This window comes from Noviherbaspirillum galbum (assembly GCF_010974945.1).
GTDB lineage: Bacteria > Pseudomonadota > Gammaproteobacteria > Burkholderiales > Burkholderiaceae_D > Noviherbaspirillum > Noviherbaspirillum galbum.
In genome coordinates this window covers 114,113-171,783 of the sequence record NZ_JAAIVB010000085.1, presented here as the reverse complement: position 1 = coordinate 171,783, position 57,671 = coordinate 114,113, and the positions used below count along the sequence as shown (strand labels likewise).

The window sequence follows — 57,671 nt, the reverse complement described above, 5'->3', positions numbered from 1 at the left end:
AGGCGTGGACCCGGCGCTGCGCGTCACGGGCGACCTGACCCGCCTCGTGCAGGTGGTGGGCAACCTGCTCAACAATGCGGCGAAGTACACGCCGCGCGGGGGGCGCGTGACGCTGCGCGGCGGCGAAGCCGACCAGGCGGGCATGCTGTTCATCGAGGTGACGGACACGGGCATCGGCATCCCGGCCCAGATGCTCGACCACGTTTTCGACCGGTTCGCGCAGGTGCAGCAGCACCTGGACCATGCCCAGGGCGGACTTGGCATCGGCCTGAGCGTCGTCAAGGGCCTGGTCGAGATGCACGGCGGCCGCGTTTCCGCCGAGAGCGCCGGCCCGGGCGCCGGCAGCCGGTTCCGCATCTGGCTGCCGCGATCGGATACGCCGAAGCCGGCCGAGGCCAGGCTGCCATCGCGTGTGGACGGGGTCAGGAAACGCAGGGTGCTGATCGTCGACGACAACCGCGACGCCGCCGAAACCATGGCCTTGCTGCTGGACATGAGCGGCCACGAGGCACTCCTCGCGCACGACGGGCAGACCGCCGTGGAGATCGTGAAACAGCATGATCCTGCCGTGGTGTTCCTCGACATAGGCATGCCGGGCATGGACGGCTACGAGACCGTGTCGGTGCTGCGAACCTTGCCGGGCGCGCATTCCCGCGTGCTGGTGGCGCTCACCGGCTGGGGCACCGAAGCCGACCAGGCGCAAAGCCTCGCGGCGGGCTTCGACCTCCACCTGACCAAGCCCGTCAAGATCCACGAGGTCCAGCGCGTGCTGGCGGCGAGGTTCGGCCAAGAAAACCAGTCCGCGACGATGTTTTCGATGTAGCCGAGGCGCGCGATCTCCGCGCGCCTCAACCTCCCTTGTATTTTTCCACGGTCAGGATGAGCTTGTTCCGGACCGGGGTCTTGTACGATTTCACCTCATCCGCCTGGAAATACTTCGTCAGGCAGGCCGCGAGGCGGCTGGCGTGCATGGAACTGGCGATGCCGCCGTTGGGGTCGAAAAATTCTACCTTCCCCATCTTCGATCCGCATGCGCCCATGGTGTGGCCAGGCACATGAACGAGGAAATATCGCGATCCCGCGCTGCTGCTGAGCCATGCGGTAAACGCCGCCATCTCTTCGAGCTCGAAGGTTCTCTGCTTTTCGGCTCCATTCTTGTCCATTGCCGGACGCAGGCCGGTGAGTTCCTGCCACATCTTTTTGTTTCGCTGATTCTTCCAGATCAGATTCGAGCGTGCGAACACCGGGCTGCTCATCACCTGGTTGGCGTCATGCAGGAAAGCGGAAGACGTTCCCTTCATTTTGCTTTCCAGCCAGACGACCGAGAGGCCGTAGCAGATTCCCCCGCCTCCTTCATCCCGTCCAACGCCATGCGCGTTAATGGCATCCATCTGGCCATAGGCTGAAAAATTGCAGTTGTTCTGGAACGCGGCATTCTGGAATACTTCTCTGACCCTGGCCAAGTGAGTCCCCTTTTATCAATGACGTTTTGGATGAATTGAAGAAGAGCGCGAAACCGCTCAAGACCGGCGATCGAATGGACGGGCTTGAATTCCGCCATCGATTCGCCGATTGATACACGCGGCGATGGCTATTCGCTCAATCCCACCAGGTTGGCAAGCCGGTTCAGGTCGCCCTCCTCCCTGACGATTTCCGCCATCAGTTCAGGCAAGGGCATCTTCCCCCACTTGACGGCGCGGCGCAGCAGGTAAGGCGTCGGGCTGTGCGGTTCGACCGTCGCGAGATAATCGGCGATGGCTTCCAGCGTGGCATAAGCCTCGAGGCGGGTCTGCCAATGCGAAAGTTGGACGGGCGGTGCCATGGGGGTTTCTCCTGTGAATGCGGCGGAAACAGGGATCGCGAGGTCGAACGGCTGTGGCACGGCGGGCAGGCTCGCCGGTTCGATTTTCGCGGGAATGAGTTGGGTCAGCAGGCGTTCGATCGAGGAAAGCGTGACGTGCAGCTTCGAGAGATTCGGCGAATCCATGCCAAGCTGCGCGTCGACGAAACCGGAGATCGACGTCAGGCAAGCCAGGCATTGCCGGACGAGTTCGAGCCGGGTCTGCAGCTCGAGTCCGAGGTGATGATGGGCGTAGGCGACGAGGTTCTCGCGGGTCAGCGGCGCCTCCGCGGCGGTTACGTCGGCCGGCCTGGGCGGCTCCTGTTCTTCTCCCGCCAGTTCCTTGGCGGTCATGCGTTCCCAGTCGGCGAAGCTGATCTTCGGCGGCTTCCGGCCGGCGATGTTCATCACCGGTACCTGCACCTTGATCGTCATCGACATCGACTCGTTCAGCCACACCAGCGGCGCGACCCGGGCATCGGCGTCGTTGTCTTCCTCGATGACGGGATGAATCGTTCCCCAGTGCGTGCGCAGCAGGCCATCGATCAGGTGCAGGCCGCGCAGCAGGCCTTCGAAGCCATGCTGGCGCGTCCACGACTCGAGCAGCCAGGCGGCGATCTGCACGTCCTTCGAGCGGTGGGCAAGCATGTCCCTGCACTTTTCCTCGATCAGGGGCCAGTTCGCCCGCTTGAGCGGCCGTTCCCAGGTACCCATCGGCAGGCTTGGATCATCCTCTTCCCGCGCCAGGCGGATTTCGGTGAAGACCGGATCGTAGCGCATCGCCGGACCACAGGGTTCGGCCTCGGAAATCGGTGCCAGCAGCGCTTCCAGCTCCGCCTGGTGTTCGGGATTCATGAGGATCTTCGGTTTCGGTTCGCCTGGAGGGCACATCGGCAATATCTCAAGGTGTATTGGTGCGGGAGCTGGGGCCGGGGTAGGAGTCGGACTGGTGACGATTGCACGCGCCTTGTCATAGAGATTCGATAAGCTACCGGCGAGCGTTTTCATTGTTGCCATAGGAGTGAAGGCCGCGCGCGCTATTCCATTGCATGAGCGACCTCGCGCGCGGCGATCAGCTTGCCCAGTTCCAGCGCAAAGAACCGGGCCGCGATCGGCGACGACGATTTATGCAGGTCGATGACCGTCGCCTCGGGCGGGAAATAGATTTTTTCGGAGAGGGCGATCAATCTGCCGGTATCGAATCCATCGTCGACTTCATGCATGGCGATCACCGCATGGTCCGATTTATTGTCCAGCAGGGCCTGGAACGGATTCGGACCGGCATACTGCGACGGCCAGCCATCGTTGATGCAGGGATGCAGATTGTAGAAACCCATGCCCGGATACTGGTGCAGGCGCGCATTGATGCGCTGCCCGAAAGTCGCGGCGATGCAGACATCGGGCCGCCACGCATTCTCGTAGATGTCGTAGAACGCCTCCGTCTTCACCCGCTCCTTGTAGACCGGAATGCGGTGCACTTGGGCGAGGCGCTCCACCATGATTTCTTCCGTCCGGGTATGCGGATAATTCCAGACGCGGCGTTCGCGGCTGACGAAGGACGACGAGACGTCGTCGGTCGCCACGCCGACCACCTGGACCATTTTTGAAACCGGCCCCTTGAGAAGCTCGCTCAGGACATGAAAGCCACGATAGAAACTGCCAAAAACGGCGATCCGAACTTTGGCTTGCGGCGCGCGGGAAGACATACGATTCAACTTTCACCATTCAATTTTTATTGCTAACGGCGATCCTGCCCGAAGGCTGGTTCGCCGGCGCGCATGCCTACCACGTCGGCGCCCGCACCGGGAAGGATCCCGGCCATGCCAGCGGCGCGCGCTTGCCGGCGGGACTGACCGCCAGCTTGACGTAGACGCGCGCACGCGAGGCGCGCGGCTGCGCACCCGGGTTTGCCATGTTCGTGACCAGCGGGAACTCGAATTTCAGCAACTGCGCCCTGGCGTCGCTCGAACCAGACTCGGCATCGCGGTGCCCCGCCATCAAGGAGAGCAGGGCCCATTGATCGTCGAACCGGTAAGTCACCGTGCGGTCTTCCACGCTGAGATCGCCTTGCAGTGCGTCCGCCGCGGGAATCACCGGACCATCGCGCGCGACGCGCATGGTCAGGGTAATCGGCATGCCCGGCTCCCAGCGGAGCGGACGCATCGGATCCCGGTTCTTCATGGTCTGCCCGCCCACGGTCAGGGACCAGTCGATGATCTTGTTGCCGTCGATTTCAGCGGCCGCATTGGCCCGGAATTCCGGCGTCAGATCCAGTCCCGGCACCTGGTTGTCCTCGGTCGGATAAAGCGGTGCGAGAAACTCGCGCACACGCTGCATCTGCTCTTCCGCGCGCTTGACCGATGCCACGCCCTGGGAAACGTCGCGGGCAGGCGCGAGCGAAATGGACTGGGCGCGATCGAACAGCTTCAACACCCGTCCCACTTCCTCGACATCCGCGGCGTTCCCTTTCTGCATCGGGTCGAAGCTCACCTGCCTGAACGGGAAGCGGTTCGACAGGTCGCGATTGAAGGCTTCCGAAAACCGCGTCCAGGCTTCCTGGAACTCGGTCTGCTTGATCTCACGACAGCGCGTATAGAGGCCTGCCTGCAGCAACTGCATGCGCTCGGAGAAGGGATCGGCCGCGCGGCGCTGGGCTGTGCGCGACGACAGCTTGTCCATGCAGTTCTTCACGTCGACCTCGGACGATCCGGCGAGGATGAATTGTTCGAGCATCATCAGGCTGCTGGTCGGACTCTTGAGCCGGTAGCGGCCGACGTCAGCCACGATCGCCTGCCAGCGGGCCACGAGCGGATTGGCGGATTGGCCCGCGCCAAGCTGGGGCAACAGCCCTTCCGCTTCCTTGCCGGCGGCATCCACGAATGCCACCTGCTGCGCGACATAGCCAGCCAGGGTCGATGCATCGACGGCGCCGAAGGCATCCACGAGCGGCGCCTTTTCCCCGGTCCATGAGCGGAAGGCCACGTCGCGCGGCATGAAGATGTCGGCACGGGAGAAGCTGCCATCCAGCACCTGCAGGCGGGACAAGGCGTCCTTGGCCAGGACGGCCGACAGGCTGTCGGCGACGTTTTCCCCGCCCAGCTCGCGCAGCCAGGCGCGCAACTGCAATGCGCGGGCGCGGTCGGCATCGGCCGCTGGGGCCTGCATCTCATTGACGGAGACGACGAAGGCCTGGGACAACAGGTCGCGCGCGGCTTCCGCCAGCGCCGCATCGTTCATCCTGGCGGCCGGCGCCTGCAGCATGACCGGGAAGCGCGTCATCAGGTCGGTCTGGAATCGCTTGCGCATGTCGCCCAGCGCGAGCGCCTGGTCGAGGCGGCTGCGGTTCCATGTGACGGTGCCGCCAGCCGGTACGTCGGGAATGCGGCTGAGCCGGTTGACCTTCATGTAAGGCTGCGCCAGCAGCGCCGACAGCGCGTCCAGCAAGGCCTTGCGGCTTGGTGAAAACGCCCACGACGACGACGTGTCCGACCAGGTCAAGCCTTGCACCATCAGCGGCGAAAACTTGTCCGCGGCCAGCGTATCCTCCCAGGCGGCCTGGAACTTGGCGAATCCATCTTCCGCCCTTGTCTTCGCGTCCGCGGCGACATTCTTGCCGAGCAGAGGAACGGCTTGCACGCGCTGCAGGAGCGCATCGTGCGCCTGGCCGAGGTGGAGCGTCCGGCTGCGCATCCACGCCCCTTTGTTGGACCCGAGCAGCGCTTCCTGCTTCTGCAGGGTGTCGTGCAGGGAATGCCATGCCTCGATGGTGGCGACGGGGTCCGAGGCTCCCGGCGCAACGTCCATCAATGCGGTCATGTTCCGCGCGATCGTCTGCTCCGACTTGAGCAAGGCATTGTTGGCGAACAGCCGCTCGTAGGTCGCTTTGAGCGCCAGGTCGAGCGCGCAGGACGTCGCTTCCTGCAATGGCTTCACCGTGAGCGCCGGCGTGTCCTTGATCGCTTGCCGGAACAGTTCCGCCGTACGGGTGGCATTGCCGTTGAGCTCGGCGCCCAACAGCACGCGCACCACGAGCGCCAGGTCCTCGCTGGAGGGCGTGTCGTCGGCGTCCTTGAGCCGGCCGATGGCGCGCAGCACCTGGTCGAGCTCTTCGATCTGCCCGACATACTGCAAGGTGGCGCCGAATTCCGGCAGCTCTTCGATGTTGAGCGCCGCCACCGGCTTGCCAAACGTCATGTCGTTCCACTGCGACGGCAACGAGCAGCTCGCGCCGGCGATCAGGTTGCCCGACACCGGATCGGTCGGCACGCCGGTCAGGCGGCTCGCGCGCTTGAAGATTTCCCTGCGCATCGGATCGAAGGCGTTGTCGGCGAAGCCTTGTTCCAGCTTGCGGTGGACGCGCGCGTGCAAGTCATCGATCCATGCCCAGGAACCCGGAAGGAAGACGGAACGCAGGTGGGCCGCTCCCATCCGTTCGATGTTCATCAACGCATCCATCGCGCGTTGCCGGCTCTTCGCGGGGTCGGCAACGTTGTCGCGCGCCGCCTCCATGCCGTCGCGCGAGCTGCGCTCCAGGCGGTTGAGGGATGAGGTGATGTCCCGCACCTGTCCATGCAATTGGAACGAGGCGACGCCCATGCCGATCACCCAGACGGCCGGCACGCCGATCATGGTCCAGCGGGCAACGCGGCCGAGCGCGGGCCGGCGCATCTGTTGCGAGGTTGACGATGAAACGAGTCCGGCTTCGGCAAAGATCTTGCGTTCGAAGACGTCGCGCAGGAATGCCGGCAAGGCGCTGGACTGGCTCAATGCCAGGGCTTGCGATGTCGATAGCGCCGTTTCCTCGGCGGCCTCCGCCGCAGCGTCGCCCCCTTCCTGGCTGAGCGGCAGGCTGAGCACCGGGCTGCCCATGCCGCCCATGCCGCCCATGCCTGCGACGAGTGCCGCGGCCGGGCTGCAGTCGCCGGTGAAATACATGCCGCGCAACAGGAAGGGCTCATGGTAAGCGCTTGGGCGCATCAGCTCTTCGGTGAACAGCTTGAGCCCGGCGCGCAGGCGGTCGATGTCGTTGGCAAGCATGAAATAGCTTGCGCTGTTGGAATCGCCGGACTCGAGCGCGCACAGCTCGGCGGAGGTGTCCGCGACGGCGCGTACGACTTCATTCATGGCCGCGTCGACCCATTGCGCCTGGAAGGGCGCGACGAGTTCGTAGGGCGACGACCAGCCGAGCATGGAGCGGCGCATCGGCTCTGGCAGCGCGGCGGAAAACGCGGCAAATCCCGGAATGGCTTCGCAACCCGCGATCACGAGGTAGATCGGGAAACGCAGGGCAAGCCGGTTTTGCGCCAGCCAGAGCCGGCGGTGGATCGACTTGGCGCGGGCGACAAGCTCGAGCTGCGACGCGGAATCGGACTGGAGGAAAAGGCTGGCCGGAATGGACAGGACGATGGAATCGAAGGGGCGATCCGGCCGGTAGCTGCGGCACAGCCCGAGGAAATCGTCCCAGGTATTCGAACTGTCGGCGGCATCCGGGTCGGACGAACCGAGTTGCTCGGACTGCAGCTGCACCGCGACGCCATTGTCGAAGAAGTTCCAGCTGATGCCTTGCGCGGCGGTGCTCAAGGTGGTGTCGGCGCTCAGCGCGCTTTGCAGGCCCGACTGCACCAGCGGCAACTCCTGCCCTTCCCTGCCCTCGTTGAGGATGAGGGTCCAGGACAGGTCGTAGCGCTCCGAGCGGCTGGCGAGATTGCTCTCGATCAGTTCGACCGCCAGCCGGAAGGAATGCTTGAGCGACTCGGCGCTGATGAGGCGGGGTTTCTGTCCGGCCGGCTTGTCCTGCTTCTCGGCGCCCTTCATGGCGGCCCAGATCACGATGGCGAGCAGGAGCAGCACGACCACGGTGAGGCAGATCAGCGTGACGATGGCGGTGTTATCTGACAAGAAGTTCAACACGGTGCTGTCCGCCTGTCAGAGATGAGGGTTGAGCGACGCGGCGACCGTGCCGGCGCCGGCGCTGAGCGCCTCGCGCGCCGGCCAGGACTGCCATAGCCACAGCAGCTCGGACAAGCCGAGCAGAAACAGCAGCGCCAGCAGGAAGAGGACGCCGACGCGGTTGATGCGCGGCAGCCGCTTGGCGGAAAGATGCGACATGGTGCTGGCATACGGCTGCTCCGACAGCGACCGGTCGCGTCCATTCATGTCCGCCGGCCGCATGTAGATGAACTGGAAGAGTTCGCGCCGGTATTCGGCGATCTTTGCCTGTCCGGCCGCACCGCGGTAGCGTCCCTGGAACCCGAGGGACAATAGATAGAGGTAAAGGCGTCCGACGCTGCGCCGCGAGGCTTCGCGCTCGCTCAGCAACTGGTCCAGGTCCTGGAACACCCGTTCACCGGCAAAGCTGGTCTTGAACAAGGTCGCTTCGATCAGGACATGGTGCCAGTAGGCGCGTCCCGCCCAGTCGGTATTGAGCATGATCTCGTCGGCCAGCGCCGCTTTCAGGAAGCGCCCCTGGACCTCCGGCTCGATCCCCGCCTTGCCGCCGATGCGCCTCGCCTCCAGCGTCTGCAGCTCGATCAATTGGCATAGCTGGCCGCTGAACGACTCGGCCGCCGACTTGGCGTCCGCCTCGCCAACCTGGCTGGCCGACTGCGCGAGACGCGACAGCATATCGAAGAAGTCGCGAAACTGGGTCGAGGCAAGGTCGGTGCCTTCATTGATCGTGCTGCCGGCAAAGCCGAGTTGAAGACGCGGCGACGGGCTGTGGGGAGCGGTATTGGATTGCACGGTCATCAGCCTTTAATGAACAGCACCACTTCGTGCGGACGTTGGGCAAGCGTACTTTCGTTGGCGTTGCTGATCATCAGCGGCTGGTCGGCGACGATGAACTGTTCCGACACCTCGATGCTGAAGAGGGTGTACCCGGCGCTCGAACGCAGGCCCAGCTCCGGCGCATCGTCGATGCGCCGGCGTGCCGCGCCCAGCACCCGGCGGTCGGTCAGCGACGTCCAGACGGTCTTGGAGCCGATGACGGCGCCCGCCATCCATTGCGCCAGCTCGCGCTCGGCGTGTCCGCGCAGGCCGATCACCAGGCGCGCGCCCACCCAGTCCGGCTGCATCGTCAGGGAGAAGGCCTGGCCATCGAAGCCGAAGGTACTGGTCTTCCATTCCTGGCTGACTTCGTCGACCAGTTCCGACAGGGCATTCAGCACGGCATCGAAGGCCGGTGCGGGATCGGCATGATCATAGGCCGGAGGCAGGATCGGCACCGCGCCGGGACGCAGGGTCGCGAGCGGTCCGAGCTGGGCGCAGAGCGCCAGGAACAGGGGTACGGGCTGCACCACCGGGCAACGCAGCACGGCTTCGAGCACCGGCAGTTGCAGGATCAGGCTAGACAGGCGTGTTTTCTGTTCAAGGATTGTCAGCCGGTCCTCGAGGCGGGAAGACGGCGATGCGGTCTGGCGCGCGAGGAAGACGGCCTTGCTTCGCATGTGCGACGCGAGGGTCTGGGCGCGCTGCCGCAATGATGAGGACAGGGGCACTTCCAGCATGGGCGGCAGCGCCTCGCCGCGCCGCACGATCTCGTTGTCCTTGCGCACGGTCATGAGGCGCAGCGACACGTAAGCGGCGGCCGGCGCCGGTCCGGCGGCCAGCGAAAGATTGACCGCCATGCGCGGAATGTCCGCCGCCATGGCTTCGGACACTTCGTCCTCCACCATCGCACCCTCGGTGCCGCAGAACATGGCTGGCTGGCCGGGCACGCGCTGCGAGCGGGTTCTGCCGACCACGAGATAAACGGAGACATCCCCGGTCTCCATGTCGGCTGCCCATGCCGACAGGTCAAGCTCCAGCGAGCGGCCGGCCGATTGCTCTACATCAAAGCTCGCGGCCATGCCGTTCGGTAAGATGGCATCGATGGACAGGATGCGCAGCAGCCCGGTGGTCAGGAGCGATTCGTCGATCGAGAGATTGCGCACGCCCCATCCATAGGGTTGGGTGGCGAGCGACTGCCATGCAATAAGGGCGTCGACGCGCGCGCCTTCCTGCTGAAAATGCTGAGGCGTCAGCAGCATGCCTTCATGCCACTGGATGCGGTCCGTGAGTCGAAGAGATGTCATGAACTTTCCATATCCTACTGCGCGGGCCCAGTCTTGAATTCATTGATCGTGAAACTCTGCGCATTCAGCCGCACCGAGTATCCGGAGTTGTTGAGCAGCAGCCGGGCGCGATGTTCGCCGGGCGAGGCATAGTTGGCAAAGACGAATGCCGCCCAGGCGCGTTCCTTGCCGTAGCTCTTGGCATCCAGCTGCACGGCCTGGGTCGGCACGAGCTCGTATTGATATACCGTGAAGGCTTCGGGGAAGGTGCGCTGAAGCTCGTTTCGCGAGGAAAACCACTTCGCGGCAGGCATCGTCACGAGGCTGTCGAGCACCGCTTTATCCTTGATCAGGACCAGGTCTACCGCGACAGCGCTATTGGCATTGGCGTCGTCCGCCGCGGCGATGGCAACGGACTTCCAGTCCGGTTCAACCGGCTTGGGATCGAGCCCGATCAGCGAACGGGTGCCCGCCACGACGCTGTTGAGCGCGCCGCAGCCGGAAAGCGCAACGATGAGGCACGCGGCAAGCAGCGGCCGCAAGCAGCGCGCCGGATGCGGTTGCCGGCCCGTCGATTCAATGCGCCGCTGGTTCATGACCGGCCCCCGACACCATGTACGTCGCCAAGAACATATTCCATTCCATCAGTTGGATGTGTTTGCCGTTGCATCGACGGGCCTCTACAGGACCAGCGGAAGGGCTCTGCGCAAGCCGAATCCGATTCCGGCGCAGAACACCGTCAGTAATGCAACCGCCAACAGGATTGATCCAAAAACTACCTGCTTCCGCTCCAACGTCAGCGTGATGGAGAAGGCGCGCCAAGGCTCAGAAACTTGCCCGTCATTAATATACAGTCCATCAGACACGAGCGCAAATAGTGCGGACGACACGAGGAACGACAGCAGATTGCGCGCACCCTCGCAGATACTTTCAAGAAGAATAAAAACCGGAAGTACGGCTTCCAGCGGCAAGCCGAGCGAACTCATCACGAACGTCCCCAGCACCACCGACTTGACGCCGTAGACGCCGACCGACAGCAGCGCCGCGACCCAGGACAAGATGCACAGCATGCTGGCCTCGCCAAGGCTCAGCGGATGCCCATACAGGTTGGCAAGGAAGATGGCAAGAACGGAAAAGAACAAGGCTTCCCCGGCCTTGATGAAAACCGGGGCGATCGGCGAATACAACTCCACCAGGCCGCGGCTGAAGCCGAGCCGGACGCTCATGCTGTGGATGAAGCCGGGCACGGCGGCGATTCCGACCGGAGAAAACAGGCACACCGTAACCGGTTCCCGCAATGCCACCATGACATCCCACGGCGACCGTTTCAGGCGCCAGGCGATGGCGCTGACCGCCAGTGCGCCAACCAGCGCGGTGGCGCCGACGAAGGTGACGAGAAAGCCCCGCAACAGGACCAGGACCTCGATGCCGGCGGTACTGGTCGCCGCCGCGGCAAGCACGAACGCGGCGGCCGGCAGCAAGGCATTGAACCGATTCACCAGCGTTTCGAGCGCGCGGTACACGCCCTCGAGGATGTTGGTCAAATGCGACGAAGTTGCCGGATTCTGCACGGATACCGCGATGCCGAAGGCGATGACGCCGATCATGATCGCCGGCAGCGAGCCCGCCGCCAGCACGGAATAAAAGTTGTCGGGAACGATGGACGCCGCCGACCACAGGTCCATGCCATCGTTGCCCGGCTCCCGCAACGACATCATGAATTGCGACTCTGACTTGAGCGCGAAGCCGCCGAGCACCCTGGCGTCGTCCACCGACAAACCCGACCCGGCCGACACCAGGCTGGCGACGATCATGCCGAGGGCCGAGCAAACCAGCATGGCAAACATCGACATCAGGAGCAGGAGCAGCAGCCTTCGTCCGCTGCCCGGCATGGAAGACAATCGCTGCAAGCCAAAGAATACCGCCAGCACGACGAATGGCAGGGAAGCCATCTGGATCAGCGACAGGTAAAGGGTGGACATGCCCAGCATCAGCGAGATCCCGCCCGGGAACAGCACGCCGGTCCATCCGCCCAGCAGGACCGCGGCGAACAGGGTCGCGGGGTGCTGGAAGATGTCCGCGAGTCGGATGATGGGCCGGGATTGCATCATAATTGCACCGGCTTCGGACAGATCATGGCCACCGCGGCGCAGCCGGTCATCACCGTCACGGTCGTCCTGGCCATCGCGCACACCGGGTCCACTGCCGCGAACAGGAGGAATGCCGCTTCGAAGGGCAATCCGAGATAGCTGCACGTGGTGCCGATGAGGGAGATGGTCACGATTCCCGCCATCCCCGAGGACGCGAACCCGAGCATGACCGAGACCAGCATGAGCATCACGGTATCGACCGCCGTGACCGGATGGCCATAGAGCGCGGCGATGAACAGCGTGCCGCAGACGTAATAGGCGACCGGCCCCATCCGCAGCAGGGAGATGCTCAAGGGAACGAGCAGCTCCACCCGGGACCGGGGGAAATGCAGCTTGTCGACCAGGCCGCTCACCATGGCGGGCATGCAGGTCGCGCTATTGTTGGTCGCGATGCCCAGGGCGAACGGTTCGCGCATGGCGATCACCACGTCCGACAGCGGCACGCTTGCGCGCCTGACGAGCAGCCAGAGCGCCAGCGCCAGCAGGACGGCGGAAACGAGCACGAAGGCCGCCACGAAGCCGCCCATGGCCTTGAGCGGTTCGAGGCCGCTGACGGCGATCTGGCTCGCGGTCATGCACACCAGCACCAAGGGAATCGGCAGGTTGATCCAGCGCGTCAGCGTCTCGCAGGCGCCGTAGATCGTTTCGAGCGCCTGGCTCAGGCCGGCCGCCATGCGGGTCGGCACCTGGCCGACGGCAAAGCCGAAGAGCAGCGCGAACACCAGCGCCTTGAGGCTTTCCCCATTGGCCAGAGAAGCGAAGATGTTCGCGGGAATCAGTGAATTCACGACATCCTGCACGCTCAATTCCCGTGGCGGCTCTTCCTGGACGCGCAGGGACATCTCCGTATTGGTCTGGTTCGCATCGATGCTGATGATGTTGCCGAGCGCCGCGAGCGTTTCCCGCGGCAGGTCGCTGCCCGGCCGCAGCAGCAGCGATCCCGTCGCCGCCAGGATCGCCGTCCCCATGGAGATCGCGGCGAACACGACGACGACCTTCTTGATGATCCGGCCCGCCCCGCCGTCGCGGTAGAGTTGCTGCAGGCTGAAGATCACGGCCGACAGCATGAATGGCAGCACGATCATCTTGAGCAGGTCGACATAGACGACGCCGACGATACCCAGGTTCTTCGAAAACGATGGCGCGGCGACCCCGAGGACGCCGCCCGCCAGCAGGCAGGCCAGCACCACCAGCGGGTGAAGCGCCCAACGTTTGAAATGCTGCATTCGGGTCAAGGTAATCACTGGCATCTCGCTAGTTCATCATTTTCAGGACGCTGGCGACGGTCGGCTTTTCCGGGCGCTGCGCGATCAACTCGTTGACGAACGACAGCAAGGTCGCGTCGCGCACCCCGACCATCATGCTCAGGGAAGATTCAAGGTCGTTGAAGGTCACCGTCCGCAGGGTCAGCGCCAGGCTCGGATCGCGCCGCAGGATCGCCATCACCTCGAGTTCATCGCGGTAGGCGGCAACGACCTCGCCCTTCTTCACCGCCGCGACCGCGTCGCCCCAGGTGGGATAAACCACCAGCGTGGCGTTCGGAAAATTGCGGCGGCCGAATTCTTCCCAGGATGAGCTGCCGATGACACTGATCTTGCCCTTGAAGTTGCGCAGGACCTGCGGCACCGAACTGCCGCCGGCGATCTCCGCGAAACGGACGCGGTTGATCAGCAGGGCGTGGCCAAGGCGCATGTAGGTGCTGGAAAAATGCACGATCTGTCCGCGCTTCAGGGTCCTGGCGAGGCGGCTGATGCCCAGGTCCGCCTGGCCGGCGGCGACGGTTTCGGCAACGCCGTCATACGTCTCCGGCGAACGGTCGAACCGGACGGGAACGCCCAGCTCCTTGCCGATCAGCCGCGCCAGGTCGACGTCCGTGCCATTCAGCTCGCCGTTTTTCTCGGAGAAGAATGGCGGGTTGTCCGTCTTGAGCATCGCGACGACGAGTTCGCCGCGATTGACGATGCGGGCGATATCGGGCGCGAGCAAGCGGCCGTCGGCGACGCGCACCAGCGGCGAGGGGTTTTGCGCGAGTGCCGATGTGTCCGCTTGCAATGCAAGCTGCGGTGCCGCGACAGCGCGCGCATTCGACGCGGCCTGTCCCGCCGTGCCCGCCGCCTGCGCGACGACGCCGGAGCCGAGCAGCATTGCAAGGCAGAGCGACATGAGCCCGGCGCCGAACCTGGCGGACGCACGGGAAATGGGGAACCTGATTGAACGGATCGTCATGGCGGGTCCGATCAGGGAGCGGCTTTCGGTGCCGACATCATGCCTTCGGCGCTGCCCTTGGCCGCCGCCGCGATCTCCGTGCCCTTGCCGGATACGGTCGCCATGCCTGACCTGGCGTCGGCGACCAGCCTGGCCGGATTTTCCCGCGCCACGCCGCTCATCTGCCGTCCGACCTGGAAGCCAAGGGTGAAGAGAAGCACGAGCAGGGACACGCCGCAGAACAGGGTCAGGGCGATCAGTCGAGGGGTGAGGCTGAATCGGTATTCCATGATTGTCACGCTCAATGAGTTAAGGGGTAAGGACGGTGAATTGTCCGGGCACTTCGATGCTGATCACGCCGCCCCACATGCACATCAGCTTGGAGGAGTTGTTCAGCGTCGGGAGATTCGCGTTCAGGACGGTCGGCGCGCCGGTCACCCAGGGCGCGGTCGTCGCCGGCACGCAGGGCATGGGCGTCAAGGCGCCAAGGGCGGCGGCGGTGGCGGCCGCGACCATCGGATTGGATACCGACTGGCACATGCCGAACGGCGGAATGTTCATGATCGGCTTGTTGTCCATGATGTTGGCGGCGGGGGTGCCGGAAAATACCCGGTTCACCGGCAATACCACCAGGCTGGATGGCGCAACACCGAAGGTGCAACGCAGCATGCCGCCCATGCAGGTCTGCTGTGCCATCAGCTTCCCCTCACGAGTTTTTGCAGCCGGTCGAGCAGGTCCGGCGTCGACGCCGCCAGGTCCGAGCGCCGGCCCTTGCTGTCGTAACGCACTGGCTCGGCCGTCGGCACGCCATGGCGGTAGGTGGTCTCTTCCATCAGCGTCCCGTCCGGCCAGTAGCGGCGCATCGGCCCGTGCAGGACGTTGGCCTGGTAGACACAGGTCTGGACGATCTTTCCTTGCCGGTCGAAGTCGATGGACTCGCCCTCCAGCAGGCCAGCCTTGTAATGCGACTTGCGCACCCGGGCATTTTCGTGGAAAAACTCCGCCGGTCCCTCGATCGCGCCCTTTACGTAGTGCATCCTTGCCGTCAGCAGGCCGGCCTCGTCGTAGGTCTGGGCGAGACCGGAGGGCACGCCGCCCGCCATCGACTGGACGGAAATGCACCGGCCGTTGACATGGATCTTCATGGTGCCGTGCGCCACACCATGCAGGTAGTCGGTTTCCTGCACGAGCTGGCCATCTTCCGCATACGCCTGCATGCTGCCGTGGAGGACGCCATTCAGGTAATTCGCCTTCATCACCGGCGCGCCGTCATCGGCGTACCGCTCCAGCAAGCCATGCAGCTTTCCCTCCACCATCTGGCAACGCATGAGCAGCCGGCCGTCCTCGCCGTTTTCCTCGAACAGGTGCGGCACGATTTCGGCCCCGCCCTCGGCGGGCGATCCGTTCGCGCCGTCCCGCGGCGCCGCGTCATGGTTGTCGGGGAGCGATGTCATGTCAATTCAGCTTTACGAGCGAACCCTTGAGCACGAGGATGCCGCCCGCTTCCACGCTGCTCATTCCATCAGCCTTGCTGCTGATCATCGGCGCCTTGCTTTCGATCTGCGCCGTCCCCTGGTTGACGATCTTTATGCCCTTGTTGGTCAGGTTGGTGCCTGCCTCGCTGGTCAGCGTTGTGCCGGCCTTGGCCTCGAGCGCGGTTCCCGCCTCGAGGTTGAAAGCGGTCTGGGCCTTCTGCTCGATCGCGGCGCCGGACTTGATGGTGATGCCGCCAGTCGCTTCGATGACCAGCTTGCCATCGACCTTGAGCTGGTAATCGCCCTTGATCGTGTGGGTGAACTTGCCGGCGTTCGCATGGCTTTCGTCGCCGGTGATGTCCAGCGTGCGCGTTCCCTTGACCTTGTGCGTTTCGTTTCCCTTCTTCAGCTCGATGGTGCGGTCGCCTTCATCGAGGGTATGCGTTTCCGCGCCCTTCTTCACGGTCGTGGTCAAGGCATCCTCGATCTCGACCTGCATGTCCTTCTGCGCGTGCATGTAGAGATGTTCGGCGTCCTTCTTGTCCTCGAAGCGGAGTTCGTTGCCTGCCGTTCCCTGCTTGGACGAACGGGTACGGATGACGGTCTGGGTCTGGTTCGCCGGCAGCGTGACGGGCGTGGCGTTTTCGCCGTTGTAGACGCAGCCTGTCACCAATGGGCGCTCCGGGTCGCCATTGAGATAGGTGATCACGACTTCCTGCCCTACCCTTGGCAGGAACAGGGCGCCGAAGCCTTTGCCGGCCGCGGATTGGGCCACGCGGATCCAGGTCGAACTCTTGTCGTCCTTGACGCCGTCGCGGTCCCAGGGGAACTGCACCTTGATGCGGCCATGCTTGTCCGTCCAGATTTCTTCTCCGCTCGGACCGACCACCAGGGCGGTTTCGCAACCGACGGCGCGCGGACGCGGCGTCTGCATCGGCGGCCGGAACGGCACGGCAGCCGGGAAGGCTTCGAAGGAATTGGTGTACAGCTCGTCGTGTGCGGTATGGTGGATGCGCCGCAGCACGTAGGCGGCGTTCAGGCTGTCGACGAAATGGTCTTTCAAGGTGAATTTCGTGCCGGCCGTGAAGGGATAGCAGAAGCTGTCGCCCCGCAGGATCTCGGCTCCGGCCTGGCTGGCTTCGACCCTCGCCTTGGCGATGGCCGTTCCTGCCGCGACCGCCAGGTGACCCGCCGCGAATTCATACGCCGCGCCGCTGCCCGTGGACGCCGAGTGAGAGCCTTCGAGCGAGGTGCTCGGCTTCTCGAAATCGTAGTCGCTGGCGATCGCCTTTTTCAAGGCGATTCCATGCTCGTGGGCAAACCGCGGCACGGTGTCCATGAAGTTTTCCATGCCGGTTTCGGGGAAGAACCTCGCGGTCGCCGCGCCGGCGCACGTCGCGAAGTTCGAGCTGGCATCGCCCAGCACCATGGTGTGGCCGCTGCTGGTGCAGGTGAAGAAGTAAAAGATGCCGGCGTGCTCCATCAGCCGCGAAATGAAATCGAAGGCGGTTTCGTCGTACTGCACGCAATAGTCGAGCGGATCGTAGGTCTGCGTCAGCTTGTCTTCGAAGGTGATGCCTTGCTCGGTCAGCACCGCCTTGATGATGTCGGCGACGGATTTCGCCTGGTAGATCTTGCGGTCGCGCGACAAGGTCAGCAGCCACAGCTTGGGCACGAGTTCCGCCTCGTAGCTGGCGAAGTCCCGGTTGAAGCCGCTATGGATGAAGCGGGACACGATGCCAGTGATGTAGCGTGCTTCGGCGCCCTTGATCTGCATCTTCACCGTCACCGATTTCCCGACGATGCTGGCCGCATCCAGGGTCGTCATTCCCGAGCGCATGTGCAGGTTGAACTTGAACAGCTCCGAAATGCCCTCGCTGCCTTCCATCGCATCCAGCAAAAGGTCATCCGTTCCAAGCGGCGTGGTGATGTGCAGGAATCCTCCCGCCTGCTTGAATCCGGTTCTCATGCGCGTCCACCGGCGGGCGCGCCGAGGGCGCTATCCTGGAAAGCGAATGCGAACTGCTCGTCGGCCGACACGTGCATGTGGATCGCGCTGAAAGGCCGCTGCATGGAGAGGCGTTCAAGCACGAGCGACGACAGTTGCGGCAGCACGGTCTGGGTAAGGATGAAGTCGATATTGCGCGCGCCGCTATCAACCTCGGTGCAGCGGGCCGTGATCAGGCTGCTCACGCTGTCTTCCCAGGTGAATTTCGCGTTGTGGTTGTCGGCGAAGCGCTGTGCCAGCTTCTCCAGCTTGAGGTCGACGATGTTCCTGATCTGCTCGTCGCCGAGCGGATAGTAAGGGACCAGCACCAGCCTGCCCATGAAGGCGGGACTGAACTGGCGCAGCAGGGCCGGACGCAGCCGTTCGACCAGTTCGCCGGGGTCCGGCCTCCTGCCCTGGCTGCAGGCCTGGGTAATGACGTCCTGCGCCGCATTCGACGTCAGCAGGATCAAGGTATTCTTGAAGTCGATCGACACGCCTTCGCCGTCTTCCATGGTGCCTTTGTCGAACACCTGGAAAAACATCTCGAGCACGTCCGGGTGCGCCTTTTCCATTTCATCGAGCAGCACCACGCTGTAGGGCCGGCGCCGGACCGCCTCGGTCAGCACGCCGCCTTTGCCGTATCCGACATAGCCCGGCGGCGCTCCCTTGAGGCTGGAGATGGAATGCGCCTCCTGGAATTCCGACATGTTGATCGTAACCATGTTGCGCTCGCCGCCGTACAGCATGTCGGCCAGCGCGCTCGCGGTTTCGGTCTTGCCGACGCCGCTCGGGCCGACCAGCATGAATACCCCGACCGGCTTGCCGGGATCGTCGAGCGCTGCGCGGAACGTCCGGACGCGCCGGGCGATCGCATCGAGCGCCTGGTCCTGGCCGACCACGCGCTCCGCCAGCCGGTCCTTCAGATGCAACACGGTATGGATCTCGTCGGCCAGCATCTTGCCGACCGGGATGCCGGTCCAGCCGGAAATGACATCGGCGACGATCGTCGAGTCGACGCACACCGGCACCAGCGGCTCGTCTTCCTGTATCGCTTCCAGGCCTTTCTGCAGGCGCTGCAACTGGAAGGCGCGCGACGACCTGACCTCCTCGTCGGCGTCATCGCCATTGCCGACAGACCCGGCGATCTTCCGGCGCAGGCTCAGTATTTCGCTGACGGCATCGCGCTCGTCCTTCAGCTTGTCCGCCAGGCGTGACTGCCGCGCGCGAAGCGTGCCGAGCTGCTTGTCGAATCGTGCGATGTCCTCGCCCCGGTCTTCGCCGCGGGCATGTTGCTGCTGCGCGATGCGCAGTTCCTCGCCGATGAGCATGATGTCGCGCTCGATGGCTTCGAGCTGGGGCGGCGAGCCCGCCTGGCCGATGGCAACCCGGGCGCAGGCCGTGTCGAGCACGCTGATTGCCTTGTCGGGCAGTTGCCGGCCGGTGATGTATCGGTCGGAGAGCCGCACGGCGTCCAGCACCGCCTCGTCGAGGATTTCCACGCCGTGGTGCTTTTCGAGGGTCGCGACCATGCCGCGCAACATGCTGACGGCGACGTCCTGGACCGGCTCCTCGACCTTCACGACCTGGAAGCGGCGGGCCAGCGCGGGATCGCGCTCGACGTATTTCTTGTATTCCGCCCAGGTCGTGGCCGCGATGGTGCGCAGTTCGCCCCGCGCCAGTGCGGGCTTGAGCAGGTTGGCGGCGTCGCCCTGCCCCTCCGCGCCGCCGGCGCCGATCAGCTGGTGGGCTTCGTCGATGAAAAGGATGATCGGCGTGGCCGATGCGCGCACCTCGGCGATCACCGACTTCAGCCGGTTCTCGAATTCACCCTTGATGCCGGCCCCTGCCTGCAGCAGTCCCAGGTCGAGCGACCTGACCGAGACGTTGGCCAGCGCCGGCGGCACCGTGCCTTGCGCGATCCGCTGGGCAAAGCCTTCCACGACCGCCGTCTTCCCGACGCCCGCCTCGCCGGTCAGGATGGGATTGTTCTGGCGGCGGCGCAGCAGGATGTCGATGATCTGGCGGATTTCCTCGTCGCGGCCGCGGATCGGATCGATGCGGCCCTCGCGCGCCAGTGCCGTCATGTCGACGGTGAACTGGTCCAGCGAAGGCGTCGATCCCGGGCGGCTCGACGGCAGCTCCGGCATGCGCGCGCCGCCATCCGACGGCGCAGGACTCGTGGCGGCGTTCGCCGTGACGGCGCCCTGGCCGCCGCCATCCTCGGCCGATTTCGCAAGCAGGGCCGGCAGTTCGCTGCGCAACTGGCCGCGCGGAATCTTCAGCAGCTCCGGCGCCGTCTCGATCAACAGGCCGCGCAAGCTGTCCACCTCGAGCATGGCAAGCAATACCGTGCCGGAGCGGATCTGCTGGCTGCCGAGCAGCATGGAGCTGAGCAGCCACGCTTCCTGGAACAAGGGCATGAAGTGCGGCGACAAGGCCGGCGTCCGGCCGTTGCCGCGCTTGAACCCGCTCATGCTTTGCTGCAGTTGGGCGGTGACGGCGGCCGGGGCGATGCCGAAGCGCTCCAGCAGGAGCTTCAGGTCAGGCGCGCCCGATTCGATCAGCTGGATCAGCAGATGTTCCAGCTCGACGTTGAACTGGGTTTGCTTGACGCAGAGTTCCGCCGCCTCGACCATGGCCCGCTTGCATTCGGGGTTGAGTCTGGACAGGAGAGTACGGATATCGATTTCCATGGCTTCAGCTTCCTTCCGGCGTCGATTGTCCATTCGGCGAGGCCGCATCCGGCCGCAGCGCGAAGCACGGGGTTTGGTATGGCTTGCCGGCACGCGCGCCGCCACCAGGGCTGCATAACCATGCGCTCAGCCCGAGCCTCGGCGGCAAGGCCGACTTGCCATCGAGACGGGTTGCGGGGCTATCCTTCAGGTCGAGCTTGACGACGACCCGGATGTCCCGCTGCAGGTGCCGCGCGACCAGCCAGCCCAGCAAGGCATAGGCATCGCCGCCGGGCAGCAAGGATGAAAACAAGGGCGTCGGCAGCGGCGCGGCGGTGAGCTCCATGGCTGCGCCCTGGTCCCAGGCGCGTGCCCCGAGGCATGCGCCCATTCCCAGCCTGGCCTGGTTGCCTGCGGGCGGCTTCCTGCCGTGCAGGCTGGCTTGCTCTTCCTTTGCCAGCGCATTCCAGCCGCCGACGAACTGGCGTCCGGAGAAGTGCACTCCCATGCGGTCGCGCACGACGGCGAGCAGCGACGCCATCGAGCGCGGCGCGGCGCCCTGAACGCCGGCATGGCGCAGCCAGGCGAGTTCGCCTCCGGGGGCGCGTGCACCTTCCATGCGTCCCAGTCCGGACAACGCATCCAGGCTGCGGACCAGCGGCGCGCCCGCAACGTCGCCGGCGCTGAGCGCGAGATGGTGCTTGCGCCGGCCGCGATAGAAGAAGCCGAGCACGCGCTGCTGGAATATGTCCAGGAAATCGAGTCCGGCGTGGTCGCGCAGGCGCTGGCGCTCCAGCAGCATCTCGGTGAATGCCAGGGGCAGCGGTCCTTGGGCGCCGGCAAGGGAAAATGCCGACGACTTCAAGGTCAGCGGCGGTCCGGGCCGTTCGCTTTCCGCCAGAGAGGAAATGTCGCTCGCGGCGAAGCCAAGGCTGACCTGGCCACCCAGGCGCACCGCTTCATCAATGCCCAGGGAAGTCCCCACGGCCTGGCGTGCTGGTTCGCTCCGCTCCAGGATGCTGATCGCCTGGAACAAGTCGAAGTCGTGCGGCGCATCCCGCAGCAAGGACATCAGATCAGACATTGCCGTCCACTCATCGCTGGCCACTGCATCCACGGCTCGGCGTTGCGGTGGACCGCCAGCCGGACGAAAGAATTCGCGGAAGTGTACAAGGCAAAGAACCGGGACAGCACGCCGGCCAGCACCAGCGGAGAGGTGCCGACGAATGCCTCCGCGTCGAACTCCAGCCTGATGTCGGTGCCCCGGCAATGGCCGCGCCAGGTATCCGTGCCGAGCCTTGCCGTTGCGACGGACGCCTGCATGCTCTTGATGCCGCGGACCTGCGCCTGGTCGCGGGCGCTGTCGCCGGCGAAAAGCATGAGCATCTGCTGCAGGGTATGCACGCCATTCGTGCCATCCACCAGCGAGCGGTGGTTCAGGCGCAGCAGCGACACCAATGACCACAATGCCTTTGCCGACATGACGGGCGGCCTTTGCGCGCTCGGCTGGTACAGGGTCTGGATGCGGGTCGACGTCGAGATGCCGTCGCCGAAGAAGCGCGTGCCCGGACCGACCTGCTCCGCGAGCATGCGGTTGGTGCACAGCAACTGCGCATAGACGACCGGCACGTCCGGCACGGCGCGCACGTTGCCGCGGTCGACGAAACTGAGGAACACGTCGGTGCCGCTGATGTCCTTGCGCAGGCTCATGTCGCGCCGCATGGACCAGTAGATCCCGCCGCCGTCGCGCTGGTCCGCTTCCGACTGGGCGAACACGGACGGAATCGTCTGCGGGCGGTCGGCATTGGGGTCCGACGCGGTGACGGCCAGGATGGAATGGACTTCCGTGACGGCGTCGCGCTGGTAGTCGGGCGCGAGGCGATATTCATAATGCCGCCGGTCGAGCCAGATCGGCTCGCTGGTCTTCGGAAAAAGATTGACGACGGGCACGCAGCCGAGAAGGAAATTGTCGGCCGACAGCAGGGACAGCACATGCGCGCTGCGGTTGAACACGAACCGTACCGAGAACGACTGGCCGGCGCCCAGTCTCCCGCGCAGGCCGGTCAGGTCGAAGAACTGGAATTTTCGGGGAAAGGCAAAGTATTCCTGCAGCAGGCCATAAGCCGGATGGGCATGGGCTGGCTGGGGCAGGACTTCCTCGCCTTCGTCGAATCCGACTTCCTTCAGGTTGCGCGGACCCAGGCGATGAATTCCGCCTTGCGCAGTCAGGATCTCGATGCGTTCCATGCCGCTGATCAGCAGCTCATGCAGCGGCATGGTGGTCAGGAGGTCGCCGGACAAGTGAAAGCGCAGGCTGTCCAGTTCCAGTTCCGCCACGTCGATGCCCGCGTCGGCAGTCAGTTCCAGGCGCAGGGTACGCGTGTCTTCGAGCTTGATCGCAGTGACGTGAAGCGGCCACAGCGTGGTGTCCCAGCCGGTCTGGAAGCGGCAATTCTCGCCGCCGGCCGCCGTCGCCGAAAGCATCGTGTGCCGGGGCACCGGCATACCGGACGTGACCTTGCCTTGCGACGAGTCCAGCGCCATCTTCACCACGGTCATGGCTGGAACGGGCTGCGTCAGGCTGGGACAGAGATTGTCCAGCATGGCACCGGCGATCGTCGGAAAGTCCCTGTCGAGGTCGCGATGGACGCGTGCCGTCAGGAAGGCTACCGCCTCGATCAGGCGCTCCGTGTGGGGATCGGGCGATTCCGCTTCGCTCAGCGACAGGCGTTGCGCGACCTTCGGGTAGCGTGTCGCGAAATCGGCCGACTGCGTGCGCAGGTAGAGCAGTTCCCGCCGGTAGTATTCGAGAATGTCGTCCTGCGTGTTCACGGGCGTCGTCCTAGGTCGCGATTTGCAAAGTACCCGCTGCAGCCGGTTTCGGTCATCATGCCGCCGCCTCGACCTGGACGGCCTGCGAATTCAGCGCGACATCGAAGCTCACGCGGCACAACTGCCGGCCAAGCATGACGGCGGCGGCAAGCGTCGCCCGGGCCGCGTCCGGCCTGGTCCGGTCTGCCTTGACCTCGATGCGCACATGGGAAAGCCTGGGTTCGAACATCTCGACGCAACGCTGCAATACGCTTGCCCAGATGTCCAGGTCGACCTGCGACTGCGGCGAGAGGCTCAAGCTGTCGGGCAGGCCATAGTGCAGCACCGAAGGCTCACAGGAAAGGAACTCTTCTACGGTGAGTCCGTTCCGGGTATTGAACAGGCGTGCAAGATCGAGCTCCAGCGAACGCTGCAGCCCGCCCGCGTCGAGCATCCTGCCGTCCTGCGACGCCGACGCAAGCCCGCAAAGCCGATCGAAGAATGGAACAATCGACGCCGCGATCGCTTTTGACATGATTCTGAAGCACTCTGTCGAAATCGTGGGGCAAGCACGGGCGCGCCGCTACGGGCGGCACGCCCCGATGCTCGGCGCAGCCGATGAGCCAGACATCCAGTCGTTGCCGGATGCCAGCCTCGTCAATCGGCCTTCATCGTCTCCAGGTTCCAGTTCCAGGTACCGGTTCCCTTCGCGGTCGAATCCGACTTCTGCTGGGTGAAGTCGCACTTGAGCTTGGTGAAGGCAAGCGAGAAGCTATCCGAGGGCACACCGCCACCGCCGGACGTGGAAATGTTGGACACCATGGCGTTCGTCATTTCGTACTTCATGAAGCTCATGTACTTGCCATTCTCGACGCGGCCGACGTGCAGCGTGGCGGTGCCGATGTTCAGGCCCTGGGTGCAGGCCTTGTACAGTTCGGTGGTCGACAGGTCGGACATCTTCGCGAACGACAGCTCGGAAAGCGTCGGACGGCCCGAGGTACGCTCGGTATTTGCCGAATCCATCTGCAGCGGAATGAACGCGCTGTGGCTGAAGGACAAGACGATGAGCTTGTCGATGAAACCCGTGATCTGGCAATTGCCCTTGATCGTCGTTCCCAGATCCAAAATCAATACATCAGACATGACTGTCTCCAATTATGAGGAGCCGAACCAGGCGCCTCTTCGGCGCCTAGTCCTGCGGCATCGGTTAAAGTGAAATCAGCTTAGGCCGCTGCGGCAGGCAATTCGGCAACCAGGCGGATCGACGTGGTCAGCTCTTCCATCTGGAAGTGCGGACGCAGGAAGACCGTGGCCGAATAGGCGCCCGGCTTGCCTGCAACTTCGGTCACGTCCACGCGTCCTTCAGCCAGCGGGAAGCGCGCTTTCTCGCCCTGGGTCGCGTTCGGGCTCAGCAGCACGTAAGCGCTCAGCCAGTTGTTGAGGTAAGCCTCGACGTTCTGGCGGGTCTGGAAGCTGCCGACCTTGTCACGCATGATCACCTTGATGTAATGCGCGAAGCGCGACGCCGCGAGGACGTAGGGCAAGCGCGAGGACAGCGCCGCGTTGGCGTTCGCCGCATCGAGGTTGTACAGCTTCGGCTTGTTCACCGTCTGGCCGCCGAAGAATGCGGCGAAGTCGGAACCCTTGGAGTTGACGGCGGCGATGAAGCCGAGGTCGTTGAGTTCCTTCTCGCGACGGTCGGTGATGGTGACTTCGGTCGGGCACTTCAGCACGACATCGCCTTCATCGGTCTTGTATGCGTGGGCAGTCATGCCGCTGATCTTGCCGCCGCCTTCGACGCCGCGGATCGCGGTCGTCCAGCTATGCTTGGCATAGGCGTCGGTGATGCGCAGTCCCAGCTGGTAAGCCGAGTTGGCCCACAGGTATTTCGAATGGTCCTTGCCGTTGACGTCTTCCTCGAAGTTGAAGCTTTCGATCGGCGAGGTCTTCGCGCCATAAGGCAGGCGGGCTGCGTAGCGCGGCAGCACCAGTGCGACGTAGCGTGAATCCTCGGATTCACGGAAGCCGCGCCAGGATGCGAGTTCGGCGCTCTCGAAAATCTTCGACAGGTCGCGCGGAACGCCAAGCTCGGTGAACTCGCCCATGTCGAACAGGGACGGCGCGGCCGCGGCAACGAACGGCGCGTGGGCAGCCGCTGCCACTTTGGACAGGCGCTGCAGCAAGGCGATGTCCTGCGGGTGGCGGCCGAAATAATAATCGCCGATCAGCAGCGAATAGGGATTGCCGCCGAAGGTGCCATATTCTTCTTCGTAGACCTTCTTGAACAGGACGCTCATGTCGTGATCGACGGCGCCTTCGAGGTCTTTCAGCAGTTCCTTCTTGGAGACGTTCAGCAAGCGCAGCTTCAGCGTCGGGCCGGTCTCGGTGCCCATGACCATGTCGTGCAGGCCGCGCCAGGAGCCTTCGAGCTGCTGGAATTCGGGGTGATGCATGATCGCATTGAGCTGATCGGTCAGGATGCGGTCGATCTCGGCGACGCGTTCGTTGATCATCGCCACCACGCCCTTGTCGGGAGCGGTTTTCATGCCTTCATCAAGGATCTGGGTCGCGAACTGGCCGAGCAGGGTTTTCGCGTAGGCTTTCTGGGACGGCTCGATCGCCATCTTGCCTTCCTGGACGATACGGTCCAGCAGGCTAAGGTCTTGGGTGGACGCGCTGGCGCCACCCTGAGCAGCTTGACTAGTTGCCATGGTTTAACTCTCTGAATTCGATTGGAGGATGCGCTTGCCGGACACGGTCAGGCGGGCGTCGCTTCGGGACCTGCTTCGGCGGGCGCTGCGGGTGCGGCTTCCGCTGCAGCGGCGCCACTGCCCTTCAACGCTTGCAGTTCCTGGGAGTTCTGCACGATGTTCTCGAGCAGCGCATCAAGCTCATCGTTACCGTCAAGCTTGCCGAGGAGGTCGCGCAGTTGCTGGCGGACTTCGAGCAGCTTGGCCAGCCGGGGCACCTGCTTCACGATTGCCTCGGGGTGGAAATCATCGATCTCGGTGAAGTTCAGCTCGACTTTCAGGTTGCCTTCGCCCTTCAGCGTGTCAGGCACCGACATGTCCAGGCGCGGGGCAATGTTGCCCATCACTTCGTTGAAGTTGTCGCGGTCGATTTCGATCAGGCGGCGATCCTTGAGCTTTGCCGGCGGCACGAGCGGCTTGCCCGACAAGTCGGCCAGCAGGCCAACCACGAGCGGCAGTTCCTTTTTCTCGGAGGCGCCACCGGTTTCAACGTCATAAGTAATCTGTACACGCGGAGGACGATTGCGTCCTACCCATTTTTGCAAGCTGTCTGCCATTCCCTCACCTTCGCTTGGTTAACCATACTAGTGATCATTGGAGTATTCCCAAGACGCGATGACAGAAGAATCAGCTCCGTTTTCCGTTGCGCTTCGAAGGCGTGACTGTTTGTAACTTGTCTTTAGGAATCAGGCTCATGTTATGGGGAAAAAGTTGAACGAACAAGAACTTTTTTGGGATTTATCAAAGAACGCATTGCGGAATCTCTTTTCGAACACAACCGCAATGCAGCAAGAATAAAAAGTCATGGCCAAGTCACAAATCTCGCACCACTCAAGCACGAACGCGGACATCAAATGGCGTGATGCCCTATTGTTTATCGTTGCCTTATGCAGTACGGGGATCGCGTAGACGGAACGAGGTTGAGGTTTTCAAGGCGCCTCGTCCTTGATCGCATCGATAAGACGGGAACGCAGGGAAGCCTCGAGTGAAGAAGCAAGTTGTGGCGCATCGCCCTCGCCAGGCAATGCGGGTTCGTCGTTCGGATGCGCGGCATCAAGGGCGGGAGCGTCAGACGCAGAGACCTTCGACAATGCATCATCCTGCACTGCGGGGGCGGCACCCATGTCGGCCATCTGTTCTGCGGGGCTTTCGACTGGTTGGGCTGCAATGCCTTTGCCAATTTCTTCGGTGCCCGCTTTCGCCATTGCTGCCTGAGGAGAGGTCTTGATTTCGAGCCCGGCATCAGGCTTGCCTGCCGCCTTGGACAATTCACCGAGATCGATAGCCGCCGAAACATCAGGCACATCAGGGCTTCCGATTTTCATGCCATCGGACTTTAGCGTCAGGGCATCATCCGAAGTGGATGCCGGCGGCGGCTTGAGGGCCTTGTCCGGCATTGCCAACGACCCGGCATCCGGCAAGCTGCCGTCGGCAAGGACAGGAGGCTTCTCGCCGGGCTGCGCGGCGGCATGCGCATCGCTATCGTCGGGCGCGTCCGCCGATACGCTTGCGTCGGCCGTCTTGCTTTCGTCCGCTTCCGGCGCTTGTGATTCGGCTTCAGGCGGAGCTACCGCGTCTGACACCGATTTACCTTCTGGCACGGCCGGTACGTCCGAAGATTCAGCCAGCTTGTCCATGCCAGCGGCAGCGATCGCTGTGTCGCCCTGCATTCCTGCCAGCTGCGCTTGCTTTGCCTCTTCAGTCTTCTCCGCTTCTTCTGCATCCACCGTCTTGCGGCCCGCCGATCCAGGTGCTGCTGCCTCCTCCGATACAGCCGAAACCGCATCGGCGGTCTTGCTGGCCTTATCTGCATCGGCACCATCTGCATCGCCGGCGTCATTCGCGGGCATTGACGAGGAAGCCGACGCTTCGGCGTCCGGGCTGCCCTCTTGCGATGCGTCCTGGCGCGATGCGGATTCACCATCGCTCTCGCTTGCCGCCGATGTTTCGGCAACGTCCGCATTGCTGGCAGCATTTGCATCGGGACTGACACTCTCTTCGGACTGGGCGCTCGACGATGATCCCGCCTCCGCTCCTGCTTCCGCGGATGCCTTGTCGCCCTTGCCGTCTCCAGGGTTGGCGCCGGGCTCCGCTCCTTGAGCTGTCGCTTGATCTGCGGCTTGACTTGCAGCCCGATTCGCCGCCTCGTCTTCCCGCTTTGCCAACATCGATTCGCCGCCGTGCTTGACGACTTCGGCGTCAACGATCGCTTCCGCGGCGACGACGTCCTTGCGCGCCACTTCCACCTGGGCCTGGACTGCCTGCACCTCCGTCAGCGTTGCATCAATCGCTGCCTGCGCCTCGTTCTTTTGCGCTTCCGTCTGCGCTTCCGCATCGCGGGAAGCCTGTGCCACATCCGCTGCGGCGGACGCGATATCGGCAGCCAGCCCTTGCTCAGCCGCCTTCGCTTCTTCGGCCGCAGCCATCGCGTTATCCGTCTCGGCCTGGACGTCCGCAATGAGTTGTTCGCTGACCGGACCCACATTGCTTCCCACCGACTCTGCGTCGGCACGGGCTTCCTGGAACGACCCGTTCATCTCGTCCACCGACGCGTCCGCCTCATCCGCTGCCGCCTGCGTCTCGGCCTGCATGCGGCTGGCGGTGCTTTCAATCTCGGCCAGGGTGGCATCCATGGCGGGTGCCGCTTCACTGGCGCGACTCGCATCGGTCTCCAGCTCGCTCGATGCCGATTGCACTTCATCGGCTCCCTGCGCCACTTCGTCCGATGCCTTGTCCGCATCGGCACTGGCTGACTCGTTGAACCTGCCCGCGGCCTCCTGCCAATCGTCCGGCGCGCGCACCCCGGCGGCCAGGCTGCCCGAGCCGTCGGCAAGCTGCACGGTAACGGTGGAGATTGCATCCAATGCGCTTTGCACCGCCGCCGGAATCTCGGGGATGCCTATGTCGAGCGCCGAAATCTTTTGCACCACCTGGTCCACCAGCGCCAGCATCTTGGCCTCGGCTGCCGCGATCTGCTGCTTCGCGGCGCCGCCCAATGACGTGACCTGGGACTGGCAGGCCATGATTTTTTCGACGAGCTGGGCAATCAGCTGACGCGCCTGGGCCATGGCGTCGGTCAGGAGGCCATGCACGGTGCGCAAGCCTTCCTGCGCGAGTTCAGCCGCCTGCCCCACGGCTTCCTGCCCGCGCTGCAATGCTTGCAGCAGGGGCTGGCTGGCTTCCTTGATCTTCTGTTCGAGCGCCGCGATGCCCTTGTCCAGTTGCGCCGATAATTCCTGCTGCAGCCGGTTGACGAGGGCTTCGCATCCCAGCTTGTCGAGCAAGGCCTGCAATGCGGCGTGAACCTTCGCAAGGACTGTCTGCATGGCTTGTTCGGCGATGTCGAGCTGACGGGACATTTCCGGCGGAACCGCGCCTGCCATCGTCGACACTTGCTGCAGCGCCGCCTGCAGCTTGGCGAGCAGCGCGACCAGGGCATCGATCGCCTGCCTGAGCTTGGCGATGGCTTGGTCAAGCAGTGGCTGCAAGGCATTGACCGCGCCTATTCCCTGCAGCAGCAAGCCATCGGCCGTGGCTCCCGCCGCCTGCACGGATTTTTTCGCAGTCGCGATGGCCGTCTTCACGCCGGGAATCATCGCCTTCACGCCGACGAACAGGGTGCGCGCCGCCATGAGCGGCGGCGCTTTCATCATGTAACGGGTGCAGACCTCGATGGCGTGGTTGCATTTGTCCTCGGCCTGGTCAAGCTCGGCACGGGCGCCGTCAAGGGCGGCGTTCGCGCTGGAAACGAAGCCCGGTATGCGGCCCCTGATTTCTTCAAGCAAGGCGGCTGCCTGGACGATGCTGTCTTGTACCGGAGAAAAATTATCGGGCAGCGCGTTCAGCGTGGCTTTTGCCTTCTCTGCCTCGGCATCCAGTTCAGCAAGCAGCGACTGTATCTGTTCGACTTCCTCGGCAACGACGCCCACTACGGCGTCCAGGGCTTCCTTGACATTGGTGGCCCGGGTTTCAAGCGCATCGACAGGCTCGTGGACCTTGGCGAGCAAGACGTCGACGGCGGCTGCCGCGGCCTTCAGGCGCTCGATCACCGCGTCCGTCTGGGCACGCGCCACGCCGATGGGCGCGGTCACCAGCTCACCGCCATGTTCGATCTGCGAGGCAGCTTCCTGGAACAAGGCATCGCAGGACGATGCGGCCTCGCGCAGCGAGTCCTGCATGCGTTCGACGAATGCGATTTGCTCCTGCAGCGGCAGCAGCAGGTCGTTGCCGGCCTTCGACACGAGGTCCGAGACGCCACTGATGACGGACGCCGCCTTCGCGCTGGCATCATCGACTGCGCCAGTCAGGTCGGCAACATTCGTTTGCAAGCCGGCGCGCAAGGACTGGATCTGCGCGATCGAATCGCTCTGCAGCGACTTGGCCTGGGCCGTCAAGGCAGCCGACGTGCTCCGGGCTGCGGCATTGAGCGCGCCTGCCTGCGCAAGCCGGGCGAATTGCTCCGCCAGGGGACGCAGCCGGCTTCCATACTGTTCGAAGAGCGCGGTCGCCTGCGCCGCCTGGCTGCCCAGCGCCTGACCTCGGGCAGGCAGGCTCTGGAAGAACGCCAGCTGCGGTGCCATGTCGGGCACCAGGGTCGGCAAGGCCGGTATCGCGGCAGCGAGCGACTTGACTGACTGCACGGCTGCGTCGGCCACCTGCCGCGCGCTTGCCGCTTGTTGCACGAGCGGACCGGGGATCGCGGCGGCATCCGCGCCAAGCTTGCGCAGCTTGTCCGCGGCGGCGGCAAGCCCGTCGGTAAAGCAGGACACGATGGGAGCGGGATCGACCAGCGCGGGAATGGATTTCACCTGCGCCGCGATGGCGACCGCATCGGCGGCGACGGACGTCGCGCAATCCTCGACGTCCTTCGCAAACGCCTTGCCCTGTTCGGCCACGGTTTTCGCGGCAGTCTGCACGGCATCCGAAATCCGGGTCGCACTGCGCGGCAACACCTCGAGCGAGCGGTCGATGACTTTCATGGCGCCTTCCCGCCGGGCGACTTAGAGTTGCTTGAGTTCGTCATTGGTGCGGGCGGCGGCGTCGGAAATCGATGTGGTGATGTCGGCCACCTTGGAGGGTGCCGGATCGAGCGACAAGGATGCGGACTTGACGTCTTCCATGGAGGCAGACACCTGTTCCAGCGATTGGTCGAGCTCCGGCAAGACTTCGGCGCCTTCGATCCGGATCTCTTCGAGCGCAGGCAGCAGATTTATTACGACGGGCGCCTTCGGCAGCGCGCTCAGGGCAGGCAGCGCCGACAAGGCTGCCTGCGACGCGGCGGCCGACGCCGCAGCGCCCGGCGCGATCAGCCGGCCGGGACGTGCGCGGCGGGCATGCTCCTCCATGACGACGATGGCGCCTGCCTTCAGGCGTGTCCCTAGGGCATAAAGCCAGCCGTCCACGCCGCCGTGCGACGTCACGAGCGATGGCCCTGAGCGCTGCAGCACCCATTTGAGCTCGGCGCGCGCAGCGGGATCGCTCAGCCAGAATCGCAGGTAGTGATGCGCCTCATCGGCGGAGGAGAACGCGCGCCGCACCCCCGAGACATGCGGCTGGCTGCCAGGCGAACGATGCTCGAACAATGCCTCCATCGGCTGGCCGCCGGATTCGTAGAATGTCACGCGGCAGGACTGGCGCCAAAGAGTGACCAGGGGATGGAGCATGGGTAGACGGGTTGATTGGTTGTCGATGGCAAGGCCATCAGGAGACCGCTGGCAGGTCCAGGTTGCGCCGCGTTTGCGCCGCATGGGCGGCGGCCAGCTTTTGATGCAGCGCGTGCATGTATTTCGATTCCTTGAACCAGCGGATCATCGATGTGAAGAGCAATGCCGTCACGACGAAATAAAGGCTGCAGTAAAGGTAAACCGGGATCATTACCTTGGAACCCGTCGCGGCAATCAGGAAATTGCAGCGGCTGACCAGTTCGCTTACCCCCACGAGGGAAGACGCGCTCGACGCGACGAAGGAAATCAGGAAGGCGTTGATCCAGGTAGGAATGAACAGGAGCGCGGCGCCAATGTCTCCCTTCGACCAGGACCGGTACCCTACCACCAGACTCTCGGACGTAAATGCCAGCGGCGCGGCAGCGAGGCCAATCACCGCCTTGATCCATTGCGGGAAGTAGACGACCGTTGCCGTGCCCGGCAAGGTGAACTCGGTAGGCAGCACGAATACCGCATAAAAGATCAATGCCAGGGTGGGCACGCCGCGCATCAGCTTCGAGAAGCGCTCGGCGATCATGGCCGGCTTGCCGGGCCGGGTCACGCGCACCCAGGCAAGGCCCGCGCCGAGTAGCGTTCCGAGCAACACTGCCTGGACCGCGATGAACACGTTCCAGAAAAAGCCCTGTAGCAGGAAGGGCGTCCATGTGGCCAGGAACGTGAAGGTTTCAATGAGCATGGAGCGCCACCCTGGCAAGCAGCATGCGTTCCGCAATGTTGAAAAGTGCGGTCCACAAGTTAGTGATGATGTAGAAGGTCAGCAGCAGGACAGTCATGATCAGGAAGATATTGCCCTTTTCCGCAATCAGCAGGCTGCTGGCGCTGAGCAGTTCGGGAATCGCGATGGCGGACGCGATCATTGTCTGCTTGGTCAGGTTGATCAGCGCCTGCTTGATCGGCCAGCTCGAGAACTCGGCCGTCTGGGAGAGGTTGTGGAAGGACAGCCTGAATGCGGGCCGGTAGGTCCGGATGTGCCTGGCGGCTTCGAGGAATGCGCTCATGATCAGCCCGGCCGTGTAGTAGCCGAGGCAGAATGCCGCGATAGGAAAGGCCGGCAGCTTGATGCCGAATTCATGCATCAGCCAGCCTCCGACCCCGAAAAAGATCAGGTACATCATCAGCAGCGGCGGCGTCATCCTGCCGTAAGCCATTGCCGCGGCAATCGCCCGCGTCCACCATGACGTCTTGCCATCGATCGCCACCGCGACCGCGATGCCGAGCATAAGGCTGATGGCCACGCTGCTTGCCACCAGCAGCATCGTGTAAAGCACGCCTTGCGCGAATTGCTTGCGGTCGTAAGGGTCGTACACGATGTTGAGGTCGATGCCGGTTTGCTCCTTGAACCACAGCCCGACCGCCTGCAGGCCTTGCACCTCGGCGCTGGATACGTATTCCGCGCTGCGGCAATTCGCCGACCAGAGGCCGGAATCGTTGCGCGTACAGGTGTATTTGCCGGTGGCGTCCTGGTGCGCCCAGAGCTCCTTTTGCTTCAGCATCCAGTCGGAAATGTCGATGCCCCATTTCCTTTCGTTCTCGATCAGCCATCCCGTCCGATGCAGTTCGGCGAGCAGGTCGCCGATCTTCACGTCAAGCTCGCTGCCGCGTTCGCTGCGCGCCAGGAACACCGACATCGGCGTCACCAGCGCCTGGGGCAAGGGCATCTTGTAGGCTGACCAGTCAGGCTGCTTGAGGGTGTTCTTCAGCGCCCCCGTGGCATACAGGAAGCCGATGCATTGCCCATCCTTCAATGCCAGTTGGGCGTCGCGGACCGTCTTGTAGACCTGCAGCTTCAACAGGTAGCGCTCGGCCATCGGCTTGTTGAAATAGCTTCCCTGCAGGGCGCAGATGGTGCTGCCCCGGGTTTTTTCCCAGGTGTCGACCGCCTGCTGCGGATGGAAAAGCACGTTGACGCCGGTTTCGCTATAGCCGGGCTCGACGGCCGCGGCGATCTGGCGCCTTGCCGCCGTGTCGCCGACCGTGGCGATCAGGATGTCGACATCGCCAAGCTCCAGCTTCTGGAAGCGGTTTTCCGTCGTGATGCTCACCTTCTGGAGCTTGACGCCGAGGCGGTCGGACAGCAGCTGGGCAAGGTCGCTTTCGAAGCCGATCACTTCTCCCTTGGCGTCAAGCCAGTTATAGGGCCGGAAATCAGTCTTGACTCCGACCCGCAGGGTGCCGCGCTTCTGGATTTGCTCCAGCGCCTTGCTAGGCTTGAATTGCTCTGCGGAAACTACCTGGGCGAAAAGCAACAGGCTGATGAAAGCGATTTTTTGAAAGAGCGTTTCAAATTTCATTGTCTTGCCAAGCCCGTTTGCCTGTGTATCCAGTTCCCGGACTGTCTCCCTGCCTGATGGCCCGCGGCGGCCGTGTTCATTTCGATCGTCGACGAATCGGCATCCGGGATGGTCAAGACAGCTTCCATCGTGGCGCCGAACATGTGTTGGGGGATATTACTGTCCACGCCAGTATTTGCCAAACGGAATTTTCCATCAAGCATCTTGCGGAGAGCCGGCTCGGCCCGCTGGCAGGGGGCCGGCGGACAAGTTGCGCTTCCATTTACAAGCATGGAATCGCATCCTTGTCATGTTGCATTTTTAAGGTGACTACACCAAAAGGCTCTGGTATAAGCTCAACAGGATAGGTTTCCCCTCGGAAAAATTCATCCCGGATTCGTATGTCAATTGCCCAGCCCACGGGGAGCGGTCCCCTGCAAAAGAAGCTCACGAACGACTTCGTCACCGCCAACCGGGCGCATGCTGCGCACAAGGCGACTTTCAGGACGTTTACCGACGAGGAAATCAGGCGGCTGTGCACGTTTGCTCCCCCGCAGACCTACGATGCATGGATCAAGGCAACGAATGTGGACGGGATCATGTCGACCCGCCTGCTGCAGACGACCAAGAGCCGCGGCGAGCGCCTGCAGCGGGTCGACCGGGCCTACAAGGCGTGGATCGAGTATGCCGGCCCAGACGGCATTACCCACGCCGGCAACGCCGAGAACCTGATGAATGCGTTGCAGACCTACATCGGCGTGGCATACAGGCTGGGCGGCACGGTTGCGGAGACGAGCGTCGTCAGCAGGGATTACCGCGACGCCCGCAACCGCAACAACGTGATCACTGACACCCTCAGGCTGACCCAGCTGATCAACGCCCTCAGGGATTCCAGTCCCGCCTCCAACGAGGAGGCCCGCAAGATGACGCGCAAGATGATGCTGACCTTGCTCGCCAACATCGACGTCGAGTGGAACTGGGTCGGGGATTCGATCGTCGGCGCCCTGACGATTCTTCCGGTCGCCAACACCCTCGTGGACAGGTCCAACCAGAAGATGGCCGCCGAAATCATGGAGGTCGTGGAAGGCGGCGTCGCCACCGTCGCCGGCGGCATCTACACGGGATATACGCAATATACCGAGTATGGAAAGCAGGGTAACGGCGTCCTCAAGTTCCTGAAGGACCAGTTCAAGAAGTTCGCGGCCTGGGTGGTTGACAAGCTCAAGGACAAGTTCCCGGGCAGGCTTTCCGAACTGGCGGACCTGGTCGGCAAGGCACTGGGCGTCGTGTTCAAGTTCGTGGCCAAGGAAGCCGCCGATTTTGCAGGGGGCGCCGCCGACATCGTGCAAGGCCTTGCCAGCCTGATCGAAGATGCATGGACGCGCCGCAGCATCACGATCCAGCAGTCCGAACTCGTGACCAGCGATGGCGCATTCGCCCTGATCCGGGCTGGCATCGACAGTGGCATCGCGCAGCGCCAGGTGATCTCTTCATGGAAGATCATCAAGGGAACCATCTCCGTCGCGGTCGCGGCAACGACGGCAGCGGCGGCACACAAGATCGCGGACCTGGTGCTGGCAGGCTTCGAGTTCGTGTTCAAGATGCTCTATACCTTGTTCGAGGAAAGACGAATCAAGGCATTCCTGCTTGAAGCAAAGACCTTGTGGCGCAACATGAGCAACGCCCCCGCCGCGCCCGCTGCATCGACTGCCTCTGCACCTGCGTCCGACGCGGCACCAGTGGTCGTGCCGCCCGCTTCGCGCGGCACCATGCCGGAATTCAAGGCAGCGCATTATTCTCCGGATGACTTCCTGCACAACCGGCGCGCGGCTTACCTGAATTTCCTGTATTCGATGACCAAGGCCAGTCCCATCATGGCCGCCATCGTCATGAACTCCGGCATCTTTGCCGACAAGGATGACGTCTTCCATGCGGCGACGCCGCGCAGCACCGATGACGTCGGCCGCGCCGCCGAGCATATCGCCACCCTGAAGGCGGAAGCGACGCGCTTGATCAAGGAATGCAGCTTCAATGTGAAGCCTGCTCCGGTCAGCGTACTGGCTGGCGAGTCCAACGCTGATTACCAGAGGTTGTTGAACAATGTGAAAGGCGCGACCCAGCCGGTGCTGGTGACGGCGTAAGCCGATCAACGGAATATTGCAGTTCAACCGCCGTCAATGGACCGGCCTTGCCAACCGGTCACTTGAATCTCGATGGCAACATGCAGGACTGAGAACGCGTCTTGGCTTGGTTTTCCCGCTGATATTTCCAGCGAAGAAAAGTGCCCGTTTCATGGCCCCGCGCGATTTAGATCAAAGCGGCTGCAGCCAGAAAGCGGAGGATGAAGGCATCGATAGACGATTCCCGCCACCGGCGAACCCGGCTTATCGCTTCCGCGATGGCAATTCCGGCATGACGCGTTCAGTAGGCCCACGGCCACGCAACGTCTAAAACAGGGCGAGAGCGCCCTGCCCTTCTCAGCTTTTCCTGTCCGCGCCCGCCTCCTGCGCTGCTGCATGAGCGCGCCAACGGCTCGTACCCAGGGTGCGGGCTTTTACAAAGGTATTTTCATGAACCAGCAAATTTCTCCTACCCTGACCGATAGTGGCGTCCTTTTCACCGTAACGGTCGATTCGCTCAGGCATCAATGTCTTATCCAAAAGGATGCTCTCATGCAGCTGACCGGCTCGCAGCCCGGCAACGCTGACTTGGACGAGATGACGGTATTCCGCTCGTTCGAAGGCAAGATCAGCGGCGTGGCGAGGCGGCTTGTCGCGGCCGGCGTGCAGGGTGGACCGCTAGTGCTGACGCGCAATACCTTTGCGGCCCCGCCTGTCGCATCCTGACCCGGGCTGGCCTCCCTCTCGCCGTCCATGGCCGGCCACTGTGTTATAGTGGCCGGGCATCACGCCACGTATCCGGCTGGGTGCATGTCCTTATTCACAGTCACGCGTCCAATGCGGCGATGATGCTTCGCGTGATCCTTGCAAGCCGCCCCTGGCTTGGCGCTGACATGTTTCGCGCCATTCATGTCGTCCAGCGTCCTTTTGGAAGCACGCCTGCTGGACTTTTTTAATCACTCATCTTTTTTCGTTCTGGCTCCCGGGAAGTTTTACGGTTCCAGGTTGTCTCTGCGCGATTTAAAGCTATGACAAACATATTGGAACATCCATGTCTAAAGAAGACCTGCTTGAGATGATGGGCCTCGTCACCGAAGTCCTGCCCGATTCACGCTTTCGCGTCGATCTGGAAAACGGTCACCAGCTCATTGCCTATACATCCGGCAAGATGCGGCAACACCATATTCGCATCCTTGCCGGCGACAAGGTTTCGATCGAAATGTCGCCCTACGACCTGAGCAAGGGCCGCATCACCTTCCGTCACCTCGAAAAACGCGATGCCGCAGTTGGCCGTTTCCAGCGTCGCCGCTGATCAATCGATGCGCTCGAGCGCTTCCTTGAAATAACGGGCACGCTCGACATATTCGTTGCCGTTGCGGCGCATGCCTGAAATGGCTTCCTCGCTCAGCTGCCGTACCGCCTTGGCCGGTGCGCCCAGGATCAGCGAGTTATCCGGAAACTCCTTGCCTTCCGTGACCACCGCGCCGGCGGCAACCAGGCAATTGCGGCCGATGACCGCGCCGTTCAGCACGATGGCCTGGATGCCGATCAGCGTCCCTTCCTGAATGATGCAGCCATGCAGCATCGCCTGGTGCCCGACCGTCACGTCGTCCCCGATGGTCAGCGGGAAGCCGGGGTCGGCGTGCAGCACCGCTCCCTCCTGCACGTTCGAGCGCCTGCCGATGGTGATCGGTTCATTGTCGCCGCGAAGCACCGCGCCGGGCCAGACGCTGGTGCCTTCCTCCAGCCGCACGTCGCCAACGAGCGTCGCCTCGTCGGCGACGAATGCGGAGGGATGCACGACTGGCTGCTTGCCGCCTATCCGGTATTTGGCCATGACGCTCTTCTCCCGGTTCAGGCCGCGCGGTCTTTCCTCAGCGAGGAAAGAATTTCTTCGGTGTGCTCGCCGGCGGCCGGCAAGGGACTGCGCACGCCCGGGCGGCGTCCGCCCATCAGCAGCGGCAGGAGCACGACATCGGTGCTGCCGCCGTCTTCCGTCTGCATCGGCACCAGGCCGCCGCTGGCTTTGAGGTGCGGGTCATCCAGCAGTTGCTCGGGTCGGACGATGGGCGCATATGGGATGCCCGCGGCTTCGAGACGCGGCGCCAGGTCACCGGCCTGGTGGTCCTTCAGGATCGCGCCGAGCTGCTCCAGCAGCTGCGGGCGAACCGCCACGCGCGAAGCGTTGTCCGCATATTCCGGCACATCGAGCAGTTCGGGGTGGCCAAGCAGGTTGCATAGCGTGACGAATTGCTTGTCGCTGACCGCGCCGATGAACAGCTGCTCGTCGCCGGCCAGCGTGAAGACGTCATAGACGCTCCACGCCGATACGCGCGAGGGCATCGGCGGCGGCGGCTCGCCCGTCATCGAGTACTGCTGCATGTGCTGGGCGGCGAGCAGGACGCAGTTCTCGAACAGGGCGCTCTGCACTTCCTGGCCGCGGCCGGTGCGGTCGCGTTCGCGCAGCGCGGCCAGCACGCCGATGGCGCCGAACATGCCACCCATGATGTCGTTCACTGACGTTCCCGCGCGCAGCGGCCTGCCCCTGGGGCCGGTCATGTAGGACAGGCCGCCCATCATCTGCACCACTTCGTCCAGCGCGAGCCGCTTCTCGTAGGGCCCGGGCAGGAAGCCCTTGTGCGACACGTAGATCAGCCGCGGATATTTCCTCGACAGTGTCGCGTAGTCCAGTCCGAGCGAGGCCATCAGGCCGGGACGGAAATTTTCCAGCACCACGTCGCAGGAGCCGATGAGTTCCGTGGCGGTTTCGCGGCCCTCGGGAGTATTGATGTCGAGGACGATGCTTTTCTTGTTACGGTTGAAGGTCCGGAAAAAGCCGATGCCCAGGCCAGGCAGCTTGCGCGTCTTGTCGCCGCCCGGCGGCTCGACCTTGATCACTTCGGCGCCGAGGTCGGCGAGGATCATGCCGCAGGTCGGGCCCATGACCATGTGGGTGAACTCGAGCACGCGCAGGCCGGACAAGGGCAAGCTGTCATCGGATGGATTGGTGGTGTTCATTGCAACTCCTTATGCCGCGTTTTATGCCGCGTTCGCGACACGTGTTTGTTCAAAGGTGCGCGGAAGGCCGGCCTTCCACAGCGCGCCATGCAGGGCTTCGCCGTCGAGCCAGCGCGCGATGTCGCTGCGCAGTTCGAGCAGGGCGGGCAGATCGATGCCGGTGCCCGCTCCCATGCTGTCGAGCATGTAAGCCAAATCTTCGGTCGATGCGTTGCCGGATGCGCCCGGCGCATGCGGGCAGCCGCCGATGCCGGCGAGCGAAGCATCGAAGCGATTGACGCCCGCTTCGAGCGCGGCATATACGTTGGCCAGCGCCATGCCGCGCGTGTCATGGAAGTGTCCGCACCAGAAGCGGTCGCCCGCGATCCGGACTGCCTGCTCGAAGAGTTCCCGCACCGCGCGCGGATCGGCGAAGCCGACGGTATCGGCCAGGCTGACGCGGTCGGCGCCCGCGTCCAGCGAGGCCTGCATCAAGCGCAGGACTTCCGCGCGCTCGACCTTGCCTTGCAGCGTGCAGCCGAAGGCGGTGCCAACCCCGCCCTCGATCAAGGTGCGGGAACCGGCTGCGTCCCGCGCGGCGCGGATGCGGGCCACTTCGGCGACGACGTCGTCCGGCGTCTTGCGCAGGTTGGCCAGGCTATGTGCATGGCTGGCGGACAAGGGAACGATCATCAGGTCGGCGGCGCCGTCGATGGCGCGCTTCGCGCCTCTGAGATTGGGTACCAGCACCGAGGCGAACAGCCCGGGCAAGGTCTTCGCGCAGGCAAGCAGTTCGGCGGTGTCGGCAAGCTGCGGCAGCAGTTTCGCCGGCACGAAGGAGCCGACCTCGATCTCGCGCACGCCGGCGGCGTGCGCGCGCCTGAGCCATTCGAGCTTCTGCTCGGTGGGCAATATGGTGGCGATGCTTTGCAGGCCATCGCGCAAACCCACTTCGCGGATGGTGACGTTGGCGGGAAAATTAGCCATCTTGGATACTCCTGGACCTCTCGATTCTTTACGGTCTTTTGCGAATGGGGAAGGATCAGTGCGAGATCTCTTCCAGCGACTTGCTGTTGGTGGCCGGGCCGAACAGGCCGATGACGATCATGACGATCACCATGCAACCCACGATTGCGGCAAACACGCCGGTGACGCCGTGGTCACGCAGCAGGTGCGCGATCACGAAGCCGGAGAACATCGCGCCCAGCCGGCTGAAGGAATACACCACGCCTGCGGCACGAGCCCGGATGCGGGTCGGAAACACTTCGTTCTGGTAGGTGTGATAGCACAGCGACAGCGTGGAATTGAACAGGTTGATCAGCACGCCGAGAACGATCAGCAGCACCGGGTTGGCGGTCTGGGCAAACAAGGTACCGATGGCGGCGATCGCCCCTGCGCAGATGACGATGAGCCACTTGCGCTGGATGCGGTCGGCGACCGTCATGGCAAGCAGCGGTCCGACCGGGCTGGCGATGGCGATGACGGTGGCATACATCAGGCTCTTGGTCACGAGCACGCCCTTGGCGATCAGCAGGGTCGGCACCCAGTTGGCGAAGCCGTAGTATCCGATTGCCTGGAAGAAGTTGAACACCAGCAGCATGAGCACCCGGGAACGGTAAGGCCCGGTCCACATCTCGAGGAAGCCCGCGGTTTCCACCGGCGCTGCCTCGATCGCCTTGGCGGGCGCGGGCAACGGCCTGCCGGTTTCGGCGGCAACCTTCGCCTCGATGGCGCTGACCACGCGGTCCGCGTCCGCGCCGCGGCCATGCTGCACCAGCCAGCGCGGGGTTTCCGGCATGGCCTTGCGCAGGAAGCCGACGATGATGGCGCCGCACGTGCCGATGAGCACGATCCAGCGCCAGCCGTCCAGGCCGAGAGGCGCTTGCGGCACGAGGAAGGACGCCAGCAGGGAAACGATGGGCGCGGCGGTGAACATGATGGCCTGGTTCAAGGCGATGGCCTTGCCGCGCATGTGGGCCGGAACCATTTCGACGAGGTAGGTCGTTACCGTGACGATTTCCACGCCAAGCCCGATGCCCGCGATGAAACGCCAGATCAGCAATCCTTCCGGCGTGTTCTGGAAAGCCATGATCGCGGAAGCGACCGAATACCACACCATGGCGCCGGTGAAGGCCGAGCGCCGGCCGAAGCGGTCGGCAAGCCGGCCGCAGAAAAAGGTGCCGACGAACAGGCCCGCAAAGGTGGCGGCGATGAAGCCGGCGATGCCGGTATAGCCGAAGAAGGTTTGGGTGGTGGTCGTCAGCAGGCCCGCCTTGGCCAGGCCAGGGGCGATGTAGCCGGTAAAGATCAGGTCGTAGAACTCAAACCATCCGCCCAGCGACACCAGCCCGGCCATCTTCCAGAAATGACGGGTTGCCGGCATGCGGTCCATGCGCGCGGCGATCGTCCCGGCCGTGTGCGCCGACGACTGGGCGTCGTCCTGGCTGGTTGATCCGGCTACGCCGGACGGCGGCGTCCCGGCCAACGCGCCGGGATAAGTGACAGACTTCATTTTGTCTCCTCGGTTAGGTGTCAACATCCACCCTGAAGCAATGCAATGGTTTCTGAACGGCTTGCCCTGCGGAATCCTCGGAGCGCTCCGCGCAGGAAGCACTCATCGGGATGCCTTGACTATTTTTGATTAACAGGCGAGTGTTCCCATTCTAGGGATTCTGCAGATCCGGAAAAGTGATATTTTGGAAGCACTTGGATTCCAAATCGGAATCCCTGGACAACGGAGGGAGAAGGCAACGACCATGCGGGACATCGATATCAAGACCTTGCGGCTGCTGGTGGCAGTGTGCGAACACCAGAACATCAAGCACGCGGCCGAGCAGGAGCACATCGAGCCATCCGCGATCAGCAAAAGGATTGCCCAGCTCGAGGGATCGCTGGGAACGGCGCTGCTGGTGCGTACACGGCGCGGCGTGCAGCCGACGCCGGCAGGGATGGCCTTGCTGGAACATGCGCGCACCATCCTGTTCACGCTGGACCGCATGGCAAGCGACATTACCGCCTTCAGCGGCGGCGTACGCGGCCACGTGCGCGTCGTGGCCAGCACGTCCGCCATCGCGGAAATGCTGCTCGACGATGTGGCCGCATTCATGCGCGACGAAGCCAATCGCAACGTGAAGGTGGATATCGAGGAGGCCCTGTCGCGCGACATCGTGCAAGCGGTGCTGGACGAACGTGCCGCGGTGGGAATCTGCTGGGACCAGGCCGATTTCAAAGACCTGACGCACCTGCCTTACCGCGCGGACCAGCTTGCGCTGGCGGTACACGAGAGCCATGAACTAGCGGGCCGAAAACGCATCGCCTTTGCCGACACGTTAACCTACGAGCACGTCGGCCTGCACCCGAACTCCGCGGTATACCCGATGCTTCAGCGTGCCGCTGCCCAGGCGGGCGGCACGATAGCCTACCGTGTCGTCGTATCGAACTTCGACGCCGCATTGCGCGTCGTTGCCGCCAACCTGGGCGTGAGCATCATCCCGATGCAGGTTGGTTCAAGCTATGCGTCCAAGGTGAAGTTGATTCCCTTGTCCGACGCCTGGGCCAAGCGCCAGTTCGCGGTATGTTTTAAAAGCCAGGAAAAATTGCAGCCGCCGGCGTTGCGGCTGGTGGAATACCTCACGTCGGCCAACAAGGCGACTTGATGCAAGACCGCGGCGACGGCTGCAACGGCCTTGGTGCCCCAAAACCCAAACCTGCACTACCACGCATCACACAGGAAAATTCTCCCATGACCACATCCGCTGCCGAAGCCTTGTTCAACTCACCGGCCGTCGCAACCCTCCGCGCTGATCTGGCGCTGGCACTACGCGCCGCCGCGCATCATGGACTTGGCGAAGGCGTCTGCAATCATTTCAGCATTGCCTTGCCAGGCAATGATTCGCTGTTCCTGCTCAATCCGCGAGGGTTGCTGTGGAGCGAGGTGCAGGCGGACGACATCGTGCTCATCGACGAGCACGGAAACAAGCAGGCCGGACGCCATGAGGTCGAACCGACGGCGATGTTCATCCACGCCGCCATCCATCGGCTCGCCAGGAAAGCCTGCGTGCTGCATACCCACATGCCGCATGCCACCGCACTTACCCTGACTGAAGGCCGGACCATCGACACGACGCTGTCGCAGAACGCCATGCGTTTCCATGGCCGCATCGCGGTCGACGAGCACTACAACGGCCTGGCGCTGGATGCCGCGGAAGGCGAACGGATTGCGGGCGCCATGCATGGTGCCGATGTCATCTTCCTCGGCAATCATGGCGTCGTCGTGTGCGGGGAGCGCATCGACCATGCCTACGACGATCTCTATTACCTGGAGCGCGCATGTGCCGCCCAGGTCCTTGCCGAGTCGACTGGCCGGCGCCTGCGGCCGGTCGATGAATCGATCGCCCGTCGCGTGGCGGCGCAAACGCTTGGGGAGCGCTTGCAATCCGAGCTGTTCTTCGAAGCGCTGCGGCGATCGCTCGGCTAGCATCCGGCTGGCGCGGCGGCAAGCATGGATGCAAGGAATTCCCGCGCTACCTTGTCCGGCATTGATCAGACGCAGAGCGGCATTCGGGCATGCTACTAGGATCAAATTCCTACACCGCGACAAGATGGAGGTAGACATGCCAAAGTTTGTTATCGAACGCGAGCTTCCCGGGGCGGGCAAGCTGTCGGATGCGGAATTGCAGCAGATCTCGGCGAAGTCTTGCGACGTGTTGCGCAAACTTGGTCCGGAGATACAGTGGCATGAAAGCTATGTCACCGACGACAAGATCTATTGCGTCTACCAGGCTCCGAACGAAGCGGTGATACGCGAACATGCCGCGCAAGGCGGGTTTCCTGCCAATAGCATCAATGCGGTGCGCAGGGTGATTGATCCCTCGACCGCCGAAGCCCGTCCCTGATCATTGGATCTCGTGCGGTCGTCCGACCGCACTTCCGGCGCTCTCATGCCCCATCTCTCCATGGAATGGACCCTGGACTTCGCAGTGTCCGGCTCCACCGGATGACTTAGGGGCGTGAGGCGTCATTAAGCCCTGCCTCGGTCTTGCCTTAACCCCGTCCCTTGGCCTTTCACTGCCGGCAAAACGGCAAAGCCGTCTGTCTGTTTAAATCGGCCTTTGCCGATAGTTCCGTATTTTGATCTGAAGCGATCCACTTGCTTTAGGTTGATAAATCTCAATCGATTAGCTTTGTCTTGGACAAAATGTTGACGGCTGGAAAGATCAATGCGAACATACGCCTTAGTTTCCTTAGTGAAACATTTATCCAACAAGCAGGTCTTCATTTACCAATCTATTTTATTCGGGGAAAAAGAGCATGAGCGGTCTGGAACTGGTCTCCTTCGGCAAAGCCGACATCGATAACGTTCTCAAGAAAATGGCTTCGGGTGACATAGACAAACTTGCGTTTGGCGCCATCGAGCTGGACAGGAACGGCACGGTTTTGAAGTACAACGCCGCCGAAGGCGCAATCACGGGCAGGAACCCGGCGGCGGTGATCGGCAAGAACTTCTTCCGCGACATCGCGCCCTGCACTGCCACGCCAGCGTTCAAGGGTGTTTTCGAGCAAGGCGTCAAGGACGACAACCTGAATACCCTGTTCGAATATGTGTTCGATTACCAGATGAAGCCGACGAAGGTGAAGGTGCACATGAAGAAGGCGCTGAGCGGCGGCAACTTCTGGATCTTCGTCAAGCGGATCTGATCATGCAAGCGAGCGCAGGCAAGGCGGAGGCAGGCATTGCGGATTGGTGGGAAGACGGGCATGCCATGCATCGCTTCGTCTGCGACCTCGTCGCTTCGGAACTGGCCGCCCTGCGCCCCGCAGGCGTCGCCTTGCCTGCCCGTCCCTGGGCCGGCGGGCTGGATGTCGTGCAGGATCTCGGCGCGGACTCGCTTGAACTCCTGTCCATCGCGACGGCATTTGCCGAGTGCCTGCACATGCATGAATCGGGACTGGAGGATTACCTGCTTGCCCGGACGACGATCCAGGATTGGGTTGGCATCGCGCAAGCCGCACTGCGCCATTTCTCCTCGAGGCTGACCTTTCGTACTTCCGGCAGCACCGGCACGCCGAAGCCATGTAGCCACCCGATGGCGACGCTGGAGCAGGAAGTCCGGGAACTGGCACTGCTTTTCCCTGGCCGCCGGCGCCTGCTCTCGGCCGTGCCGAGCCATCACATCTATGGTTTCCTGTTCACCGTTCTGCTGCCGCGCGCGCTCGGCATCGACGCCGCCCAGATCATCGACCTCCGCGGCAGCTCCCCTGCCCGCCTCGCGCGTCAACTGCAGGCCGGCGACCTGGTCGTGGGCCATCCGGAATTCTGGCGTGCCTCGGCAAGACTCATGCACGGGGTGTCGGCCGATGTCGTCGGCGTGACCTCTACCGCCCCCTGTCCCGATACGGTAAGCCATGCGCTGCAGGAAGCCGGCCTGGACAGGCTCGTGCAGATCTATGGCAGCTCGGAGACGGCAGGCATCGGCTGGCGTGATCGCCCAGAGTCTTCCTACCGGTTATTCGGGTACTGGAAAAAGGCCGGCGACGAGGACAACCACATCGTCCGCGCCTTGCCGGAGGGAGGGGAAGTGCGATACGCCTGCCCCGATCTCATGCGCTGGACGCGGGCCGACGCATTCTTGCCGGCCGGCCGGCTCGACAACGCGGTCCAGGTCGGCGGGATCAACGTATTCCCGTCGAAGGTAAGGGAGGTGCTGATGCGGCATCCGGATGTGCTCGATGCCGCCGTCAGGCTGATGCGTCCGGAAGAAGGCAATCGCCTCAAGGCATTCATCGTTCCGCGCGCGCCTGACATGGACCGCACGCAATTGCACGAGCGCCTGACCGGCTGGGCGAGCGGTCATTTGTCGGCGGCGGAGCGTCCCAAGGCATTTTCATTCGGAAGCGCCTTGCCCAGGAGCGAGCTGGACAAGCAGCGGGATTGGGACATCGTTCCGGTCATTCATTGACTGGCATGTGCCGAAGGCGGCTGGAACAAAGATTGCGGCTAGTCCTTCGCCGCCGGCGCCACCGATGCCCCGCGTATCCCGTGCCGCGACAGCGCTGTGGCAACGAATCCCTCGGCCTTCATGCGCTCGACGAACTGCGCAAGAAAAGCCGCCGCCTCGGCGCCCCGGCTCTTCGGCGTGCCCATCGCCTGCCGGATCACCATGAAGCGTTCGTTCAGGAGGCGCAGGCCGCCGATGCGCTGTGCATCGGCTTCGAGCTGCTGCTTCACGCCCGCGGCCACCTCGGCGCCCTGCTCCAGGAAAGTGTCGACCACTGCCGGCGACGTCGGCGAACGCAGGATGCTCGCATGCTTGAGGGTGCGCGTCAGGTAAAGGTCGTAGGCGCTGCCCTTGCCCACCATGACACGGTTGGATGCAACATCGACCTCGTCGTTGGAACGCAGCGGCGAATCCTGTTTCACGAGGTAGTAGCCTTCGATCAGCACGTAGGGTTCCGTGAAGGCGATCTGCTCGCCGCGCGCCGGGTCGATGGCGAAGAAACCGATGTCGGCCTGTTCCGAGACGACGACATCCACCGATTTCCCGGCAGCGTCCACCACCACGAGTTCCAGCTCGACGCCAAGCACCCTGGCGAACTCGGCCGCCAGGTCCACCGAGACGCCGGCTGGCCTGCCGGACGCATCGGCATTCGCCAGGATGGGGTTGCCGAGGTTGATCGATGCGCGCAGCTTGCCGGTCGGGGCGAATGCCTTGAGGAGGGAGCCTGGTGTGTTCATGGAAGTTTGGGCAGGTCAGGGGGAATTTCTTTGCGCGCGAAGAACGTCTTCGATCTTTGCCAGCGAGGACATGGTGTGCAACAGGTGTTCACGGATGAAGGCAGAGGCTTCGTCGTTCCTTTCGCGTTCGAGAAGATCGAGGATGTGCAGGTGCTGGCGGCAATGTTCCGGGTAGCGCTCGCGCTGGGCCATCGAGCGGTAGGACAGCAGGCGCCGCACGCGATTGACGCGCTGGATGGTGTCGATGAAGAAGGCATTGCCCGATGCTTCCACCAGGCTTTCATGGAAGCGCACGCCGCGGTCGTGCAGCTCGTCGGCGGTGGCGGATTCAATGCCGCCATGAAGCAGGCGCAGCTCGGTGGCGCGGCATTGCTCCAGCACGCTGCGCTCCAGCCGGAAGCCGGGCTCGAGCAAGGCGGCCGGCTCAAGGGCCAGGCGCAGGCGGTACGATTGCAGCAGGCTGTCCGGCGTGGTCAGCATGGCGGAAAACGCCCAGCCATAGCCGGGCTTGCGTTGGGCCCATCCCTCCTTCGCGATGCGGCCCAGCACGGCATTGAGCTGGGTGGCGGTGAGGTCGTAGCGCGTCTTGATGAGCTGCTCGGAAAACTCTTGCGGCAGGCTGCCGCGCAATAGGTCGTCGGCAATCCGGAAGTAGGTGCCGGTGACCACGTCGGATTCGGCCAGGCCCAGGTGGCTGACGATCTCGGACATCGATTCCGTCAGCGGCCTGGCAACGAAATAGCCGCGCCGATGCTCGCGCGTCACGATGCCCTTTTCGTGCAGCAGCGCGAGGGCATCGTTGACCGGCTGGCGCGACACGCGCAGCCGGTCAGCCAGCATCTGGGCCGGCAGGTGGCGGCCGGCATCCCAGGCTTCCGTCTTGATCAGTTCGACAATCTGTTTCGTGATCGATGATTCCACGCTCATGACATTCATGGTTCCCGGGCCGGTGAAGCCGTCCCCTCCGCCGCATTATGACCCGGCTTGCGCCGAGATGGTGCCGCGCAGGATGTGGGGAATCACCCCGCCCTGTCTCAGCAGCTCGGTTTCCAGGCGGGTTTCCACCGCCGCCGTCGCCTCGAAGGACTCGACCGTTCCGTTGACGCGCACCAGGCGCACCGGCACCTTGCAGCGCGGCTCCATGCGTTCGGGCAAGGCCTCGATCTCGATCCGGTCGCCCGGCGCGATGCGCAGCGCCGCCGGAGACAGTTCGCCCGGCAGCCGAAGCGGCAGGATGCCCATGCCGATCAGGTTCGAGCGATGGATGCGCTCGAAACTCATGGCGAGCACCGCGCGTATGCCCAGCAGGCGCTGGCCCTTCGCCGCCCAGTCGCGCGACGAGCCCGTGCCATAGCGCTCGCCCGCCACCAGCACCACCGGCGCGCCTTCCCGCCGGTAACGCGCCGCGACCTCGAAGATCGGCGCCACCTCGCCGCTGGGGACATGCAGCGTGTGACCGACCGGCGCCAGCGGATGCAAGAGGTTGCGCAGGGTCTTGTTGTAGAAGGCTGCCCGGACCATCACTTCCCAGTTGCCGCGGCGCGACGCGAACACGTTCAGGTCGTCGCGGTCGTCGCCCTTGTCCACCAGGAAATCCGCGACGAAGCTGTCCTTCGGAATAGCGCTGGCGGGCGAGATATGGTCGGTCGTGATGTCGTCGCCGAGCACGAGCAAGGGATAGGCCGCGTAGGCGCCGAGCTGGCTGCCTTCTGCCAGCGAGGCGAACGGCGGACGCCGCAGCGCGGTCGATGCCGGATCCCAGGGAAAGCGCGGCGCGACGGGCACGTCCAACGCATGCCATTCCGGGCTGCGGCTGGCCAAGGCGAAGGCGCGCGGGAAATCGCCCCTCTCGACGCCCCGTTCGACGCATTCCGCGATCTCCTCCGGCGCGGGCCACAATTCGTGCAGGTAGACCGGCTTTCCGTTGGGCGTTGCCTGGACGGGGTCCTGGCTCAGGTCGATTTCCGCATTGCCGGCAAGGCCGAAGGCGATCACGAGCGGCGGCGACATCAGGAAACCGAGGTTCAGGTCGGGATGAACGCGTCCCGGGAAATTGCGGTTGCCCGAGAGGATGGCCACAGGCTGGCTTTCGCCGTCGGCGATCGCCCGCTGGATCGGCGGCGTCAGCGGACCGGTGTTGCCGATGCACGTCGCGCAGCCATAGCCCACGATACCGAAGCCAACGGCTTCCAGATCCTCCAGCAGTCCGGCACGCCGCAAATATTCCGCAGCGGCGGGAGACCCGGGCGACAGCGAGGTTTTTACCCAGGCTGGCACCCTCAATCCCAATGCGCGGGCGCGGCGCGCGACCAGGCCGGCGGCGACCAGCAGCGCCGGGTCGGAGGTGTTGGTGCAGCTGGTGATGGCGGCGACCGCGACCGGGTGGCGCGGCAAGCCGCCGGCATGGCGCGGCATGAAACCGGCGCCCTCCAGCGCCCGGGCCGCCTCGCTGTAGTCCAGCAGATCCTGCGGCCGCCGCGGCCCGGCAATGTGCATGCGGATCGCTGCCAGGTCGATGTCGACCACGCGGGTGTAGACCGGCTCGTTATCCGGATCGAACCACAGGCCGTTGCGCTTCGCGTATGCCTCCACCATGGCGACATGGACTTCGCCGCGCCCGGTGCCGCGCAGGTAAGCCAGCGTCTGCGCGTCGACCGGGAAGAAGCCGGTGCTGGCGCCATACTCGGGCGCCATGTTGGCGACGACCGCGCGTTCGCCTGCCGACAGCGCCGGGACGCCGGGCCCGAAGAATTCGACGAACTCGCCCGACACGCTGATGGCGCGTAGGCGCTGCGTGACCGTCAGCGCGAGGTCGGTGGCCAGCACGCCGGCCGGCATCCTGCCGCGCAGGCGCACGCCGATCACGTCAGGCACGCGCAGCATGGTCGGCATGCCGAACATCACGGTCTGCGCCTCCAGCCCGCCCACGCCCCAGCCCAGCACGCCGATGCCGTTGATCATCGGCGTATGGCTGTCGGTGCCGATCATCACGTCCGGCACGACCCAGCGTTCGCCGTCCCGCTCTTCGGTCGTGACCACGGTGGCAAGCTGTTCCAGGTTGATGGTGTGCATGATGCCGGTGCCGGGCGGGTGGATGCGCACGCCTTTCATCACGGTCGAGGCCCAGCGCATGAAGCGGTAGCGCTCGCCGTTGCGGCGCATCTCGGTGGCGAGGTTGAGTTCGAGCGCGTCGCGCCGGGCGAAGAATTCCACCGCCAGCGAATGATCGACCGACACGTCCACCGGCAGCCCGGGATTGAGCAGCGCCGGGTCGTGGCCGGCTTCGGCAAGGGCATCGCGCATGGCCGCGATGTCCACCAGGGCCGGCGTGCTGGTGGTGTCGTGCATCAGCACGCGGCACGGCTGGAACGCGATTTCCGCCTCGCTGGTGCCGCGTTCGAGCCATCCCAGGATGGCGTTGATGCCCGCCTGCCGCTCCTCGCCATCCGTGTGACGGAGGATGTTTTCCAGCAGCAGGCGCAATACGACCGGCAGGCGGGTCAGCGCGGCGCCGCATGTTCCCGGCAGGTCGGCAAGACGGTAGGACTGTTCCTGGTAGCGAAGGTACGCAGGCACCATCGAAGTGGTGGGGGCAAAAATATTCATGCATTTATTCTTGCATATTTAAAGAAATATATGCAAGATAAAGAAAAGAAAAAACTGCCCCGCACCTGGAGACATGGAATGAAAAGCAACAAAACAACTAATCCCCTGATCGTTTCCCTCGATAAAGACGCCCCGCTGCGCCGGCCCTCGCCGCTGCACCGGGACCAACGCCGCCTGATGCTGAAGGCGGTCGCCGCGGCCTCCTTGGGGCTGGCTGGATGCACGTCCGTCACCCCCTTTCCCGGCCCTTTTCCGACAACCCGCTCCAAAGGATTTCCGATGTATGCATACGTAGGCTCGCGTACGACACGCGAACGCAACGCCCGCGGCGAAGGCATTACCGTCTTCAAGGTCGACCAGGAACACGGCCGGCTCGACCAGGTCCAGCTGCTGCGTGACCTGGTCAATCCGTCCTTTCTCGCGCTGGACAAGCGCGGCGAGCACCTGTACGCGGTGCACGGCGATCTCAGCGACATCAGTGCCTTCCGGGTCGACAAGGCGTCGGGCAAGCTGCAGTTCCTTAACCGCCAGAGCACGCGCGGCAAGAACCCGGTCCACCTGGCGATCGATCCGAGCGGACGCTACGTCGTCGTCTCCAACCATCTCGGCTCGAGTCTTGCCGTGCTGCCCATCCGGCAGGATGGCGCGCTGGACGAGGTCACGCAGCTCGTGACCCTGGACGGACCGCTGGGACCGCACCGCGTGGAGCAGAATCTGGCCAAGCCGCACTTCAATCCCTTCGACCCCGGCGGCCGTTTCGTGATCGTGCAGGACAAGGGACTGGACCGTACTTTCTCTTTCCGCTTCGCCGACGGCAAGCTCACGCCGGCCGACTCGCCGTTCGTGATTTCCCGCGAAGGCGCCGGACCGCGCCACATGGCCTTCCATCCGAAGCTGTCCATGGCGTATGTGGTCAACGAGCTCGATTCCACCGTCACGTCCTATGCGTATTCCGCCGCCAATGGCAGCCTGGCGCCGAAGCAGATCCTGTCGACCCTGCCGGAAACCTTCACCGGCAACAGCCGCGCTTCCGAAATAGAGGTCGATGCCAAGGGCCGCTTCCTGTATGCATCCAATCGCGGCTATGACAGCATCGCCGTGTTCGGCATCGACCCGGCCAGCGGCTTGCTGCATGCGGTCGAGACAGCGCGGACACAAGGCAAGACGCCCCGCTTCTTTGCGCTCACGCCTGACAACCGCTTCCTGTTCGCACTGAACGAAGACAGCGACAGCATCGTCTCCATGGCGATCGACCAGGACAGCGGCAGGCTCATGCCGACCGGCTTCTCGGTCCAGTCCGGCAGCCCGGTCTGCATGGTCTTTTCTTCGAATGCCTGACGGCGCGGCCCCACTTCAAAAAGGACGCCGTCTTCGCTGACGGCGGCAACGACATGTCTTCATCCCATTCCATCGACGAGCAGGCCCTGGTGCGGAAGATCACGTGGAAGATCATTCCCTTCGTGTTCATCCTCTACGTGATTTCCTATCTCGACCGCGCCAACATCGGCTACGCCGCACTGCAGATGAACAAGGAGCTCGCGCTGTCCAGCGAAGCCTTCGGCTTCATCTCCGGCATTTTTTTCATCGGCTATTTCTTGTGCGAGGTGCCGAGCAACATCGCATTGAACCGCTACGGCGCACGCGTCTGGATCGCGCGCATCCTCCTGACGTGGGGCGTGATCTCGGTAACCTGCGGCTTCGTGCAGAACGCCACCCAGTTATACGTTCTGCGCTTCCTGCTGGGAGTGGCGGAAGCGGGCTTCTTCCCTGGCATCATCGTCTACCTGACGTTCTGGTTCCGGCAGAAGGAACTCGCGACCACGGTTGCGCTGTTCACCGCGGCCATCCCGGTGTCGTACATCATCGGCGCGCCGCTGAGCACCTGGATCATGGATAACGTGCACTGGCTGGGGTGGAGCGGTTGGCGCTGGATGCTGGTGCTGGAAGGGGTGCCCGCGGTGCTGGGAGGCGTCCTGTGCTTCCTGTACCTGATCGACAAGCCCCAGGATGCGCCATGGCTCTCGCGGCAGGAGAAGGACTGGCTGCTGGCGGAACAGGAAAAGGACCGCAAGGCCCGGCCCGCCGCTATCCATTTGAGCTTGAAGAAGACGCTCGCCAATCGGCGCGTGCTGTATCTGTCGTTCATCTACTTCGTCTACCAGTGCGGCAGCCTCGGGACGGGCTACTGGATGCCGCAGATCATCAAGGCGTTTTCCTCATCGCTGTCGCATACCCAGGTCGGCCTGATCGCGATGGTGCCCTACCTGTTCGCGACGATCGTGATGGTCTACTGGTCGCGCAGTTCGGACAAGCGCAACGAGCGGCGCCTGCACTCCGCCCTTCCCCTCGGCCTGGCTGCCGCGGCGATGTTTGCCACCGGCCTGGTGAAGGATCCTTATCTTGCGACCGCGATGATCAGCCTGAGCCTGGCTGGCCTATATGCCTTCAAGTCGCCGTTCTGGGCCTTGCCGACGCTGTTCCTCTCGCGCGAAACGGCCTCGGTGTCGATCGCCGTCATCAATTCGATCGGCAACCTCGGCGGCTTCGTCGGTCCCTTCTTCATCGGCTACGTCAAGGGCGCGACCAACAGCGCCACCACCGGCCTGATGCTGCTCGCCGGCCTGGTCGTGGTGTCGTTCTTCATGACCTTGCTGATTCGCATCGGCGATCACGCAGGCGCGCCGGCGCCAACCAAGGCCGCCGCCCGCTAAGCCGCTCGCCTTTCATCGTCATCGGATCTGATTTCCTCTGTGCCGGAAACGGCGCGGAGCGGGTCCCTGCACGCCGGTCAGGACCAATCCGGCACGTTCATTCACAACTTCAAGAGAAACCAAGTCAAATATGAAATCATCCGCAATTGCAATCGGCATGTTGGCGCTGACGTCAGGAGCCGCATCCGCCCAGACCAACGTAGCGCTCTACGGCATCGTCGATCTCGGCGTGAAATACGAGAAGGGACTGTCGACGGCAGGCGGAACGTGGGCAGTGGCCTCAGGGCAGCAGTTCGGAAGCCGCATCGGCTTTCGGGGGACGGAAGATCTCGGCGGCGGCCTCGCTGCCGACTTCTTGCTGGAAAACGGTTTCAATGCGGATGACGGCAGCCTGAACAATGGCGGCCGCCTGTGGGGCCGGCAGGCATGGGCAGGACTGCGGGGCGGGTTCGGAAGCCTTTATCTTGGCCGCCAATACAGCGCAACCTATAACGCCTTGAATGCGATCGATCCCTTCGGACTGAACCAGGCTGGAGACGCGCAACGTGTTTATGGCTACGGACTGGGCAAGGTCGATCCCATCTCGCGTTCCGACAACACCGTTACCTATGCCACTCCCATCTTGAATGGATTCAAGGCTGCGCTGGGACACAAGTTCGGCGAGACCGCAGGCGCCTTCAACGCGGGCAGCAGCAAGTTCATCGGCTTGTCTTATGTCGGCGGCCCCTTGAACATCCAGGCAAGCTACCAGAATACCGATGGCGTGGCCCTGGGGGCGGCAACGACACAGCTTGGTTCGATCATCGTGCCCGCCGGCCTTGGCGCGGCGACGGTCACCGTCAAGAACGCATTCATGGGCGGGATGTACGATTTCGGTTTAATAAAAGCGCACCTTGGCTATGGCGATACCAAGCTTGGCGCGGTTGGAACGACGACCATCCGGAACTACCTCGTCGGCGCAAGCGCGCCCGTCGCCGGCGGCACTGCCATCGCGTCATGGAACCGCACCAATCTGCGCGACATCGCCGCAGGCGCGTCTAACCAGTATGCTTTTGGCTACTCATATCCGCTCAGCAAGCGTACGAACCTGTACACCTCGGCAAGCTATACCCGTAACGACGGGGGCGTACGCCTGAGCGCCGCATCGAACGGCGACAGTGCCCGCGAATTCCAGGCAGGCATTCGTCACGTTTTCTGATACGGCCATCGTTGATGCCTCCAGTACCTTCCATTACCGCACTTCCTTCAACACACGATTGATTGGCGGCCTGGCATCCCGCAAGACCCGGTGCGAAGAAAAAGGGCCCGCACGTTCTCCCACCGGTTCATGATTTTCAACGCTGACGTCCGGCTTCTCCCGGGCGCATCCCAAGGTGTCGGGTCCCGCCATTCACCTCGCAAGGAAACTGTCGGACCCGCGCCGGCACATCATCCGACCCGTCTTGTGAAATGATCATCGCCTTCGTGGCTTAGATCAAATTTTCCCTTTTATTTCAACGGTTTATCTTCGCCGCCCGGCACGCGACCACGCCTGGCACGGTCCTCGCAATATACCGATCAAGCGCAACACAAGGCGCCCACCACCTCAACCACCATCACTCTGGAGTAACACCATGACTGCACTGACCATCAAGGACATCACCACCGCTGCCACCCTCGACGCCAAGGAAATGACCGCCGTGCGCGGCGGCATGGGCTTCCCCGCTTCCTGGGGCCCGCAATTCAGCTTCACCAAGGACCAGTTCAACTTCACCGCCGACCAGAAACTGGGCCAGTCGCAGAACACCCTGGTCAACAACGGCAACAACGCCGCCTTCGTCTCGGACATCACGTCCAACGTGCATCCGACCCAGAACGGCTCGAACAACATCAGCCTCTGATCGTCAGACCAAACCCAACATCGACCACCGCCTTATCCATACCCTTTACCGGAGAATGACCATGACTTCCCTCGCCATCAAAGACATCGCTACCGCCACCGACCTCGACAGCGCCGACATGACCACCGTGCGCGGCGGCACCTGCTCCTACCCCATGCCTTCGCTGCCTTCCTGCTACGGCATGCCGTCGCTGAGCGCCAAGTCCAGCGACTTCAACTTCAACGCCACCCAGAGCCTGGGCCAGTCGCAGAACACCGAAGTCAATAACGGCAACAACGTCGCCTTCGCCTGCGGCATCACCAGCAACGTCAACCCGACGCAGTGCGGCAGCAACAACATCAGCATCGGCCACTAAGCCAGTCGTTTCCTCACCAGGAGAACAGCATGTCGAACCTGCAAATGAAGGACCTGGCCAGCGTCGAGGAACTCGATGGCCGCGCCATGGCCGAGGTGCGCGGCGGCAATGACGCCGCAGCCGCCTGGCTCAAGCAGATGGGGCCGGTGGCCAACGTGAACGTGGGCGTGAACCAGAACATCACGCAACTGCAGAACGTCGAGGTCAATGCCCTGAACAACGTGGGTGTAATCGGTGCCGGCTTCGTGGCGCCGAACCTGACGGTCAGCCCCTCGCAGTGGGCCGCCGCCAACCTCGCACTGTAAGCACTTCCGCGGCGGCATGGCGCCGGCCCGAGCAACTTCCGTTAGCCGGCGCACTTGCTTCAATGCAGAAAAAAGGCGGCCCCATGGGGCCGCCTTAGCTGCACCAGCCTCAGCCCCTAACCCAGAGGCTGAGGCTGGGCCTTGTCGTCGGGCGCGGCGTCATAGGCATCGATCGCGACGGGAGTTGCCGAGTCCGAGGCCCCGTTGATCAGCGCCAGAACGCCGGCAACGAAGCTGTTGCCGGCAGTCGCATTTCCATTTGCGGCTGGCGTGGTTCCGGACCCGCTTGCTCCTGAAGATGCCCCGGTCGCCGTGCCGCTGTTGTTGGCAAGATTCGCCACCGGGGTATCGCTGCCGCCGCAGGCAGTCAGGAGCGTCGCCGCGAACGCCAAGGCTGATGCCTGAAAGATGATTTTCTTCATGGCACCTCCTCATTGCCCGGCCGTGCCGGATGTCGCTGCCGAATCCGTACCGGCGCGATTGCCCGGGATCGGCGGATTCAAGTACGGAAAGCGGCTTAGGTAGCTATCGGCATTCTTGCGCACGCCATCGGTGAGCGGAAGGCCGCCAGCCGGCGCGTCAGCAGGCTTGCACCCTACCTTCAACGCATCATTGTCTCCCGTCAGTACGCAAAGGGCGCCCATCGCCACCCGCAGCGACAGGTCCGTCACATCATCGGCGGGGCGGCGGCCGTTCGGGAAGCCCGCGTTGTCACCGGCCGCGACACCCATCGGGTTCTGGGACGCCACGGGCGTCGGGGAGATCGACGTATTCAGGCGCATCATTTCAGATGCCACGACATTCTTCGGCTGGTTCAGGCCGGACAAGCCCTTCAGGAAGACCGTCACGAGGTCGGTGCGCGGGAAGTTGGTCGGGGCCTTGGCCGCGGGGAACAAGGTTTGCACCAGCGCTGGCAAGGTAGGATTGGTTACGTAGTTGGCAAACTGGGCGTCGTCTGTCGGCTTGGAGGCATTGAAGCGGTCCTTGTCGTCCATGCCGATGACCACTTCATTCACGAGGGGCATGCCGAGGCGGGACACCTGTGTCCACGCGCCGCCTTCTTTCGCGGCATTGTTGAAGCCGGACGGAGCGGGATTGAGTAGGCGGCCTTGCCGCACGCTCGCCGTGGTCCATGCGCCGATGACAGGGTCGTCCTGGCTGGCCACGCAGGAGATCGGAATCTCCATGGCGATGGCGCTGACGTTCTTGCCTTCCAGGTTATTCTCGTTGCCGCCGTACTCGGGGCCGAGCGGATTCAGATTGAACAGGTCGAAGATCTTGCCCACGGCGATGTAGAACGATTCCTTGCGCTGCCCTACAAATACCCGGGCAGGCGTATTGCACCCCGGGATGTTGACGTTATAGATATGCTTCTGGGCATATTGCTCGTACCCCTGCGGGAAGGTTTTTTCACCGATGTTGTCGGTTGGTTTGTCGAATTCGGCCGCACCGGTGCCGGCATTGGTGACAGCTGCGGCGCTTCCGGTCCTGCTGTCGCCGCGGACCGCATTGATGGTGTAGGTTTCGCGCACATTGAGCGTGGCCGGGTTAACGTCGCCAATAGGGCCGGCATTGAGCAGCGGAATCTTTACCTTCTTGTCTCCTACCTGCAGCGCCGCGCCTTTGGAGGTGTTCTTGAAACGGAACTGGAACGTAAGGTCTTCCTTGCCATCGCCGTTGTTGTCGAAGTGGATTTCGTACATCGCATTCTGATCGAACTGGTAGAAGTTGGGTCCACCGTACGGATCCTGGAACGGAATGTAGTTGGCCAGCACGGTGACATACCCCTCTCGCCCCTGCTCGTAACTCCTGAACAGATACAGGTCGGTCGCATCCACCTTGGGCATGTTGGTCAATGCAGGGGACTCCCGGTGGCTCGATGCGAACGCGGGATAGGCTGACAGGACCCACAGCGCCCCTGTCGCCATCACGACACTACACGTCTTCATTGCTTTTGTTACGCGCATGATCTATTCCTCGAATTGGTTGGTGTACTTGCAAACCCGCTCATGACATGACGCCGAC

At 63.4% G+C, this 57,671-nt stretch carries 49 protein-coding genes (1 of these 49 cut by a window edge); 15 read left to right on the top strand and 34 right to left on the bottom strand.

The window, feature by feature from the left end:
- Positions 1-823 carry the 3' end of a hybrid sensor histidine kinase/response regulator gene (locus G3574_RS27390; RefSeq protein ID WP_163968738.1) on the top strand. 1,601 nt of this gene lie to the left of the window's left edge, so 823 of the gene's 2,424 nt are visible here — the last part of the coding sequence; the start codon falls outside the window, past its left edge; its stop codon occupies positions 821-823.
- Between the two features lie 25 nt (positions 824-848).
- Here the strand turns inward: G3574_RS27390 and G3574_RS27385 are convergent, their stop codons facing one another.
- The 25 genes from G3574_RS27385 to G3574_RS27265 form a co-directional block, all read right to left on the bottom strand.
- On the bottom strand, positions 849-1,463 hold the full coding sequence (locus G3574_RS27385; RefSeq protein WP_163968737.1) for a YopT-type cysteine protease domain-containing protein: 615 nt from the start codon (positions 1,461-1,463) through the stop codon (positions 849-851).
- 128 nt (positions 1,464-1,591) lie between these two features.
- Positions 1,592-2,695 (bottom strand): type VI secretion system protein TssA, encoded by a 1,104-nt coding sequence (gene tssA, locus G3574_RS27380; RefSeq protein ID WP_235953653.1) that lies wholly within the window; start codon positions 2,693-2,695, stop codon positions 1,592-1,594.
- Positions 2,696-2,877: 182 nt separating this feature from the next.
- The gene (locus tag G3574_RS27375; RefSeq protein WP_163968735.1) at positions 2,878-3,546 is read right to left on the bottom strand and encodes a formyltransferase family protein; all 669 of its coding nucleotides are present in this window, start codon (positions 3,544-3,546) and stop codon (positions 2,878-2,880) included.
- A gap of 76 nt (positions 3,547-3,622) precedes the next feature.
- Positions 3,623-7,738 carry a type VI secretion system protein gene (locus G3574_RS27370; RefSeq protein WP_235953652.1) on the bottom strand — a complete coding sequence of 1,372 codons (4,116 nt, stop codon included), beginning with the start codon at positions 7,736-7,738 and terminating at the stop codon, positions 3,623-3,625.
- Positions 7,739-7,765: 27 nt separating this feature from the next.
- Entirely contained in the window at positions 7,766-8,581 is an 816-nt protein-coding gene (locus G3574_RS27365; RefSeq protein ID WP_328804865.1) for a DotU family type IV/VI secretion system protein, read from the bottom strand.
- 5 nt (positions 8,582-8,586) lie between these two features.
- Positions 8,587-9,912 carry a type VI secretion system baseplate subunit TssK gene (tssK, locus tag G3574_RS27360; protein WP_163968733.1) on the bottom strand — a complete coding sequence of 442 codons (1,326 nt, stop codon included), beginning with the start codon at positions 9,910-9,912 and terminating at the stop codon, positions 8,587-8,589.
- Positions 9,913-9,926: 14 nt separating this feature from the next.
- Complete coding sequence (locus G3574_RS27355; RefSeq protein WP_235953651.1) at positions 9,927-10,487, bottom strand: hypothetical protein; 561 nt, start codon at positions 10,485-10,487, stop codon at positions 9,927-9,929.
- A gap of 84 nt (positions 10,488-10,571) precedes the next feature.
- Positions 10,572-12,002 (bottom strand): dicarboxylate/amino acid:cation symporter, encoded by a 1,431-nt coding sequence (locus tag G3574_RS27350; protein WP_235953650.1) that lies wholly within the window; start codon positions 12,000-12,002, stop codon positions 10,572-10,574.
- Entirely contained in the window at positions 11,999-13,267 is a 1,269-nt protein-coding gene (locus tag G3574_RS27345; protein WP_163968732.1) for a dicarboxylate/amino acid:cation symporter, read from the bottom strand. The genes G3574_RS27350 and G3574_RS27345 overlap by 4 nt, the downstream gene beginning before the upstream one ends.
- Before the next feature lie 28 nt (positions 13,268-13,295).
- Entirely contained in the window at positions 13,296-14,267 is a 972-nt protein-coding gene (locus tag G3574_RS27340) for a substrate-binding periplasmic protein (protein WP_235953649.1), read from the bottom strand.
- Positions 14,268-14,278: 11 nt separating this feature from the next.
- A complete protein-coding gene (locus tag G3574_RS27335) occupies positions 14,279-14,536 on the bottom strand; it encodes a hypothetical protein (RefSeq protein ID WP_163968731.1) in 258 nt (85 codons plus the stop codon).
- 19 nt (positions 14,537-14,555) lie between these two features.
- Positions 14,556-14,942 carry a DUF4280 domain-containing protein gene (locus G3574_RS27330; RefSeq protein ID WP_163968730.1) on the bottom strand — a complete coding sequence of 129 codons (387 nt, stop codon included), beginning with the start codon at positions 14,940-14,942 and terminating at the stop codon, positions 14,556-14,558.
- The gene (locus G3574_RS27325; protein WP_163968729.1) at positions 14,942-15,700 is read right to left on the bottom strand and encodes a toxin-antitoxin system YwqK family antitoxin; all 759 of its coding nucleotides are present in this window, start codon (positions 15,698-15,700) and stop codon (positions 14,942-14,944) included. The genes G3574_RS27330 and G3574_RS27325 overlap by 1 nt, the downstream gene beginning before the upstream one ends.
- Position 15,701: 1 nt before the next feature.
- Positions 15,702-17,690: a type VI secretion system Vgr family protein gene (locus G3574_RS27320; protein ID WP_163968728.1), complete on the bottom strand. Its 1,989-nt coding sequence runs from the start codon at positions 17,688-17,690 to the stop codon at positions 15,702-15,704.
- On the bottom strand, positions 17,687-20,404 hold the full coding sequence (tssH, locus tag G3574_RS27315; RefSeq protein ID WP_163968727.1) for a type VI secretion system ATPase TssH: 2,718 nt from the start codon (positions 20,402-20,404) through the stop codon (positions 17,687-17,689). Before tssH ends, G3574_RS27320 begins: the two co-directional genes overlap by 4 nt.
- A gap of 4 nt (positions 20,405-20,408) precedes the next feature.
- Entirely contained in the window at positions 20,409-21,467 is a 1,059-nt protein-coding gene (gene tssG, locus G3574_RS27310) for a type VI secretion system baseplate subunit TssG (protein ID WP_235953648.1), read from the bottom strand.
- A complete protein-coding gene (gene tssF, locus G3574_RS27305) occupies positions 21,455-23,215 on the bottom strand; it encodes a type VI secretion system baseplate subunit TssF (protein WP_163968726.1) in 1,761 nt (586 codons plus the stop codon). The genes tssG and tssF overlap by 13 nt, the downstream gene beginning before the upstream one ends.
- Positions 23,216-23,270: 55 nt before the next feature.
- Complete coding sequence (tssE, locus tag G3574_RS27300; protein ID WP_163968725.1) at positions 23,271-23,729, bottom strand: type VI secretion system baseplate subunit TssE; 459 nt, start codon at positions 23,727-23,729, stop codon at positions 23,271-23,273.
- Between the two features lie 122 nt (positions 23,730-23,851).
- Complete coding sequence (locus G3574_RS27295; RefSeq protein WP_163968724.1) at positions 23,852-24,337, bottom strand: Hcp family type VI secretion system effector; 486 nt, start codon at positions 24,335-24,337, stop codon at positions 23,852-23,854.
- An 80-nt stretch (positions 24,338-24,417) separates the two neighbouring features.
- The gene (gene tssC / locus G3574_RS27290; protein WP_163968723.1) at positions 24,418-25,905 is read right to left on the bottom strand and encodes a type VI secretion system contractile sheath large subunit; all 1,488 of its coding nucleotides are present in this window, start codon (positions 25,903-25,905) and stop codon (positions 24,418-24,420) included.
- Positions 25,906-25,952: 47 nt separating this feature from the next.
- Entirely contained in the window at positions 25,953-26,501 is a 549-nt protein-coding gene (tssB, locus tag G3574_RS27285; protein ID WP_163968722.1) for a type VI secretion system contractile sheath small subunit, read from the bottom strand.
- 372 nt (positions 26,502-26,873) lie between these two features.
- Positions 26,874-30,923: a hypothetical protein gene (locus G3574_RS27280; protein WP_163968721.1), complete on the bottom strand. Its 4,050-nt coding sequence runs from the start codon at positions 30,921-30,923 to the stop codon at positions 26,874-26,876.
- Positions 30,924-30,944: 21 nt separating this feature from the next.
- Positions 30,945-31,607, bottom strand: a complete 663-nt coding sequence (locus G3574_RS27275; RefSeq protein ID WP_163968720.1) for a hypothetical protein — start codon at positions 31,605-31,607, stop codon at positions 30,945-30,947.
- Between the two features lie 37 nt (positions 31,608-31,644).
- Positions 31,645-32,343: an ABC transporter permease gene (locus tag G3574_RS27270; RefSeq protein ID WP_163968719.1), complete on the bottom strand. Its 699-nt coding sequence runs from the start codon at positions 32,341-32,343 to the stop codon at positions 31,645-31,647.
- On the bottom strand, positions 32,333-33,958 hold the full coding sequence (locus G3574_RS27265) for a transporter substrate-binding domain-containing protein (RefSeq protein ID WP_163968718.1): 1,626 nt from the start codon (positions 33,956-33,958) through the stop codon (positions 32,333-32,335). The genes G3574_RS27270 and G3574_RS27265 overlap by 11 nt, the downstream gene beginning before the upstream one ends.
- 380 nt (positions 33,959-34,338) lie before the next feature.
- Here G3574_RS27265 and G3574_RS27260 point away from each other — a divergent pair, with 380 nt between their 5' ends.
- From G3574_RS27260 to infA, 3 genes are all read left to right on the top strand, one after another.
- Positions 34,339-36,078, top strand: a complete 1,740-nt coding sequence (locus G3574_RS27260) for a hypothetical protein (RefSeq protein ID WP_163968717.1) — start codon at positions 34,339-34,341, stop codon at positions 36,076-36,078.
- Positions 36,079-36,507: 429 nt separating this feature from the next.
- Positions 36,508-36,783 carry a DUF1488 family protein gene (locus tag G3574_RS27255; RefSeq protein ID WP_163968716.1) on the top strand — a complete coding sequence of 92 codons (276 nt, stop codon included), beginning with the start codon at positions 36,508-36,510 and terminating at the stop codon, positions 36,781-36,783.
- A gap of 325 nt (positions 36,784-37,108) precedes the next feature.
- On the top strand, positions 37,109-37,369 hold the full coding sequence (gene infA, locus G3574_RS27250; RefSeq protein ID WP_163968715.1) for a translation initiation factor IF-1: 261 nt from the start codon (positions 37,109-37,111) through the stop codon (positions 37,367-37,369).
- Here infA and G3574_RS27245 read toward each other — a convergent pair whose 3' ends face one another.
- From G3574_RS27245 to G3574_RS27230, 4 genes are read right to left on the bottom strand one after another with little or no spacing between them, the layout of a single operon-like run.
- The gene (locus G3574_RS27245; protein WP_163968714.1) at positions 37,370-37,894 is read right to left on the bottom strand and encodes a gamma carbonic anhydrase family protein; all 525 of its coding nucleotides are present in this window, start codon (positions 37,892-37,894) and stop codon (positions 37,370-37,372) included.
- Between the two features lie 17 nt (positions 37,895-37,911).
- Positions 37,912-39,075: a CaiB/BaiF CoA transferase family protein gene (locus G3574_RS27240; protein ID WP_163968713.1), complete on the bottom strand. Its 1,164-nt coding sequence runs from the start codon at positions 39,073-39,075 to the stop codon at positions 37,912-37,914.
- A gap of 21 nt (positions 39,076-39,096) precedes the next feature.
- Entirely contained in the window at positions 39,097-40,041 is a 945-nt protein-coding gene (locus G3574_RS27235) for a hydroxymethylglutaryl-CoA lyase (protein WP_163968712.1), read from the bottom strand.
- A 55-nt stretch (positions 40,042-40,096) separates the two neighbouring features.
- Positions 40,097-41,566: an MFS transporter gene (locus G3574_RS27230; protein WP_163968711.1), complete on the bottom strand. Its 1,470-nt coding sequence runs from the start codon at positions 41,564-41,566 to the stop codon at positions 40,097-40,099.
- A gap of 244 nt (positions 41,567-41,810) precedes the next feature.
- On the opposite strand from G3574_RS27230, the gene G3574_RS27225 reads away from it, so the two are divergent.
- From G3574_RS27225 to G3574_RS27205, 5 genes are all read left to right on the top strand, one after another.
- A complete protein-coding gene (locus G3574_RS27225; RefSeq protein ID WP_163968710.1) occupies positions 41,811-42,710 on the top strand; it encodes a LysR family transcriptional regulator in 900 nt (299 codons plus the stop codon).
- Positions 42,710-43,531 (top strand): aldolase, encoded by an 822-nt coding sequence (locus G3574_RS27220; RefSeq protein ID WP_407941718.1) that lies wholly within the window; start codon positions 42,710-42,712, stop codon positions 43,529-43,531. Before G3574_RS27225 ends, G3574_RS27220 begins: the two co-directional genes overlap by 1 nt.
- Positions 43,532-43,667: 136 nt before the next feature.
- The gene (locus G3574_RS27215; RefSeq protein WP_163968708.1) at positions 43,668-43,949 is read left to right on the top strand and encodes a DUF4242 domain-containing protein; all 282 of its coding nucleotides are present in this window, start codon (positions 43,668-43,670) and stop codon (positions 43,947-43,949) included.
- 415 nt (positions 43,950-44,364) lie between these two features.
- A complete protein-coding gene (pyp, locus tag G3574_RS27210) occupies positions 44,365-44,751 on the top strand; it encodes a photoactive yellow protein (protein WP_163968707.1) in 387 nt (128 codons plus the stop codon).
- A gap of 2 nt (positions 44,752-44,753) precedes the next feature.
- Positions 44,754-46,013 carry an AMP-binding protein gene (locus G3574_RS27205; RefSeq protein WP_163968706.1) on the top strand — a complete coding sequence of 420 codons (1,260 nt, stop codon included), beginning with the start codon at positions 44,754-44,756 and terminating at the stop codon, positions 46,011-46,013.
- A 38-nt stretch (positions 46,014-46,051) separates the two neighbouring features.
- Here the strand turns inward: G3574_RS27205 and G3574_RS27200 are convergent, their stop codons facing one another.
- The 3 genes from G3574_RS27200 to acnA are packed head-to-tail and all read right to left on the bottom strand — an operon-like array spanning position 46,052 to position 50,395.
- Positions 46,052-46,789, bottom strand: coding sequence for an ABC transporter substrate-binding protein (locus G3574_RS27200; RefSeq protein ID WP_163968705.1), 738 nt, complete (start codon positions 46,787-46,789; stop codon positions 46,052-46,054).
- 15 nt (positions 46,790-46,804) lie between these two features.
- Positions 46,805-47,716: a GntR family transcriptional regulator gene (locus tag G3574_RS27195; protein WP_235953647.1), complete on the bottom strand. Its 912-nt coding sequence runs from the start codon at positions 47,714-47,716 to the stop codon at positions 46,805-46,807.
- Between the two features lie 45 nt (positions 47,717-47,761).
- Positions 47,762-50,395 carry an aconitate hydratase AcnA gene (acnA, locus tag G3574_RS27190; RefSeq protein WP_235953646.1) on the bottom strand — a complete coding sequence of 878 codons (2,634 nt, stop codon included), beginning with the start codon at positions 50,393-50,395 and terminating at the stop codon, positions 47,762-47,764.
- Positions 50,396-50,674: 279 nt separating this feature from the next.
- Between acnA and G3574_RS27185 the strand changes: the two genes are divergently transcribed.
- The 6 genes from G3574_RS27185 to G3574_RS27160 all read left to right on the top strand — a co-directional run bounded on the left by G3574_RS27185 (position 50,675) and on the right by G3574_RS27160 (position 55,646).
- On the top strand, positions 50,675-51,733 hold the full coding sequence (locus G3574_RS27185; protein WP_163968703.1) for a lactonase family protein: 1,059 nt from the start codon (positions 50,675-50,677) through the stop codon (positions 51,731-51,733).
- 53 nt (positions 51,734-51,786) lie between these two features.
- Complete coding sequence (locus G3574_RS27180; RefSeq protein ID WP_163968702.1) at positions 51,787-53,106, top strand: MFS transporter; 1,320 nt, start codon at positions 51,787-51,789, stop codon at positions 53,104-53,106.
- A 130-nt stretch (positions 53,107-53,236) separates the two neighbouring features.
- Positions 53,237-54,304 (top strand): porin, encoded by a 1,068-nt coding sequence (locus G3574_RS27175; RefSeq protein ID WP_163968701.1) that lies wholly within the window; start codon positions 53,237-53,239, stop codon positions 54,302-54,304.
- A gap of 415 nt (positions 54,305-54,719) precedes the next feature.
- A complete protein-coding gene (locus G3574_RS27170) occupies positions 54,720-54,986 on the top strand; it encodes a hypothetical protein (protein ID WP_163968700.1) in 267 nt (88 codons plus the stop codon).
- Between the two features lie 61 nt (positions 54,987-55,047).
- Positions 55,048-55,341 carry a hypothetical protein gene (locus G3574_RS27165; protein WP_235953637.1) on the top strand — a complete coding sequence of 98 codons (294 nt, stop codon included), beginning with the start codon at positions 55,048-55,050 and terminating at the stop codon, positions 55,339-55,341.
- Positions 55,342-55,370: 29 nt separating this feature from the next.
- Entirely contained in the window at positions 55,371-55,646 is a 276-nt protein-coding gene (locus G3574_RS27160) for a hypothetical protein (RefSeq protein ID WP_163968550.1), read from the top strand.
- A 116-nt stretch (positions 55,647-55,762) separates the two neighbouring features.
- On the opposite strand, the gene G3574_RS27155 is transcribed toward G3574_RS27160, so the two are convergent.
- Positions 55,763-56,068 carry a hypothetical protein gene (locus tag G3574_RS27155; RefSeq protein ID WP_163968699.1) on the bottom strand — a complete coding sequence of 102 codons (306 nt, stop codon included), beginning with the start codon at positions 56,066-56,068 and terminating at the stop codon, positions 55,763-55,765.
- A gap of 9 nt (positions 56,069-56,077) precedes the next feature.
- The gene (locus tag G3574_RS27150; RefSeq protein ID WP_163968698.1) at positions 56,078-57,613 is read right to left on the bottom strand and encodes a DUF4331 domain-containing protein; all 1,536 of its coding nucleotides are present in this window, start codon (positions 57,611-57,613) and stop codon (positions 56,078-56,080) included.
- Positions 57,614-57,671: the final 58 nt, after the last annotated feature.

Bases quoted from the DNA above. Each gene is read 5' to 3' on its own strand.
- G3574_RS27275 (WP_163968720.1), bottom strand. From the start codon at position 31,607: ATGCTCCATCCCCTGGTCACTCTTTGGCGCCAGTCCTGCCGCGTGACA.
- G3574_RS27155 (WP_163968699.1), bottom strand. From the start codon at position 56,068: ATGAAGAAAATCATCTTTCAGGCATCAGCCTTGGCGTTCGCGGCGACG.
- tssE (WP_163968725.1), bottom strand. From the start codon at position 23,729: ATGTCAAAAGCGATCGCGGCGTCGATTGTTCCATTCTTCGATCGGCTT.
- tssK (WP_163968733.1), bottom strand. From the start codon at position 9,912: ATGACATCTCTTCGACTCACGGACCGCATCCAGTGGCATGAAGGCATG.
- G3574_RS27375 (WP_163968735.1), bottom strand. From the start codon at position 3,546: ATGTCTTCCCGCGCGCCGCAAGCCAAAGTTCGGATCGCCGTTTTTGGC.
- tssC (WP_163968723.1), bottom strand. From the start codon at position 25,905: ATGGCAACTAGTCAAGCTGCTCAGGGTGGCGCCAGCGCGTCCACCCAA.
- G3574_RS27160 (WP_163968550.1), top strand. From the start codon at position 55,371: ATGTCGAACCTGCAAATGAAGGACCTGGCCAGCGTCGAGGAACTCGAT.
- G3574_RS27230 (WP_163968711.1), bottom strand. From the start codon at position 41,566: ATGAAGTCTGTCACTTATCCCGGCGCGTTGGCCGGGACGCCGCCGTCC.
- G3574_RS27215 (WP_163968708.1), top strand. From the start codon at position 43,668: ATGCCAAAGTTTGTTATCGAACGCGAGCTTCCCGGGGCGGGCAAGCTG.
- G3574_RS27165 (WP_235953637.1), top strand. From the start codon at position 55,048: ATGACTTCCCTCGCCATCAAAGACATCGCTACCGCCACCGACCTCGAC.
- G3574_RS27265 (WP_163968718.1), bottom strand. From the start codon at position 33,958: ATGAAATTTGAAACGCTCTTTCAAAAAATCGCTTTCATCAGCCTGTTG.
- G3574_RS27185 (WP_163968703.1), top strand. From the start codon at position 50,675: ATGTATGCATACGTAGGCTCGCGTACGACACGCGAACGCAACGCCCGC.
- G3574_RS27150 (WP_163968698.1), bottom strand. From the start codon at position 57,613: ATGCGCGTAACAAAAGCAATGAAGACGTGTAGTGTCGTGATGGCGACA.
- G3574_RS27195 (WP_235953647.1), bottom strand. From the start codon at position 47,716: ATGAGCGTGGAATCATCGATCACGAAACAGATTGTCGAACTGATCAAG.
- G3574_RS27245 (WP_163968714.1), bottom strand. From the start codon at position 37,894: ATGGCCAAATACCGGATAGGCGGCAAGCAGCCAGTCGTGCATCCCTCC.
- G3574_RS27340 (WP_235953649.1), bottom strand. From the start codon at position 14,267: ATGACGATCCGTTCAATCAGGTTCCCCATTTCCCGTGCGTCCGCCAGG.
- acnA (WP_235953646.1), bottom strand. From the start codon at position 50,395: ATGAATATTTTTGCCCCCACCACTTCGATGGTGCCTGCGTACCTTCGC.
- G3574_RS27270 (WP_163968719.1), bottom strand. From the start codon at position 32,343: ATGCTCATTGAAACCTTCACGTTCCTGGCCACATGGACGCCCTTCCTG.
- G3574_RS27240 (WP_163968713.1), bottom strand. From the start codon at position 39,075: ATGAACACCACCAATCCATCCGATGACAGCTTGCCCTTGTCCGGCCTG.
- G3574_RS27355 (WP_235953651.1), bottom strand. From the start codon at position 10,487: ATGAACCAGCGGCGCATTGAATCGACGGGCCGGCAACCGCATCCGGCG.
- G3574_RS27175 (WP_163968701.1), top strand. From the start codon at position 53,237: ATGAAATCATCCGCAATTGCAATCGGCATGTTGGCGCTGACGTCAGGA.
- G3574_RS27200 (WP_163968705.1), bottom strand. From the start codon at position 46,789: ATGAACACACCAGGCTCCCTCCTCAAGGCATTCGCCCCGACCGGCAAG.
- infA (WP_163968715.1), top strand. From the start codon at position 37,109: ATGTCTAAAGAAGACCTGCTTGAGATGATGGGCCTCGTCACCGAAGTC.
- G3574_RS27260 (WP_163968717.1), top strand. From the start codon at position 34,339: ATGTCAATTGCCCAGCCCACGGGGAGCGGTCCCCTGCAAAAGAAGCTC.
- G3574_RS27295 (WP_163968724.1), bottom strand. From the start codon at position 24,337: ATGTCTGATGTATTGATTTTGGATCTGGGAACGACGATCAAGGGCAAT.
- G3574_RS27255 (WP_163968716.1), top strand. From the start codon at position 36,508: ATGAACCAGCAAATTTCTCCTACCCTGACCGATAGTGGCGTCCTTTTC.
- tssB (WP_163968722.1), bottom strand. From the start codon at position 26,501: ATGGCAGACAGCTTGCAAAAATGGGTAGGACGCAATCGTCCTCCGCGT.
- pyp (WP_163968707.1), top strand. From the start codon at position 44,365: ATGAGCGGTCTGGAACTGGTCTCCTTCGGCAAAGCCGACATCGATAAC.
- tssH (WP_163968727.1), bottom strand. From the start codon at position 20,404: ATGGAAATCGATATCCGTACTCTCCTGTCCAGACTCAACCCCGAATGC.
- G3574_RS27235 (WP_163968712.1), bottom strand. From the start codon at position 40,041: ATGGCTAATTTTCCCGCCAACGTCACCATCCGCGAAGTGGGTTTGCGC.
- G3574_RS27325 (WP_163968729.1), bottom strand. From the start codon at position 15,700: ATGACATCGCTCCCCGACAACCATGACGCGGCGCCGCGGGACGGCGCG.
- G3574_RS27335 (WP_163968731.1), bottom strand. From the start codon at position 14,536: ATGGAATACCGATTCAGCCTCACCCCTCGACTGATCGCCCTGACCCTG.
- G3574_RS27330 (WP_163968730.1), bottom strand. From the start codon at position 14,942: ATGGCACAGCAGACCTGCATGGGCGGCATGCTGCGTTGCACCTTCGGT.
- G3574_RS27225 (WP_163968710.1), top strand. From the start codon at position 41,811: ATGCGGGACATCGATATCAAGACCTTGCGGCTGCTGGTGGCAGTGTGC.
- G3574_RS27320 (WP_163968728.1), bottom strand. From the start codon at position 17,690: ATGAGAACCGGATTCAAGCAGGCGGGAGGATTCCTGCACATCACCACG.
- tssA (WP_235953653.1), bottom strand. From the start codon at position 2,695: ATGAATCCCGAACACCAGGCGGAGCTGGAAGCGCTGCTGGCACCGATT.
- G3574_RS27345 (WP_163968732.1), bottom strand. From the start codon at position 13,267: ATGCAGCATTTCAAACGTTGGGCGCTTCACCCGCTGGTGGTGCTGGCC.
- G3574_RS27205 (WP_163968706.1), top strand. From the start codon at position 44,754: ATGCAAGCGAGCGCAGGCAAGGCGGAGGCAGGCATTGCGGATTGGTGG.
- tssG (WP_235953648.1), bottom strand. From the start codon at position 21,467: ATGTCTGATCTGATGTCCTTGCTGCGGGATGCGCCGCACGACTTCGAC.
- G3574_RS27180 (WP_163968702.1), top strand. From the start codon at position 51,787: ATGTCTTCATCCCATTCCATCGACGAGCAGGCCCTGGTGCGGAAGATC.
- G3574_RS27350 (WP_235953650.1), bottom strand. From the start codon at position 12,002: ATGATGCAATCCCGGCCCATCATCCGACTCGCGGACATCTTCCAGCAC.
- G3574_RS27170 (WP_163968700.1), top strand. From the start codon at position 54,720: ATGACTGCACTGACCATCAAGGACATCACCACCGCTGCCACCCTCGAC.
- G3574_RS27220 (WP_407941718.1), top strand. From the start codon at position 42,710: ATGCAAGACCGCGGCGACGGCTGCAACGGCCTTGGTGCCCCAAAACCC.
- G3574_RS27280 (WP_163968721.1), bottom strand. From the start codon at position 30,923: ATGAAAGTCATCGACCGCTCGCTCGAGGTGTTGCCGCGCAGTGCGACC.